This window comes from Pseudoalteromonas luteoviolacea H33-S, from assembly GCF_001625695.1.
In the GTDB taxonomy this organism is placed as follows: domain Bacteria; phylum Pseudomonadota; class Gammaproteobacteria; order Enterobacterales; family Alteromonadaceae; genus Pseudoalteromonas; species Pseudoalteromonas luteoviolacea_B.
The window spans coordinates 1-57,671 of record NZ_AUXY01000096.1; the positions used below are offsets into that span (position 1 = coordinate 1).

At 40.7% G+C, this 57,671-nt stretch carries 48 protein-coding genes (1 of these 48 running past the window's edge); 26 read left to right on the forward strand and 22 right to left on the reverse strand.

Going from position 1 to position 57,671, the window contains the following annotated elements; genetic code table 11:
• The first annotated feature begins 322 nt into the window (after nt 1-322).
• Together N477_RS19005 and N477_RS19010 are read left to right on the forward strand one after the other, a co-directional pair.
• Nucleotides 323-2,533 carry a DUF6351 family protein gene (locus N477_RS19005; RefSeq protein ID WP_063362682.1) on the forward strand — a complete coding sequence of 737 codons (2,211 nt, stop codon included), beginning with the start codon at nt 323-325 and terminating at the stop codon, nt 2,531-2,533.
• A 374-nt stretch (nt 2,534-2,907) separates the two neighbouring features.
• Nucleotides 2,908-3,669 carry a hypothetical protein gene (locus N477_RS19010; protein WP_063362683.1) on the forward strand — a complete coding sequence of 254 codons (762 nt, stop codon included), beginning with the start codon at nt 2,908-2,910 and terminating at the stop codon, nt 3,667-3,669.
• A gap of 558 nt (nt 3,670-4,227) precedes the next feature.
• On the opposite strand, the gene N477_RS19015 is transcribed toward N477_RS19010, so the two are convergent.
• Nucleotides 4,228-4,455 (reverse strand): hypothetical protein, encoded by a 228-nt coding sequence (locus tag N477_RS19015; RefSeq protein WP_063362684.1) that lies wholly within the window; start codon nt 4,453-4,455, stop codon nt 4,228-4,230.
• A gap of 493 nt (nt 4,456-4,948) precedes the next feature.
• Between N477_RS19015 and N477_RS19020 the strand changes: the two genes are divergently transcribed.
• Nucleotides 4,949-5,386: a hypothetical protein gene (locus tag N477_RS19020; protein WP_063362685.1), complete on the forward strand. Its 438-nt coding sequence runs from the start codon at nt 4,949-4,951 to the stop codon at nt 5,384-5,386.
• A gap of 646 nt (nt 5,387-6,032) precedes the next feature.
• Nucleotides 6,033-6,659 carry a LysE family translocator gene (locus tag N477_RS19025; RefSeq protein WP_063362686.1) on the forward strand — a complete coding sequence of 209 codons (627 nt, stop codon included), beginning with the start codon at nt 6,033-6,035 and terminating at the stop codon, nt 6,657-6,659.
• A 36-nt stretch (nt 6,660-6,695) separates the two neighbouring features.
• Here N477_RS19025 and N477_RS19030 read toward each other — a convergent pair whose 3' ends face one another.
• Both N477_RS19030 and N477_RS19035 read right to left on the reverse strand, forming a co-directional pair.
• The gene (locus N477_RS19030) at nt 6,696-7,328 is read right to left on the reverse strand and encodes a hypothetical protein (RefSeq protein WP_063362687.1); all 633 of its coding nucleotides are present in this window, start codon (nt 7,326-7,328) and stop codon (nt 6,696-6,698) included.
• Between the two features lie 107 nt (nt 7,329-7,435).
• Complete coding sequence (locus tag N477_RS19035; protein WP_063362688.1) at nt 7,436-10,891, reverse strand: PKD domain-containing protein; 3,456 nt, start codon at nt 10,889-10,891, stop codon at nt 7,436-7,438.
• A 317-nt stretch (nt 10,892-11,208) separates the two neighbouring features.
• Here N477_RS19035 and N477_RS19040 point away from each other — a divergent pair, with 317 nt between their 5' ends.
• The 4 genes from N477_RS19040 to N477_RS19055 all read left to right on the forward strand — a co-directional run bounded on the left by N477_RS19040 (nt 11,209) and on the right by N477_RS19055 (nt 18,025).
• Entirely contained in the window at nt 11,209-12,249 is a 1,041-nt protein-coding gene (locus N477_RS19040; RefSeq protein WP_063362689.1) for a S66 family peptidase, read from the forward strand.
• A 164-nt stretch (nt 12,250-12,413) separates the two neighbouring features.
• A complete protein-coding gene (locus N477_RS19045; RefSeq protein ID WP_081216513.1) occupies nt 12,414-13,619 on the forward strand; it encodes an ectonucleotide pyrophosphatase/phosphodiesterase in 1,206 nt (401 codons plus the stop codon).
• A gap of 198 nt (nt 13,620-13,817) precedes the next feature.
• Nucleotides 13,818-14,897 (forward strand): efflux RND transporter periplasmic adaptor subunit, encoded by a 1,080-nt coding sequence (locus N477_RS19050; RefSeq protein ID WP_063362691.1) that lies wholly within the window; start codon nt 13,818-13,820, stop codon nt 14,895-14,897.
• 5 nt (nt 14,898-14,902) lie between these two features.
• The gene (locus N477_RS19055) at nt 14,903-18,025 is read left to right on the forward strand and encodes an efflux RND transporter permease subunit (RefSeq protein WP_063362692.1); all 3,123 of its coding nucleotides are present in this window, start codon (nt 14,903-14,905) and stop codon (nt 18,023-18,025) included.
• A 48-nt stretch (nt 18,026-18,073) separates the two neighbouring features.
• Here N477_RS19055 and N477_RS19060 read toward each other — a convergent pair whose 3' ends face one another.
• On the reverse strand, nt 18,074-18,742 hold the full coding sequence (locus tag N477_RS19060; protein WP_155731959.1) for a chromosome partitioning protein ParA: 669 nt from the start codon (nt 18,740-18,742) through the stop codon (nt 18,074-18,076).
• A gap of 220 nt (nt 18,743-18,962) precedes the next feature.
• Here N477_RS19060 and N477_RS19065 point away from each other — a divergent pair, with 220 nt between their 5' ends.
• A complete protein-coding gene (locus N477_RS19065; RefSeq protein ID WP_063362694.1) occupies nt 18,963-19,859 on the forward strand; it encodes a response regulator in 897 nt (298 codons plus the stop codon).
• A 20-nt stretch (nt 19,860-19,879) separates the two neighbouring features.
• Here the strand turns inward: N477_RS19065 and N477_RS26360 are convergent, their stop codons facing one another.
• The 3 genes from N477_RS26360 to N477_RS19080 form a co-directional block, all read right to left on the reverse strand.
• A complete protein-coding gene (locus tag N477_RS26360) occupies nt 19,880-20,197 on the reverse strand; it encodes a helix-turn-helix domain-containing protein (RefSeq protein ID WP_196760664.1) in 318 nt (105 codons plus the stop codon).
• A gap of 971 nt (nt 20,198-21,168) precedes the next feature.
• Entirely contained in the window at nt 21,169-22,557 is a 1,389-nt protein-coding gene (gene dbpA / locus N477_RS19075) for an ATP-dependent RNA helicase DbpA (protein WP_063362740.1), read from the reverse strand.
• Nucleotides 22,558-22,740: 183 nt separating this feature from the next.
• Entirely contained in the window at nt 22,741-23,733 is a 993-nt protein-coding gene (locus tag N477_RS19080) for a hypothetical protein (RefSeq protein ID WP_231098124.1), read from the reverse strand.
• Nucleotides 23,734-24,097: 364 nt separating this feature from the next.
• Here N477_RS19080 and bamE point away from each other — a divergent pair, with 364 nt between their 5' ends.
• Nucleotides 24,098-24,463 (forward strand): outer membrane protein assembly factor BamE domain-containing protein, encoded by a 366-nt coding sequence (gene bamE / locus N477_RS19085; RefSeq protein WP_063362697.1) that lies wholly within the window; start codon nt 24,098-24,100, stop codon nt 24,461-24,463.
• 515 nt (nt 24,464-24,978) lie between these two features.
• Here the strand turns inward: bamE and N477_RS19090 are convergent.
• Complete coding sequence (locus tag N477_RS19090) at nt 24,979-25,344, reverse strand: DUF805 domain-containing protein (RefSeq protein WP_063362698.1); 366 nt, start codon at nt 25,342-25,344, stop codon at nt 24,979-24,981.
• A gap of 371 nt (nt 25,345-25,715) precedes the next feature.
• Between N477_RS19090 and N477_RS19095 the strand changes: the two genes are divergently transcribed.
• Together N477_RS19095 and N477_RS19100 are read left to right on the forward strand one after the other, a co-directional pair.
• Nucleotides 25,716-26,366: an ABC transporter ATP-binding protein gene (locus tag N477_RS19095; protein ID WP_063362699.1), complete on the forward strand. Its 651-nt coding sequence runs from the start codon at nt 25,716-25,718 to the stop codon at nt 26,364-26,366.
• A complete protein-coding gene (locus N477_RS19100) occupies nt 26,363-28,897 on the forward strand; it encodes an ABC transporter permease (RefSeq protein WP_063362700.1) in 2,535 nt (844 codons plus the stop codon). The genes N477_RS19095 and N477_RS19100 overlap by 4 nt, the downstream gene beginning before the upstream one ends.
• 61 nt (nt 28,898-28,958) lie before the next feature.
• On the opposite strand, the gene N477_RS19105 is transcribed toward N477_RS19100, so the two are convergent.
• The gene (locus N477_RS19105; RefSeq protein WP_063362701.1) at nt 28,959-30,656 is read right to left on the reverse strand and encodes a serine hydrolase domain-containing protein; all 1,698 of its coding nucleotides are present in this window, start codon (nt 30,654-30,656) and stop codon (nt 28,959-28,961) included.
• A 526-nt stretch (nt 30,657-31,182) separates the two neighbouring features.
• Here N477_RS19105 and N477_RS19110 point away from each other — a divergent pair.
• From N477_RS19110 to N477_RS19135, 6 genes are all read left to right on the forward strand, one after another.
• Nucleotides 31,183-32,391, forward strand: coding sequence for a hypothetical protein (locus N477_RS19110; protein WP_063362702.1), 1,209 nt, complete (start codon nt 31,183-31,185; stop codon nt 32,389-32,391).
• 159 nt (nt 32,392-32,550) lie between these two features.
• The gene (locus tag N477_RS19115; RefSeq protein ID WP_063362703.1) at nt 32,551-32,901 is read left to right on the forward strand and encodes a DUF5329 family protein; all 351 of its coding nucleotides are present in this window, start codon (nt 32,551-32,553) and stop codon (nt 32,899-32,901) included.
• A 552-nt stretch (nt 32,902-33,453) separates the two neighbouring features.
• Nucleotides 33,454-35,082: a methyl-accepting chemotaxis protein gene (locus N477_RS19120; RefSeq protein ID WP_063362704.1), complete on the forward strand. Its 1,629-nt coding sequence runs from the start codon at nt 33,454-33,456 to the stop codon at nt 35,080-35,082.
• A gap of 286 nt (nt 35,083-35,368) precedes the next feature.
• On the forward strand, nt 35,369-36,031 hold the full coding sequence (locus N477_RS19125) for a C39 family peptidase (RefSeq protein WP_063362705.1): 663 nt from the start codon (nt 35,369-35,371) through the stop codon (nt 36,029-36,031).
• Nucleotides 36,032-36,086: 55 nt separating this feature from the next.
• Nucleotides 36,087-36,524 (forward strand): N-acetyltransferase, encoded by a 438-nt coding sequence (locus N477_RS19130; RefSeq protein WP_063362706.1) that lies wholly within the window; start codon nt 36,087-36,089, stop codon nt 36,522-36,524.
• 253 nt (nt 36,525-36,777) lie between these two features.
• Nucleotides 36,778-36,987, forward strand: a complete 210-nt coding sequence (locus N477_RS19135; RefSeq protein ID WP_023398163.1) for a cold-shock protein — start codon at nt 36,778-36,780, stop codon at nt 36,985-36,987.
• Nucleotides 36,988-37,163: 176 nt separating this feature from the next.
• On the opposite strand, the gene N477_RS19140 is transcribed toward N477_RS19135, so the two are convergent.
• The 7 genes from N477_RS19140 to N477_RS19170 are packed head-to-tail and all read right to left on the reverse strand — an operon-like array spanning nt 37,164 to nt 42,542.
• On the reverse strand, nt 37,164-37,688 hold the full coding sequence (locus N477_RS19140) for a hypothetical protein (protein WP_063362707.1): 525 nt from the start codon (nt 37,686-37,688) through the stop codon (nt 37,164-37,166).
• A gap of 27 nt (nt 37,689-37,715) precedes the next feature.
• Entirely contained in the window at nt 37,716-38,240 is a 525-nt protein-coding gene (locus N477_RS19145; RefSeq protein ID WP_063362708.1) for a hypothetical protein, read from the reverse strand.
• 33 nt (nt 38,241-38,273) lie between these two features.
• Nucleotides 38,274-38,798: a hypothetical protein gene (locus N477_RS19150; protein WP_063362709.1), complete on the reverse strand. Its 525-nt coding sequence runs from the start codon at nt 38,796-38,798 to the stop codon at nt 38,274-38,276.
• 27 nt (nt 38,799-38,825) lie between these two features.
• Nucleotides 38,826-39,350 (reverse strand): hypothetical protein, encoded by a 525-nt coding sequence (locus tag N477_RS19155; RefSeq protein WP_081216514.1) that lies wholly within the window; start codon nt 39,348-39,350, stop codon nt 38,826-38,828.
• Nucleotides 39,351-39,384: 34 nt separating this feature from the next.
• Nucleotides 39,385-39,909 carry a DUF2931 family protein gene (locus N477_RS19160; RefSeq protein WP_081216515.1) on the reverse strand — a complete coding sequence of 175 codons (525 nt, stop codon included), beginning with the start codon at nt 39,907-39,909 and terminating at the stop codon, nt 39,385-39,387.
• Nucleotides 39,910-39,942: 33 nt separating this feature from the next.
• On the reverse strand, nt 39,943-40,467 hold the full coding sequence (locus N477_RS19165) for a hypothetical protein (RefSeq protein ID WP_063362710.1): 525 nt from the start codon (nt 40,465-40,467) through the stop codon (nt 39,943-39,945).
• On the reverse strand, nt 40,452-42,542 hold the full coding sequence (locus tag N477_RS19170; RefSeq protein ID WP_063362711.1) for a T6SS phospholipase effector Tle1-like catalytic domain-containing protein: 2,091 nt from the start codon (nt 42,540-42,542) through the stop codon (nt 40,452-40,454). The genes N477_RS19165 and N477_RS19170 overlap by 16 nt, the downstream gene beginning before the upstream one ends.
• Before the next feature lie 179 nt (nt 42,543-42,721).
• Here N477_RS19170 and N477_RS19175 point away from each other — a divergent pair, with 179 nt between their 5' ends.
• Nucleotides 42,722-43,522 carry a PhzF family phenazine biosynthesis protein gene (locus N477_RS19175; protein WP_063362712.1) on the forward strand — a complete coding sequence of 267 codons (801 nt, stop codon included), beginning with the start codon at nt 42,722-42,724 and terminating at the stop codon, nt 43,520-43,522.
• A gap of 41 nt (nt 43,523-43,563) precedes the next feature.
• Nucleotides 43,564-44,031 carry a hypothetical protein gene (locus tag N477_RS19180; protein ID WP_063362713.1) on the forward strand — a complete coding sequence of 156 codons (468 nt, stop codon included), beginning with the start codon at nt 43,564-43,566 and terminating at the stop codon, nt 44,029-44,031.
• Nucleotide 44,032: 1 nt separating this feature from the next.
• On the opposite strand, the gene N477_RS19185 is transcribed toward N477_RS19180, so the two are convergent.
• Together N477_RS19185 and N477_RS19190 are read right to left on the reverse strand one after the other, a co-directional pair.
• Nucleotides 44,033-45,202, reverse strand: a complete 1,170-nt coding sequence (locus N477_RS19185; protein WP_063362714.1) for a DUF1624 domain-containing protein — start codon at nt 45,200-45,202, stop codon at nt 44,033-44,035.
• Between the two features lie 90 nt (nt 45,203-45,292).
• A complete protein-coding gene (locus tag N477_RS19190) occupies nt 45,293-46,264 on the reverse strand; it encodes a GlxA family transcriptional regulator (RefSeq protein ID WP_063362715.1) in 972 nt (323 codons plus the stop codon).
• 95 nt (nt 46,265-46,359) lie between these two features.
• On the opposite strand from N477_RS19190, the gene N477_RS19195 reads away from it, so the two are divergent.
• On the forward strand, nt 46,360-46,776 hold the full coding sequence (locus N477_RS19195; RefSeq protein ID WP_063362716.1) for an MAPEG family protein: 417 nt from the start codon (nt 46,360-46,362) through the stop codon (nt 46,774-46,776).
• 110 nt (nt 46,777-46,886) lie between these two features.
• On the opposite strand, the gene N477_RS19200 is transcribed toward N477_RS19195, so the two are convergent.
• On the reverse strand, nt 46,887-48,356 hold the full coding sequence (locus N477_RS19200) for an alpha/beta hydrolase (RefSeq protein WP_063362717.1): 1,470 nt from the start codon (nt 48,354-48,356) through the stop codon (nt 46,887-46,889).
• A 293-nt stretch (nt 48,357-48,649) separates the two neighbouring features.
• On the opposite strand from N477_RS19200, the gene N477_RS19205 reads away from it, so the two are divergent.
• From N477_RS19205 to N477_RS19215, 3 genes are all read left to right on the forward strand, one after another.
• A complete protein-coding gene (locus N477_RS19205; RefSeq protein ID WP_063362718.1) occupies nt 48,650-50,458 on the forward strand; it encodes a S8 family serine peptidase in 1,809 nt (602 codons plus the stop codon).
• Nucleotides 50,459-50,469: 11 nt separating this feature from the next.
• A complete protein-coding gene (locus N477_RS19210; protein ID WP_063362719.1) occupies nt 50,470-50,907 on the forward strand; it encodes a hypothetical protein in 438 nt (145 codons plus the stop codon).
• A 248-nt stretch (nt 50,908-51,155) separates the two neighbouring features.
• Entirely contained in the window at nt 51,156-52,577 is a 1,422-nt protein-coding gene (locus N477_RS19215; RefSeq protein WP_063362720.1) for a S41 family peptidase, read from the forward strand.
• A gap of 165 nt (nt 52,578-52,742) precedes the next feature.
• Here the strand turns inward: N477_RS19215 and N477_RS19220 are convergent, their stop codons facing one another.
• The gene (locus N477_RS19220; RefSeq protein WP_063362721.1) at nt 52,743-54,524 is read right to left on the reverse strand and encodes a DUF885 domain-containing protein; all 1,782 of its coding nucleotides are present in this window, start codon (nt 54,522-54,524) and stop codon (nt 52,743-52,745) included.
• A 33-nt stretch (nt 54,525-54,557) separates the two neighbouring features.
• Nucleotides 54,558-55,040: a redox-sensitive transcriptional activator SoxR gene (gene soxR, locus N477_RS19225; protein ID WP_063362722.1), complete on the reverse strand. Its 483-nt coding sequence runs from the start codon at nt 55,038-55,040 to the stop codon at nt 54,558-54,560.
• A gap of 85 nt (nt 55,041-55,125) precedes the next feature.
• On the opposite strand from soxR, the gene N477_RS19230 reads away from it, so the two are divergent.
• Nucleotides 55,126-55,581, forward strand: coding sequence for a flavodoxin family protein (locus N477_RS19230; protein WP_063362723.1), 456 nt, complete (start codon nt 55,126-55,128; stop codon nt 55,579-55,581).
• Here the strand turns inward: N477_RS19230 and N477_RS19235 are convergent.
• Nucleotides 55,578-56,489: a helix-turn-helix domain-containing protein gene (locus tag N477_RS19235; protein ID WP_063362743.1), complete on the reverse strand. Its 912-nt coding sequence runs from the start codon at nt 56,487-56,489 to the stop codon at nt 55,578-55,580. The genes N477_RS19230 and N477_RS19235 overlap by 4 nt on opposite strands.
• Before the next feature lie 153 nt (nt 56,490-56,642).
• Between N477_RS19235 and N477_RS19240 the strand changes: the two genes are divergently transcribed.
• Nucleotides 56,643-57,671, forward strand: the 5' portion of a protein-coding gene (locus tag N477_RS19240; protein ID WP_063362724.1) for an aldehyde dehydrogenase family protein. 492 nt of this gene lie beyond the right edge of the window; 1,029 of the gene's 1,521 nt are visible here — the first part of the coding sequence; it begins with the start codon at nt 56,643-56,645; the stop codon falls past the right edge of the window.

Here is a 57,671-nt window from a genome sequence, read left to right on the forward strand (position 1 = left end):
CCTATTTGATCAACAAGGCCCGTACCAGATGAAAAAACCGATGGAGTGCAATAATGAGACAGCATCGACCGAATGAAGATCAGCCTTTTATAAATAAAAACTGACTATTTAGCTGCGTTTAATGGCCTGCTTGCAATGTTAATTTTCGTTTTTTGGTCAGGCCATTTTGGATATTAAAATAAGTTTCTCTTCAAGAATAACCATGTAATATCATGTTTTATTTATTGATCTTTTTCAGTTTACCTTAAATAACAAACATATAACAACGTAACTGTCAGACCAACTCTAAACTTAAAGTATCGGTATAGTCATAGAGGTGTGTATGATAAAAAAGCTCATATTGATCTTTTTATTGCTGGTTGGTGCTGGCTTTACGCTTTGGTTATACCAAAATATTACAAATGAAGATCGTCACTTTGCTGTTCAAAACACAGCCAAATCTAAAGATAACTATCTACTTGATCTAAAAGGCCACATTTCTCAAACCAAAAGACCGAATGAGCATTTTTCGTTCCCGATAGCCATTGGTGCAATCGGTCCTTCTGAGAGCTTATACTCAGGCCCAAATCAGTATCCTTTTTACTGCATGTCACGAGACTCAAAGTTAGGCCAACCCGAAGTGGATAATCACGAAGCGCTTGGGGTTCCGGTTTATGATAGCGATAAAGTCATCGGCTACAGCAAAGATTGCGGCGTAAAAACGCGCATTGATTATTATACATTGCACAAAAAAGAAGGCAGTTATATAGCATCAAGGATCACTGATGTAGAAACGGCGAAGCATACTGCACTGCCACTATTTAGAGTAGAGCAAGGAACAATCAATCGCTTTATTTATACCTTGATCATGCCGATAAAAAACTCAGAATTGGGAGATAGGTTAGCTAAAAGCAAATGGAATAAGCGACTTATTTATCAGTTTAATGGGGGATCTGGCATTGGGTTTAGGCAAGGCAGACAAAAAGCTTCTAGGGTTATGACTCGACAAGCACAGCAGTTGCTTGACGGATACGCAGTCATTAGTTCTAGCGGAAATAAAACCAGTTATACCTATAATATGTTGTTAGCTGAAGATACTGCTCGACGTGTTAAAAAACAGTTCACGAGTTTATATGGCAAGCCCCTTTACACTGTTGGCGTGGGTGGTTCTGGTGGTGGACTAGCACAATACTTGATTGCTCAAAATAGTCGAGGAATTCTCGACGGACTAATCCCCTTATACAGCTATCCAGATATGATAACGCAAACGACTTATGCGTTAGATTGTGACTTGTTAAATAACTATTTTACATTCAGGGCTGCCGACAAAAATGCATGGCGAGATTGGGAGAGGCGGCGACTTATTGAGGGGATGAATGCGATCAATGGCTTCCCTCAGAAAGGCGGTTTTTTACAGCCTATAAATCAGTTAATGTCAGGATTTGTGCCTAGTTTTCCAAAGGGAAGCAGTGAGTGCATTAATGGATATTTTGGGTTATCAGCGTTTATTAACAACCCTCAGCAGGGATTTATAAGAGAACACTTTAAAGAGCATGTTGTTGATGAGACTAAATGGAGTTATTGGCAAGATATGTCGCATGTTTTTGGTATCGATAAAAATGGTTTTGGTTTAAGTACTTGGGACAATGTAGGTGTACAGTATGGACTCAATGCGCTTAAAGCAGAAAAAATAACACTTGATGAGTTTTTACATTTAAATGCACATATTGGCGGTTGGAAGCCCCAGCAACAGATGCAACAAGAAGAAATTGTTTTACCATTTGGCCATAAATTACCTATTTGGCTGACCTTGTGGGGGAACCACAATATCACCACTCCAATTGATGAAGTTGCCCCAAGGCATGCCGGCTCGATTAAAGCAATGAATCAAGCCTACAAATCTGGGCAAGTGTTTATTGGTAACATTGACATTCCAGTGATAGATGCACGGCATTATTTAGAAAACGAACTTGATATGCACCATATGTCGGCTTCTTTTTATAGCCGACTTCGTATTCAAGCAGTAAAAGGGCATAGTAATAACCACGTTATATGGGTTGCACATAAAGACTTTGACCCGACAAAACAAGCATTTGAAATGATGGATACATGGCTTTCAAATTTAAAATCTGCACCAAATCAAAGCATCATTTCCGCTAGACCAGAATCTTTACAAGATACATGTTTTAATAAAGACGGAAGTATTTATGGCGCAGGAGCAGGGGTTTTTGATGGACAATGGAATACTCGTGACGAGGGCGTTTGTCAAAGTCGTTTCCCAATGTTTAGTACGAGTAGAATTGAAGCTGGAGGGGGTTGGGACGGTGCTATGTTCAAATGTCCACTGATCTCAGTAAAAAAAGCAATAGAAAGAGGCATGTATGGGAAAGTAAATATAATTGAGCATTTTGAAACTTTACAGCGTATTTTTCCTCAGGGTGTGTGTGATTACGAAGGCAGAGATAGAGGGTTGCCTAATGACTATATTACAAGCCAACCAGATTGGAAAAATGCCCTAAAAGATGTTGAGTTTTTGACTACTAGTAAATATTGAGACTCAACAATACAACTTTAAGATGTTTTTTTTATATATTGTAAGTTCTTTTTGATTACTTTAATGGTCACGCTGTTTTGCAGAGGTATATGTTGGTTTTATATTGCTTTCTTACTTTTGGCTAGAATTTATAAGGTCTTTTGATTTTTGTATTGCTATCAGAACAAATCCATTTTATATTCATAATGTTCCAATAAAGTGAACTAGATTTTTACCTGAACAAGGATGTTCTATTAACCTTTTTTAATTTTTCTCTATTTCTAATAGTTATTTACCAAAAATGCCTTTCTAAATTGTTTTAAAGTGTTAATACCTATTTTAGCATTGCTCAAATCTCTATATGATAGATTGAACCACGGAATATAGGGACACTTATGAATCTTAAAATACTTTCAGTAATTCCTTTATCAATGCTAGCACTGGTTGGGTGCTCAACTGAAACAACGGAATCTAGCAATGTTAAGACGGATGCTATTTGGGCTGATATATATGTCACTTCGCAAGGTGAAGACAGTCGTGTTATTGCTGAGCTAAATGTAAGCTCTCGCAACGGAAATAACATAAAGCTGTCAGACAAGGATAAGCTTCAAGCCACAGCTTCTGGCGCCACTAAAGACTTAAAAATTGATGATAGTTTTTTAGATATTGACTATCGAGCAACTTTTAACATTGCGGATAAAGACACTGATTTTACGGTAACTTTCTCAAGATCAGAAACAAACGATGTTATCAATACAAAGCTTATACTACCTGCACCCTTTACGATAATGACGCCGCAAAAAAATCAGTCATTTGATAAAAATGAAGCTATTGATGTTAATTGGACTGCAGATACCGCAACGGATACCCGGCTAGACGCTGTACTAACTATAAAGTGTAATAATAAAGAAGGAAACGAGCAAAGTATCGTTGAAAACTTTTATGATATTGAAGATGATGGAAACTTAAAAGTTGACTTAGCTGCACTTGAGGGACTTGAGCAAGATTCTTTGAATACAAAACAAGCATGTCAGGGAAGCATACATATTGAGCGGATCAGGTATAGCCCAGTTCCGGAAGAGTATGTAGAGGGTAGTCGTGCAAGAGCGATTCAAGAACGCTATTCGGACGCCTTTGTGATTAGGTTATCACGCTGATTAAAATGCTTTTTTTGCGTGCTTTGGATATGACGGCTTTTATTTACTTGGTATTAATCAAATATAAATCTTCCGTTATATATTAAAATTTTTTCAATTTAGTTCATGTAAGGTTTAGCACATGCATCGTGATTAAACCTTGCATTATTTGATTATTTTAAATTAATTTTTTGATGTTGTGTCGAGTTATAGTTTCTTTTTCAGAGATTTCATCCATTTTTTCTGTAAAAATTATTAATATAAAATGTGTATTTTTCAATGTTTATATTTTTATGTGAGACATTTCTAATTTTAAAGCGTAAATCAAGCATATAGTCAGGCGTACTCTTTAACCTTGAGTATGTCAGGTTCTACTTGCTAGTCTATGGTAAGTGAGTAGTTGAATGCCATAAGCTCTTTTAGATATACGTTTCAGATTCGCATTTTTACTTCATTCTTTCATATAGCTTTACTCTTTGCTCTGTTACTTCGGTTGCTTTTTTATCAAGTTCAAAGGGGGATTTTTCTATTGTTCATAGATGGAACTACCTTTAAGATAAGGTGGTTTAGGTATATAAATCAATGGTTTGTAGGGTGTGTGCGCGGCGTCTTTCGCCATTTTTTTGCAAACTCAGCATTTTCTTCAACATGGGGGATAAGAGTATCTCCACCATGCTCTAATTTACCAGATGGGGAGGAACTTTGAAGCGCTTGTTTGGCGAGTGTTTCAGTTACAGCTTTAGCTGGGATAGTGTTATATGTTTTAGGTTGTATGGCAATACTTTGGGAGCCTGAATGTAATATCATTTTTAACCTTCTTGTATAGATATTTTTTTAAATAAAAGACATACCATAGAGAGTTATGCATATTGTTGCCGTAATCTGGCTTTGATTTTTGTCTTTTGATTAGTTGAGATGTTTTGACGCCTTTGAATTACTTAAACTACCCTTTGTACATTTATAGGGTAAAAAAGAAGTAGACTTGTCTGCATAGTCCAAAAGACAAAAGAAAAGTGAAAGGTAAGTGTAGCTGGTGTCTGGTTATTTCCAGATGATATTGCAAGTGGTGATATGCGACAAAAACGATGAAAAAAAGTAAATTGACCAAATTGCCTAGATTCCCATAAGCTACCTGCCAGCGCTAGAAAAGCCACACTACGCGAATAACTATTTTTGAAGTTGGTTTGCAATTTAAAAACTCAGCTCTTTTCTTGTTAAAAGCTGGTCCTTGGTGACGCATCGAAGGGGTCAAAATGACCCCTTATTTATGGTGAGAGGGTGAGGGAAAAAGGAATTTAATATGGGCGATGAAGCTAAGCAGTTACCACTGCATGTTTATAAAAAGAAAGTCTTTTGGGGTGTCACTGTGATGCCATTTATTGGCGGGCTATCCATTATATTTGGTATAGCAGGCTTGTTGAGTGGCGTTAATATACTTGGTTACCTGATCGTATTTGGAGTCATATACAGTTTAAACTACACAGCTTATGTTAATCACAAGCCTGTAAAGCTTTTTCCAACATTTGCAGAGCTTAAGTTGGTACCTCTTGGAGTGAGGGAGACAATTCAGTACAGTGATATTGAAGTAGTAAAAATAGAGCATAAACATATTGAGATTGCATATAAAAAGAAAAATGAGCCTAAAATAGCAAGTATACCATTAGAACTTTTTGAAAATTCATGTCAGAAACATATGGTTGGTCATTTTCAAGGACTCTCGACTAAAGCGAAAGTATAGTGTTAATACTTGTGCTAATTGCTGAGCAAATCAAAAGTATGCTTATGTTATCCAGTGTTCTATAGTTCTAACTATTTTTTTAAAAAGATGTTTTAGGGAACGATTGGTCTGTTACATCGGATTTTTACCAGAGCATCTGCTATTTTGAACTTTATTATATGCACACATTGTTGTCTAAGACGAATTAACTTACCAATCATTATTGTGTTTTCGTATTGGCTTTTACATCTTCTCTTTTAGGCAGTGCTTTATGATAAACTTAATGAGCTGAACACTAAAATATTGTGTGATAACAGGGTCTAGATTAGAAAATTCTATCTATAATTTATGAGCAAGTTTAGGACGAGTTAACTTAAAAACCTATTCTTATTTAGCTTCAATATATGCACTAGCACATAATTAACCATCCCTCCTCTTGTAACAATTATAGTTACCGTTTGACTGCCCATAGTGAAAAGCTTTCTCAGATGAGAGGGCTTATTGATGTATCTTAATGCAGTGGTTGTAATCAGGTTGTTGCTTAGCGAATATTTGCGAAAAGGTTAAGGCATAACGTATTGCTAAAGTGACCACTGAGAGTAAATTGTTGTTCACAATCCTAGGCTATTTTAGGTAAACTCGCGGCTGAAATTCTGCGGAGGTAAATATGGAATTATCAGCATGGCTGAGTTTAGCGCTAATTTGTACATTGGGCGCTATGTCACCTGGACCAAGCTTGGCAGTGGTGCTCAAGCATAGTATGAACAGTGGCCCAGCTGCCGGAATATCAGCAAGCATTGCCCATGCCTTTGGTGTAGGTAGCTATGCAGCGCTTTCTGTACTTGGTCTCGCAAGCTTGATTGCACAGTTTCCGACTGTTTATACACTACTGTTGTATTTTGGTGCTGCATACTTGGCTTATCTCGGTTTTAAAATATTGACTAGTAAGCCATCAGAGTCAAATGGGAATGAAGCAATAGACAAAGCGACAACCGATTGGGTGTCAGCTGCGAGAGAAGGCTTCACTGTAGCATTCGTGAATCCTAAAACTGCAATATTTTTTGTTGCACTATTTTCACAGTTCATCGATCCAGAAACGATGACATTTACACTCGCTTTCTTGATGTGTTTTACGGTATTCATTATAGATGCAATATGGTTTGTATTTGTGTCAGTTGCTGCATCATCAGCGACAAAGCGTTTTAATTTAGGATCAAAGCAAGGGGTGATTTCCAAAGTCTTGGGTATCGCGTTTCTGTTATTGGCTCTGAGAGTGCTTTATCAAACCGTTTAACTCAGAAGCGTGACTAGCGGCAGGGAATTGCCGCCTTTAGGATTTGATTTTTGAGTTTAAATAATGACTGAGTATGAGCAACTTTAACATTGGGTTTTCCCTTGTATGATGATTAAACTGCAGTGCGATATAGTTTTGATTACGTGCTATTGCACGCTCTATATAGACATGGATATGTAAGTTGTCAGACAGCTCAAGGTATGCATGTTTTTTTGCGAAGTACTTCACATGTTCTGCACCACTCAAAGGGAATGCGGCAACACAGGCCCCTGACAATGATAGACTTTGAACTTGGCAAATAATTTTAGGGTAGGTCAGAGAAAACGTAATTGAGGGGGATGGATAAAAGCGCCAGCTTCTGGGGCATTTGCTTGTATCAACAATGTCTGGAAGCTTGTTTATAAGCGTCAACAGCGTTGTGATTTTATGCTCGTTTATATCATTGTGATATGTCTCTTCTCCCAATAAAATACTGTCGATGCATGATTTCTTTGCAAAGTATTGATTGTGCGCTAAATAAAGCGCGAGGGGCTCTACCAACCATAATTGGTAAATGCGCTTTTTCAGCTGTTCTATGCTGTTATTTTGCTGCAATAAGCTGTCGTTTTCATTTAAGTGGCTTGTTTCTACTTCATGAAGTAGTTTGAGTTCTTCAGGTGTTAGATTCATAGCAAGCAACCATCCATTGCAATTACATAAAATTAAGCAAAATACATACCTGTGATGCATAAAAAAGCGCGACACAGTTGGCCGCGCGCTCATAAGGGGGAGTTTATTTAACGACGCATGCTATCGCTAAATCTAGAGTGATTATCTGGACTGTCATTGTTGGATGAATCAAGAGGGTGTTCTAGTTTAATAACATCGACGTTCCAACCATCATCAAGTATGCTGGTAGGTGTGATAACGTATGCCTCTACTTGGAGCCCTGCACTCGGGGTGACTGCTGTTAGATGGAGTTGTCCAAGTACGACTTTCCATGTGAATGAGCGAGTTTGTCCATTACTGACAAAGTCCGCTGTCCCACCCACTTTAAAATCAACGTAATAGGTGTTGTCACCATTAATTAGGGCAAAGCGCTCATATTCAATTTTATGGCTATCAAAATAGGGTTGCTCACTATTTGATTTGGTGCGAACGACGGCACCAACCTCATCCATGTCTTTCCAGTGAATCACATCAGGGCCTGCTTGATACATAAAGAATGAAATATCGTCAGTATTAAGTTGATTCACTTCAAAAGTCAGCGTTGCTAACCCCGTATCGTTATTATAAACGTATGAGCCATAGTTGATCCCTGGGCCATCTGAGTTTGCCGGGTCGTACTCAGCTTCGAAAAACTTATTGCCAGGCAAAAATACTGACACCCAGACTCGACTGGTTGTGAGAGGGTATTCTACAAATCCGCCCACTCTTGGCTCGTTTTCATCTAACAAGCGCTCAAAGGTAATTGGAGACTCGCCTTCAACCTCCAGGGTCATAGTATTCCCATTCACGGTTGCCTTATGCGCTAAGTTCTCATCAAATCCGTATACGCCATTGGTGTCTACGACTTTGTTCACTAGCAAGGTGCCGGTTGATTCATCCCAGCTCAGAGAGCCAATTTCCAAACCGGCAAAGCCTTGCGGGTCATTGTCAGTTTTGAGCTCCATATGCACCCAAGTGCCATCTCTAATGATGATGACAAATTCTGGTGAGCTAGGTTGATACCAAGCACCATCAATTGCATATTGCATTGGGGCTGGTGGCGTATATATATTTCTAGAAGCGACGTTATTGTCAAAATAAAGATTTCTGACTTCACCTAACTCACAGTTAGTGCCTTGCACATATGCACATACTTTAAGGTAATCTCTATCAAAATCTTGAATCTCTGTAACACCAACGGAGCCCATTTGATCTATTATGAGTTTTCCGTCTGAGATAGAGTAGTCAGCCGTATCCATGTTATTGGTCGTTACAGTCCTTTTTATAGTGCCATCTTCATTTGTTTGAGCAGTAAACTTATTGGTTTGAACCTGCATGTCTTGTATGAAGTACATAGAGCGCTCATTCAACCAAGTATACTCAAATGTATCAACAGTAGAGGCTGTCTTTTTAAACTGTTGTATATAGGAGCTGCTGGATATACTTGAGTTATCTGTAGGGTAGCTTTCTCTCACATACCAAGTATTACCACTTTGAGCAATTACTTCAAGCTGTCGGTTCCAGTTTAATGTGCACATATCAGTAGTAGCACCTTCGGGGCATTGATGTACTAGCGTGAAGTTTGTTGAAGTATTGTAGCTATATGATTTGATATTGAGCGTTCTGCCTGAATGCGACCATGTTTCTGTCGTTTTGAGTAAAAATCTGTAGGATGTGCCGTTAACATAGTTGTCAACAAAGTAACCGTGAGGTTCGGCGACACCTTGGTATGATCTAAATCGGCCAATTACATCATTGTTTGTCAATGTAACCGCTTGCTCAGGGACCATTAGCCCTGAACGTCTTCTGTAAAACTCGGTATCGGTTTTATCTGTGGTTGCCCAGAATTGATAACCTGAGTCTACACGTTTTATCAGCCAGTATTTAAATGCCTTAGCTTCCATTAGGTCTGTTTTATCAAGTGTGAGGGTAAGGAGGTTATCTGTAATTGACCAAGTTAAAGTACGAGATGTGTCGTCAGGCATTTGGGCACTGCCTGTACCATCTTGATTAAATGTTACCTTGCTTGCAAAACTGCCCGATGCAGAATAGTACAGCGCATTAACATACCAGTCTCCGCTAAACTGGCTTTGGGTTGGGGTAATAGTTTGTGTTTTACCAATCATGGACAGCTCATGACTGCGACTTACGTCGCTATTAACTAGCATTTCATTCCCAGTACTGTCCATTGTGTACTCATCACCGATGAACGTAATACTAATAGCTTTGGCAATGGGGTTTTCATCATAGATAGAAAATGAACCGCTTTTGTATCGATAGTGGCAATTATATTTATTGCCACTAGTATCTTTACATTCATAGGTTTTACCCATAATTCCTGACTCAAAAACTAAAGAGACTAAGCCGTTCTCATTCTGTGACCAAGTCATGCCACCACTGGAGTAATCGGCAAAAGTCCCTGTATTGTCCTGATTAAAAGACGCTTCGAAAAAGAGATGTTCGAAGACGTTTGTTGAACCAATTAAGTAGTCTCCGACGATATCCGATTGGCCGCTATCTACTAAGTCACTATCTTCTTTAATGCTATTTTTAGTACTCTCAATTAAGGTCGGGTTTTTATCATTTATGGTATCTGTTAGTTCTGCTACCGCGGCTGGTGTTGATACCAGCTCAAATGTTGAGTTAACCCCTTCAGGCAAACTAAAGGCATTATCGCCTTCACCATCGACCACAATCTTAATTAAAGCAGCGAGCGTAAGTTTTTCGTCGGCATCAATACCTACCAGGGCATTGTTAAGTGATGTTTCACTTTGCGGAGTACCCGCTTCTCGAGTGATCAATGCATATTCAGAAGTTGTCACATTGGTGATGTTCACGCCAAAATTGTCGTCTTTGTTTAGGACGCCATCGTCGCCAGCTTGTGTCTCGATTGATGAAAAGCTAGGGAGCTGAGAATAAAATTCTACTTCAGATTGAGTGCTACCGCCTTTTGCTCTTATTCTAACCAAGTCGTCAACCATGGACTCATCCACATCAAGCTGATAATTATAGGTTCCTGTTTCATCGGCGGATAATTCAAAACTCTGGTCGCCAACAAATATGGTGAGTGCAGCATTGGGGATTGGCTCGTCAGTGACTAGACCTGTAATGGTTACTGACTTCACTATTCTGGTGACGTTTAGGTTAAAGTCTGCACTTGTGGTTGCATTGTCATCATCAGTCACAGTGACTCGCAGTGTCATTGTTGAATCTTCTGAAATATCCGGTGTGGTAAATGTCACTACATTGGTTGTTGAGTTTGATAGTGTCGTCGAGGGACCTGAAACGATTTGCCATGAAAATGAATCAACAGTGCCATCGCTATCAGTTGCTTGCGCCGTGAGGGAGATTTCTTGCTTTTCTTGAATAGAGTTTTCACCACTGATAGTCACCGATGGCGCGGCGTTTTGTGGTGTAGAAGGTGTCGATGGTGTAGAAGGTGTCGATGGTGAGCCACTATCAGAACCTCCTCCTCCACAGCCAGCAATACTAACACCTAGCACCCAAGTTAGTATGAGGTGCATCCTTTTACTTGAATAAAACATGGTTTTTTCCTCCGCAACACACGATACAAACTGTGTAGGGTTTGAGAATATTTATTGGGTTCAGTAAGCATAGTAAACGTGCAGAATTCGTACAGGTTATTTAGTGAACTGGCGCTAAAAATGATGCTGTTTGCAGGGGGGAATACTTATTTGTGTTGCAAGCACGCAACTTGAGCGTCATCAGCATTGAAGCCTTGATAGTTTTGTGCTTTTAGTTGACTTTATGAGCTGACTTGATTAGTTTTAAATTCAACATGTTATGTTGCTAATTAGCAAAACATATTCAATAAAAATATGAAATATAAACAGGAATTTTTATGTTGTACCCAGCGGCCATAAAACCCGGCAACAGAATTGCCATTACTGCTTTTTCTTCAGGTGTACCTAAAGCATGCCATGCTCGATTAGATATTGTGTTAAATGATTTATCTAAACGCGGGTTCCACGTAGTAGAGGGGCAATGTTTGCGTGACAATCAACTACACGTGAGTGCATCTACAGAGCTGCGTGTGGCAGAGCTTATGGCATTTCTACTTGATGATAGTGTTGATGTGATTATGGCGCCATGGGGAGGTGAGGTGGCGATGGAGCTGTTACCGCTTTTAGATTGGCTGCAGTTAGAGAAAGCCCGACCAAAATGGTTACTAGGGTTTTCTGATATTAGCACGGTATTGAGTGCTATCAGCTCTAAGCTTGGCTGGGCAACTTGTCACTGTACGAACTTGATGCAGTTAGCTTTGAATCAGACTGATGATTTAACTGCAAATGTATTTACTCATTTGGCAACCTCAATTGGTTCAGAGTTTAAGCAGATCGCCGCAACACATTATGAGCCTCAGCATGCGGATTATAGTAAACATCCTAATGCCGCATTTAATTTAACAGAGCCGAGCTGTTGGAAAGTACTCAATACAAGTTGTATTGACGCCTCTGATCTTGAGTTTTCAGGACGTTTAGTTGGCGGGTGTTTAGATACACATATGGTGTTATATGGCACAGACTATTTTGCACCTTATAACCGATTGATAAATCAGTTTGAACCAACGATTTATTACTTCGAAAATGGCGAACTTACCCCAACACAGTATTTTCGTGCATTGCAAAGTTTAAAACTCAAAGGTGCATTCAAATATGCCGCTGGCATTTTAATTGGGCGTAATATTGCAGCAGAGGGTAAACGGGGCGAAGGCTATGATGATCTCATGGCTTTAAAACAAGCGCTAGGAGACCTTGAAATACCGATTTTATATGATGTCGATATTAGTCATCAAGCACCTAATTTAACTATTATTAATGGTGCAATGGCCAAAGTTAAGCTTATTAATGGTATGGGGGAGATAACCCAAAAGCTCATTTAATTATCATATTGAACGAGTAAAGATAAAAATATATTAGCGATTTTTTAGTCTTAATGCGCATAATTGGTTATATATCTCAAATGTGCGCTTTTTACCTCATGCCTTTTTAATTTGTCATTTTAAAAAGATAAAATCACAAAAATTTTTTATTTTTGAGGTTTTGGATGGCCTGTTCAAAAAAAACACTGACTGCTATTTTATTTACATTTTTTTCATTTAATACTTTAGCGCAAGAAGACGAGCAAAGTGTTGTACTATTTTCTCTTGATGGCTTTCGCTGGGATTATATTGAAAAGCATGATGCAAAAAACATTGCGATGATAGCTAAAAGCGGCGTACGGGCGAGTCATATGCGCCCTGTTTATCCGACCAAAACATTTCCCAATCATATTTCAATCGTCACAGGTTTATTGCCCTCAAATCATGGCATTATCGACAATTATTTCTGCGATAAGCGTCGTCAAGAATGTTACAAAATGGGCCAAGGTACCAAAGACAGTACTTGGCTAAGTGGTATACCACTTTGGAATTTAGCCGAGATGCAGGGGGTCAAAGCTGCAACGTATTTTTGGCCAGAATCTGAGGCACGTTTTAACGGCAGGACACCCAGTTATTATATGCGTTACGCCAAAAAAGGTAACTATCAAAAGCGCATAGACCAAATTATTGATTGGTTAAAGCTTGAAAAGTCGCAAAGACCAAGATTTGTTGCGGGATACTTTTCATTGGTTGATGATATGGGACATGACTTTGGCCCTGATGCAGCAGAGACTTATCAAGCTGTACAAGAGGTAGATAAGCTAATTGGGCAGTTGTGGAGCAGGCTTAAAACAGAGGTGGATCATGATGTGAATCTGGTGCTGGTATCTGATCATGGCATGGTGTCTGTTGAGCCCGAAAAAACCATTATTTTAGATAAACTTGGCTTTAATTTAGAGCACTTTTATGTCAAAAATGGCGGCACTCGCACACACCTTTACAAAAAAACAAATTCGGAGGTGGATATAACTCGCTTAAAGTTATCTTTGAGCGCGCAAAGTGAAGGCCGCTTTGAAGTGTTAAATAATACAACTTTACAGTCAAGAGGTGTTAAGATTGATGACACAACGGCAGACATCATCATTGAAGCATTTCCACCGTATGCATTTGGCACCCATGAGAAAATCGATTACGTTGGTGCGCACGGATATCCTTACTCAAAAGATTTGGCCGCGACCTTTGTTGCTATCGGACCTGCGTTTAAAAAAGGGGTTAAACTTCCAGAAGTCAATAATTTAGATATTTACCCTACTGTTGCCAGTATTTTAGGACTGAAATTGATGTCCAAGGTGGATGGAGATGGAAAGACATTAGTATCAGCACTGAATTAAGCGTTTTATCAACCGTTAACGTATATAACACGTCGATAATTTATATGTGTGGAGCGGGTTTTTGTAACATGAGTATTACACTCTAAAACCATAATTAGATTATCGTCCGTTAGATTAGTGAGTTTGTCGCAATTTGCGCGTTAGACAAACTCATTCAGTGTATCTTGTTTAAAAACAATTATCATTTGAGGTGTAAAAATGCGTTGTATGCCTGCGTTTGTATCCGTTGTTGCTATGTCCGTATTTGCGGCGTGGTCAGCACCAACTTGGAGTGCGCCAGTAGAAGTCGCGGTTTTTCAAGCCAAGGATCTTCAATATAAAAATAAATTAGCGTTGAGTGGTACTGTTGAGGCATCCCAAAATGCAACCCTTGCTAGCCTAGAAGCAGGCGTAGTGAATGAATTAATGGTAGAAGTAGGTGATGTAGTTAAGCGAGGTCAGGCGTTACTGCGGCTTGATCCAACTTTAGCGAAACTCGAGTTGGAACAAAGTGAAGCGTCCGTGTCGGCTGCAGATGTTGCATTATTGGAGGCAAAACGACAGCTAGAAGAAGTAGAATCGCTGTCTAAAAAGCAGTTTGTTGCGCCAACCTTATTGGCCGAGCGACGTGCTAGTGTGGCTGCCGCTAAAGCTGAGCTTGCAAAAACGAAAGCAAACTTGGCTGTTAATAAAGAGTCATTGAGAAGACAGACGCTATTCGCGCCATTTGAGGGTGTAGTGATGAAGCGTAATGTGGATTTGGGTGAGTGGGTAACCACTCAGACGCATACTTTTACCTTGGTTTCTTCAGAGGATTTAAGGCTTAACGTCGCTGTGCCGCAAGAGTACATTAGCGCTTTTTCAAACAATCAAATTCAATCGCTTAATATTATTCCTGACCACGATCAAAGTAAGCTGCTTAAAGGCCAAGTTCAGGCGGTTGTCCCTGTGATCAATGCGGGGACTCGCAGCTTTGTAGTACATATAGAGGTGCCACAGCAAGCTGGATTTGTCGCTGGTATGTCTGCGCAAGCTGAATTCGAATTACCAAGTACCGGCACTCAGGCTGTTTGGGTGCCAAAGTCGGCCCTTAAATATCATCCGGATGGTGGACTGAGTGTATTTGTTGATAATCAAGGTAGGGCGCAAAGACACACAGTAAGACTATTAGAGCAGCGTGGTGAGCAAGTGCTGATCTCCGCTGTATCAGGAAATAGCAGTGTATTAACCGCACCCATTATTACAACAGCTGTGCAGCTGCTTAAAAATGGCAGTGAAATTTCTGTGAATAAGGGTTAGTTGATATGATTGAAAGCGCCGTAAAGCGTGGCACATTGGTTGCCGTTATCTCTTTAATCATATGTATCTTGGGTTTGGTAACTGCGCTTAAAATTCCCGTACAGATGATCCCTGATCTAGAAGTTCGAACTATTACAGTTCAGACTGGCTGGCCTGGTGCGACACCTCAGGATGTTGAAAAAGAAATCCTTGTGGAGCAGGAGCGATATTTACGTAGTTTGTCTAACTTAAAACGCATGGTGTCATATTCGCAAATGGGGTCGGCGAGAATACAGCTAGAATTTCCATTTGGTGTTGATGTTAACGATGCGCTCATTAGAGTCAACAATGCCTTAAGTCAGGTGCCCGGTTATCCTGAAAACGTAGATCAACCTAGGCTTTATTCTAGTTCGTTCTCTTCTAATGCATTCATGCATTTTGTACTTAAACCTCAGACAGGTAATCCACTTGATCTTGACGTAGATATGTTGCGTGACTTTGCAGAAGATTTTGTTAGACCGCGAATGGAGAGTGTTCAAGGCGTCTCAGAAGTGGGTGTTGGTGGCGGTGCAGCAAGACAAATTCAAATCAATGTTGATCCAAGCCGATTAGCACAGCGTGGCTTGAGTGTGACTGATTTAAGAAGTGCAATTCGAGCGCGTAACCGCGATGCTTCGGCGGGCGATATTGAAAGCGGCCCGAGTCGATATTTATTGCGTATGGTGGGTCGTTTTGAGCAACTCAACGAACTTGAAGATTTAATCATCTCAGAGCAAGATGGGATCACCACTAAGCTTAAAGATGTGGCGGTTATTTCACTCGATCACTTTGAACTTCGTGGCATTTCCTATTCTGACGGTGAGCGTACGCTTAGGTTATCTGTACGTCGTGAAAGCGGCTCAAATGTGATTGATATCAAACAGCAGATGTTACCTGTGATTGAGCAGATTAATCAGGAACTGTTGGCACAAAATGGCCTAGAGCTTATCTTGATGAGTGACGATGTTCAGTATGTTGAAAGCTCACTTAAAAATGTGTGGACTAACTTAGCCTTGGGTGCATTGCTTGCGACCTTAGTGATGTTTTTATTCCTGCGATCAGGGAGGGCTACTTTGGTCGGTGTGATTGGTATTCCTATTTGTACCGTTGCAGCATTTCTTGGTTTAACACTGTTCGATCGTACTATCAACGTGATCTCATTGGCGGGTGTAGCATTTGCAATTGGTATGACGGTAGATAACACCATTGTTGTACTTGAAGCCATTGTGCAAGCGAATAAACGCGGTACCAGTAAGTTACATGCTGCCATTAAAGGGGTGAAGGAAGTTTGGCCTGCGGTATTGGCGTCCACGGCGACGACTGTCTTGGTGTTTGCACCGATTTTATTTGTTGAGCAAGAAGCTGGGCAGCTTTATTCGGACATTGCCATCGCGGTGTCTTCCGCGATTATCGCTTCAATGTTGGTGGCTATTTTCATTGTTCCGACGACACTTGCTAACTTACCTAATCGCAAAGAGGAAGTGAAAACGGTTACCTTGTCAAAGCGTTGGCTGGCTTTGGTGTCTTTTTGTGTTGCATCCAAATCGCGCGCGACCGGTATTACCGTAGGCTTCGTCGTTGTCATTTTAGGGGCGGCTTATGCTTTGATGCCAGCAGCTGAATATTTACCGGAAGGTGAAGAGCCAAAAGCGTTTTCTATGATGATTGCGCCGCCAAGTTACAACCTATCTGAAATGAAAGAGATAGGTGATGAGTTGAGAGTGTATTTTAACGGTCATATCAACGCGCCGAGTGACGCATTTGATAACGGTGAAACGGACATGCCGCCATTGGCATATTACTCTATGTCTGTGTCAATTGGTCGTATTTGGTTTTTAAGTGCACCGACCGACCCTGATAATATCCAAGCGATGATGGATGCCATTACTGCTAAGTTTAGAAGTTATGACAATATGCGTGCGTTCTCGGCAAGGGGTTCAATTATCTCGAGTAATGATGGTGGTACAAGAGCAGTCGCAGTAGATATCGCGGGTAGTAATTTAACCGATTTATATCGCGCAGCTGAGGCTGTTTACGAGCAGGCTCAAGTTACGTTTGATAACCCTCAAATTAACTCAGATCCGCGGGCGCTGAGTCTAGATCAGCCTTTGATTGAAATTAAACCGAAATGGCAAAGGCTGGCTGAACTTGGTATTAGTTCAAATGAGTTTGGCTATACGATTTCATCACTCAGTGATGGCGCTTATGTTGATGAGTTTATTTTGAATGATGACAAAATAGATATGTTTATCTTTAGCCATCAAAAAGAAAAGCAGACCATTGAGCAATTAGCGACGTCACCCATTGTGACACCGTCGGGTGATGTGCTGCCTTTGAGCGCGTTAGCTGATTTGGTTGAGAGTAAAAACAGTGATAGTTTGCGTCGAGTAGACGGCAAAAGAACCGTGACTGTTTATATCATTCCGCCAAGAGATGTGGCTCTGGAAACCGCTGAAGAAATAGTCCGTACTGAGTTACTGCCTACGTTATGGCAGCAAGGTAAAATCGCTCAGGGCACTAAACTGTCTATCAGTGGTGCGGCTGATCAGCTAGAAGCAACTCAAGCGTCGCTATCGAGTAACTTTGTTGTTGCGCTGGTACTGAGCTACTTGCTGCTGGTGGCTATTTTCACACACTGGCGCTACCCGTTGTTTATTCTGGCAACCGTGCCGCTAGGCATGGCTGGTGGCTTACTAGGCTTGATTTCGGTTAACGGCGTCAATGCGTTATTAGCTAACTTTGGTATGACGCCATTCCATCAACCTTTTGACATGATCACCATGCTGGGTTTCTTGATTTTATTAGGTACGGTGGTAAACAACCCAATCTTAATTGTTGATCAAACCCGTAAGTTGATTGTTGACCAAGGGATGGAGGTTGTCACGGCAGTTAAACAAGCCGTAGCGACGCGATTAAAGCCAATTTTGATGTCGACAGCGACCACATTATTTGGTCTTGCACCACTGGTCTTTATTCCTGGCGATGGCACAGAGTTATATCGCGGTGTAGGTATCATTGTACTATGCGGTATCGTGTTCTCGATGTTGCTTAGTTTAACTTTCTTACCAGCTCTGTTGGTCAGTGTGCTAAGTAACAAGCGGGCAAGATAGTGCTACAAAAAGGAGCTTCGGCTCCTTTTTAATGCTTGAACAGCCCTGCTACGTGTTTCCGTTATTGGGTTCAGATTGCTTTACGGCCTCAAGATAGCGACTTTCAATAAACTTGTTTTCCTTAGTTAGGTGTTTAATTTTTTGCTTGGCTTGTTGTAATTCCGTTTCGAGAGCTTTGGTATCTATATCACCTGATGGCTCAGGTAAATCAACAGAGAGTTGATCAATGAGTTGGTTTTGCTCTGCTATTTGTCGTTCATATTGTTGTACTAAAGCTTGAATTTCTTGCTCATTTGGTGAATGTTCACTGACTTGCACAGACTTCATTTGAGTTTTTAATTGCTCGATTTCTTTTTGTAAATCGGTGTTTTCTTGTTTGAGGCTACCTACCGACTGAAACTGATCTTCTAATTTTGTTTTTGCATATTTGAGCTTTTTACCGCTCATGTCTAAATCTCCTTTGAGTCGTTTAATTAGCTTTTGAGAACGGGATAGTTTTTTATTGAGCTCGTTTATAGAGGCTTGTTCTTCTTTGGTGATATGGTCTGCTGTGGATGCGCGGATCTGGGCCAGCTGGTTTTCAAGATTTGCTTGTACGTGAAGGAGTTCGGTGATGGTTTGCTCATGTTGGTTGTTAAATTGTGTTGCCCGCTCTACTGAGTCTTTGCATAAGGCCACCACCTCATTTGACTCTGGACTGTTTGTTTGATTATTCATGAACACGCCTGCGAATTTTCTAAACTCTCTTAATATCAATAACAGAATATAAAACCATGCCGCTAAAATAAGCAGGCCGAAATTTAAGGCAATATACTGGTAAACTTCTATCGGCAACATGTCAGTTTTTCATCGCATCATTGATTATCAATAGGATAAGTTTAGTTTTACTGCAAAATTCTGCCTATACTGAATATGAAAATTTAATATTGAGGTAAAAGTGAAAGTTCTGATAGTGGATGATAGCCATGCAACATGTGAAATTATCAGGCGTGCACTTCAACAGTTTACGTATCGCAAGTTATTTATTTCTTGTTCAAATAGTGTTGATGATGCACTTGAATGCATAGAGTTATGGCAACCTCAGATAATATTAACAGATTGGCATATGCCTGATAAGTCGGGTATTGAGTTGCTACAGGTGGTTGGCACAACACACCCTGAGATCCCTGTTGGCATGGTATCTACGGTCGATGAAGAAGAGCAAATCATTTACGCTAAGTCTATGGGCTGTGCTTTCTTTTTATCTAAGCCATTCGCTGACAGCGAGCTTAGAAAAGCTATCATGCCGTTGGTCAAAGATTTAGAAGCCAAAGAATTGATGGTTGAGCAAGAGGTGCCAATAAAGGAGGGATTGGCACTACCAAAAACAGATTTTTTAGAGCGCTTAATGCAAAAGAACATCAGTGAATCACTTACGCTCAAGCCTATTCGCGCGCAATCATTGGATGAAAGTAAATTACCCTGTGTCATGGTGGTTTATGCGGAGAGAGGGAGCCAAAAGGTTCGTGTTATCTGTGTATTGGATGTTTATGCGACTTGTGTGTTGGCTAGTAGCATAGAAGTGATCCCTGAAGATGAGGCGCAAAGAGCCATTCATATGAATCAAATAAATGCGCATATTATGACTGCGTGCAAAGAGGCGCTTGGTAAAACAGCGTACGCATTTTTAGACAATCAAAGTAAAATGAGCTTGTTTGTCAGAAGCTGTAAGTGTGTTTATACCCATCACCCGAAACTAGAGTTACTTTATAAATACCCCCTCGATAGCCGAATTGACTTAAGTTGTGAGAGAGAAGGAATGGCACAAGGCAAAATGCTTATTGTCGGTGTTTAGCTTACCTTAAGTTATAAAAATTAGGCATTCTCTGTACTTGCCACAGCCGCTTTTCTATATTTCGCAGGTGTGGTGTCGGTGAATTTTTTAAAAGCAATATAAAAAGTAGACTGGTTATTATACCCACATAGCGCTGATACTTGCTTTAGGCTCATTTTTTTATGCTCAGTTAGTAAGTTTTTTGCCAGCTGGATCCTGTGATGATTGATGTATGAGGTAAATGAGACACCTAAGTTGTCGTTCAATATCTGTGATAGATGTGGAACGGATATATTAAGTTTATCAGCCACTTGAGATAATGACAGATTGGGGCATTTATATAGCTCATCTTCAATCATGAGTTTTTCTAACGCTTTTAAAACAGGGCTAGCCTTTACATGAGAAATCTTTTTACTGGCATATTTTTCTGGCTTGGACTTATGAAGTTTAGAAATGAGTAAGGTGAGACTTAAATATAGTGGCAGCAGAAAACACAAGATGCCTATGGTATATGAGGTATAACTTGTAAATACATCAGCGAGCCAAAGTCCAATAGATGTGCATAAGATAACGATTGGAAATTGTGTGTACCTTGTTTGAAATAGCTCAAGGTCGTTATTAACAATAGTAGGGTATATGGATATCAATGAGGCTATCAAATAGACAAACCAGCAATAAATAATAACAGTCGATATGTGTATATTCCAAAGAGCTGAATAATGCTCATACGGCCATAGTACGCCGATTATGATAGCGAGGCTTGCGGGCGGTATTAAATGCGCTTTCCAATTAAGGTTTTTAGCTGTTTTTTGTTTAAAAGATTGCTTTATATATAGCAATAATACAGGTCCGGATAGAAAATTTGCCGTTAACCCCAGCTGTAAATAGGTTTTGCTTGCTTCGGGGTAAAAGAAAAAACATACAGATTTACTTATCCTTATGAATATCATAAAAATAAAAAGAGATAACAGTTTGTGAGCGCGATTGGAAGATTTATTAATAAAAAAATAGATACTCAAAACTAGCGCATTCAATGCACCTGCGACACTTATAAAAAGCCAAAAATAAGTTGAATCTAAAACCATGAGACTCTCTACTACATATTTGCTTTTATTTTAGGGGGAGGAGAGGGGAGTTTTCAATTGCAAAACTTGCATAAGAGTAGGGGTTGATTTTGATATTTTAGGCGTTCAATTAGTTATAAACTATTATTATCTCATAATATAAATTACGGGGAGAATGAGATGGTTTTTATTAACTTGCTAATATACAAGGATATATGATGTGAATTTCAATCAAATTCACATCATATAAACGTACTTTAATAAATTTATTGCGTTACTTTTCTTGCTCTAAATTGACGACCTTTCATTTTCCCTTCTGAAATAATCTTCAAGGCCTTATTGGCTAGCTTGCGCTCTACGGCTACGTAGGAAGTGATTGCTGTGACTTTGATTTTACCAATTTGTGAGCCTTGGATTGATTTATCTGAGGTCAGCGCACCTAAAATATCACCAGGGCGCAACTTGGATTTTTTACCGCCATCAATTTGTAGTGTGACCATAGGGGCTCTGGCAATCTGATTACCGAACACATCGTCATTGGGTAGTGGAGTGGGGTCAATGGTTTGCCCAAGATAGTCTTCTAATGCATTGACTTTATGGGACTCTTTATAGCTCATAACTGAGCATGCTACGCCAGTGTTACCTGCGCGACCAGTACGACCAACACGGTGAACATGTACTTCAGGATCATGTGCTATATGATAGTTTAAAACCATATCGACATGATCAACATCAATGCCTCTAGCGGCAACATCCGTTGCGACTAAAATCGTTAAGCTTTTATTAGCAAATCGAACAAGTGTGCGATCTCTGTCTTTTTGGTCTAAATCGCCATGCAGCGCTGCGCTATCAAAGCCCAGTTGCTTGAGGTTATCACATACAGATTGACATTCAGCTTTGGTGTTACAAAACACAACCGCCGATGTGGGTTGGAACTTTAACAGCAGCTTTTGTGTTGCAACAAGCCTTGCTTCATTATCTGGTATTTCATAGAAAAACTGTTCAATTGAGCTATGGTCATGCGTTGCTTCAACGGTTACCTTTTCAGCATTGTTCATAATATGCTTTGCAAGTTGCTCAATGCGTGGTGGATAGGTCGCGCTAAATAGCAAATTTTGTCTATTGCTTGGGCAATGCTCAAGAATACATTGAATCGCATCTTCAAAACCCATCTCTAGCATTCTATCTGCTTCATCCAATACAAATGTATTCACTTCATCCAGTGATAAGCGGCCTTTACGTAAATGTTCTTCAATTCGACCTGGTGTACCAACCACGATATGAGCACCGTGTTCTAAAGAACCAATTTGAGGCCCCATAGGTGCGCCACCACATAATGCTAAAACCTTGATATTGTGAATCGCCCTTGCAAGCTTGCGTATTTCAACGGCAACCTGATCTGCCAACTCTCGAGTTGGGCAAACGACCAGTGCTTGTACGCGAAATCGCTTAACGTTGAGGTTATGCAACAGGCCTAAAGAAAATGCAGCTGTTTTACCCGAGCCTGTTTTCCCCTGACCAATTAGGTCTTTACCAGCTAAGATTTTGGGTAGTGTTTGGGCTTGTATGTCTGTCATGGCTGTGTAGCCAAGAGAGTTAAGGTTATCTAATAGGGCGTTTGAAAGTGGCAAACTAGTAAAAAGCGACTGAGACAAAGCAGGAATCATCTATTGTGGAATAAAAGCGAATTATAACACGTGCACTTGGCTGTGAGTATCTTTGAGGGGAGTTGGCAGGTTTAATTTGTTCTGTTCACGCTTTTTTGACTGTGTTGATTTACTCGTCGAGCCATACTGCAATGCGATATGTTGGCTAATTCAGTCTCTCAATAAACTAGTTTAAGGCGCCAACCTGCTGTTAATACTTGCTATGAAGTTGGCTGGGTCGTCTACCCCAATAAACAGGCTTTTAGTGGTTCCTTTAGGCTTATTGAGTGATATTCCTATATTAGGTACGCCAGAATAGTTAAAACGCTTAAGATCTTTTCCGCGCGTGACAGGTTGATTGTTCTGCTTAATGTCCAAGATGTTATTAAGTGGTATTACAATGGGATTATATAAACCATATCTTATTATCAAAGTATCTTCAGTCAAAGAGATTGGCCTTTTCGTTATGGCCCGATACTCAGCGATAAAGAACACTAAACTGAAGATAGTCAGTAAGCTGATAATATTTGCAGCCATTGGAGACCAAATAAAGTGCAGTAGTAAGTGCACAATGGGAATTTCAATTGCAATTAAAATAATAAACCCTAGCAGGTTGCTGTGAGACCCATCTTTTTGGTGATAACTAAAGTGAACATTGCCTTGATAGGTTTTTGTGTGAATACGTTTTGGCACGAGTGCAAATGTCCACATACGTATTTCAAAGCAGAAAAACTGCGCGAATTTGCCAGAGCCAAGATAACGAGAGACGGACTGTTCTAACGATACATCAGGGTCTTGCCCTTTTTTTAGCGCGATGTTTATCGCCCAGTAAACACTAAATACCGCTGCAAGCTCAAAAAGCAGAACAATGGCAAGCACCAAATATCTGTCTTGTTCTAAATATGGCCACAGAACTTTATGTTCATCTGGAATAATGTAACTACCAATTAGTACTGCTAAGCAAATTAATATAAGGGCTTTGAGAAGCGCCTCTTTTTTATCTTTTACACATATAAAACAAATAACCGGTATCGCAATCAATACATCAATGAGAAATAACCACTCCCATCTTTCTTTACCGTAATCATTCCACATATTTTGTGTATTGAAATAGATGAACCATAAAGAGGACATGGCAATTAAAAAAATGAAGGGCAATTTTGAGTTGGTCGATAAATTCATCATTACATTCGATAAGGATATTTTTATAATTCTTTTTAAGAAGAGTCTATCAGTACCTCTTAAACAAACAAAATATAAAATAAAAGCAAGGGTGTTAACTTCTCAAATGACTCGCATATTGTGGTAATACATAGTTATTAATTCACTTGGATTGCATCATCCTGTTTATCAGTATTAATAATTTAATTTTTTAGAACGGTTTGGTTTTTAAGGTTAATATGCCATGAAAAAACTTCAATTAAAAGTGGATTTATATAGGTAAAAGGTATTGAAATGATCATTAAATGGGCAGATAATGCTGCTGCTCTTTAGTCTTACTATTTAAGACAGACTTACGAGTATAGGACGAACATTAAAAGGAAGATAAATGAAAAACTTACTGATCATAATTTTTACCACATTTATTCTAGCTGCATGTAGCAGCACACAAAGCGGAAAAGACTTTGACATGGAAGTAGTTAAGTCGTTTAAAAAAGGTGAAACGACTCAAGAAGATGTAAGAAAAGCCATTGGTGACCCAAGTGGCATGGACGACTTGGTTGATGGTGAAACGGCATGGCAATATTATTTTCATGAAAATAAAAGCAGTGGATTAAACTATGTTCCTGTTGCTGGCGCTTATGCCGGTGGTTCAAAGGGCACTAGTAAACATGTAACTATCCGCTTTGGTAAAGATGGTATCATGAGTGGTATGTCATTTAGAGAAATTGAAAGCGGTTCGTCACGCTTTTAAAAATTGAGAATGATATGCAGCGCCGTTTGATTGTAGATCATTCGGCGTTTTTGGCGATAACTAGTTACCAATTTTATTAAACTTGATAGCAAGTAATAGGCGGATTATTAAATTTATTTTTTATAAAATATTTAGCTTCTCTTACTTAGTTAACAGGTATCCACAAACACCTTTCTTTGAATTCTATCGATTTTACGTATTTCCTATCTAGTGTTTTTCTGTGTAGTGCTTGAATTCTTTTAAATGTTCTAAGCTGATATGTGTTTATTCTATATAAACAAGGAGCTTAGTATCAGTTTTATGGTCTTTAAGCGAAGGCTTATTTTCATAATATGGCTTGCTGACTAGATCGAGCCATCAAAATTTAAAATGCTCATTGCAACAGTTGATGCTGTATTTTAAGTCATGAGCTAATAGTGAAGTTAGTCTTTTTACAGGCTTAAACGCTGTAATAGTGGGAAAAGTACCGGGGGTGCGTCAAAAATTAACTAATTAATGACGCACTCAACTCTTTATTAGGCTACTGCCTCACCTTCATTTGCCACTTTCGGGTTAAGGCCATATTGGTTTTCACTTTCTTCACCCTCTAAGATGAAAAAGACAAATAATGCCAAGGTACCAATTATTGGTATAAAGGCAATCAGCATCCACCAGCCTGATCTTCCAGTGTCATGCAAACGTCTAACGCTTAGTGCGAGGGTAGGTACAAAAATAGCTAATGCATAGATAATGCCTAAGAAAGATGTGCCAAGTAACCCATCAATAAAGCCTAATATAACAGAGACAATTATGTTGAATAAAAAGAACATCCAGTATTCTTTTCTTCTCGCTCTTCCTTCAAATACCGCATAGTTTTTTAAGACGGATATATACCATTCCATTTTTGGTTCCTTTATTAATTGTAATTTCCTAGTTTGGGAGTCCGATTGCCTTTGGTGCTGTAATGTCCGTTAGCAGCTGTTTGTACCTAGATACAAAATAGCTATGTTGTTTCCCTGCGCATAAAAGTAAATCAATCATGCTATTGTCACAAGAGGTAATTGTAAAAAACTCATCTTTTATGTGAAAAATCATAAAAATCACGATTAAATCATTTTAAAATTAGTATTTTATCTTCATATGGAACTTTACTTTTTAATTATATAAGTATTTTAAATTACACATAAGCACACTGTTCGTTCTTCACATGCATTTCACGCAATTTAATAAACACTTAGGTCATAAATTAGTTTAAGCGCAATAAGGAATGAACATGGGTGTTAAATTGGATGTCCTCGATTTGGAACACACGATTAATTTGGTAAATGGAGAACCTCTACATTTACTTAAGAATATTTCAATGTCAATTGAGGCGGGCGAGCATATTGCTATTGTGGGCGCCTCTGGCTCAGGAAAATCAACACTTCTCTCTTTGCTGGCAGGGTTAGAGACATTGCAAAAAGGCAAAATCTGCTATCAAAAAAACCTTGAAGTATTGAGTGGTGTGACTGGTGTATCCGGTTTTATTTTTCAACACTTCCATCTATTACCTGAGCTAAATGCGCTACAAAATGTGGCACTGCCTTTGATGTTACGGGGTGAAAGTACAGCACAACAGCGCGCGTTAGAGAAACTAAAACTTGTGAATTTAGAGGCGCAAGCCAAACAGCCTGTTACTAAGTTGAGTGGCGGCGAGCAACAACGTGTGGCGATTGCCCGTGCGCTCTGCAATGAGCCACAGGTTTTGTTTGCGGATGAACCGACAGGGAACCTAGATCATAAAACGGCAGAACAGGTTTTTGATCTTATGCTGCATGGTGCGAAAGCATCAGGCACTACCATGGTGGTGGTGACTCATGACCTTAATCTCGCTTCAAAATTAGATAAAACATACAAGCTTGAAAATGGGGAATTAAAGCTATGAGTGAGCCATATGCTGAAAATCAATTAGACAGTTCAAGCTGTCAATTAATGCCTGCCAGCAAGTTATTCATTAAAGTATTTATATCGCAAATTATGCAAGGAAAGCATCTAATTACATTGCTAAGTTTGGGTCTTTTATTTTTGTATCTGAGCCTAACCAGCTTATTTGGTCAAGGCGTTGATAGATATTTAAACAATAACTTGCAGACGATGTTAGGCGCTGATACGCAGTTAACCGTTACCAGAGATTGGCATGATCATGAAAGGCAATGGATGCAAGCGCATGCAGCCAAAAGTAGTTTTATTAATAGTTATGAAGTGACATTAAGTGCGCAAGCCGCTTTTAGCCATACAAAACTCAAAGCGGTAGATCAAAGCTATCCTCTCAATGGTGATGTGACAGTGTCTTACACACCAAGTTTTACGCCATCTTTGGAGTCTACTGGACCAAAATTAGGAGAGATCTGGCTTGAGCCTCATCTAGCTCGTGCACTGAATGTTAAGGTTGGTGATACTGTTTCCCTTGGTCACAACACATTGATGGTGAGTGCGCTATTGCTCAATGAGCCTGACAGAATCATTCAAGGATATAGCAGTGATAAACGTGCCATTGTGTCTCAAAAAAGTATTGAGCATTTGGAGATGATCCCGCTTGAGCGCCAAGTATTAATTAATCACCCATTGGACTTTACAAAGGAGCACCTACAGCGCTTACAGAACAACAGTGCTGATTTAAACATGGTTAGTAAATTACTGAACAACTATCCGATGGCACATGCGTGGAAAAGAGTGCAGAACTTTATGGGGTTGATCAGCTTTGTGATTGTCTTACTGACTTGCCTATGTCTATGGCTTAGCCAAAAAAGCCATGTAGAGCCGCTTCAAAATGTGTTGGCAGTGATGTTAGCAAATGGTGTTAAGCGTCAGCAAATTCCATTTATTGTACTGATTTTAATGGCTAGCATTTTGTTCATTAGTTTTATTCCCGCACTGATGATAGCCATTGCCCTCACGGCTGCTCTGGAGTATGCCATTCAGCAACACTTTTTGGCCACATTTGAGCTTATGTGGGATTGGATGGGGATAGGTAAAGCGCTATTTATCAGTATATTACTCTATTTTCTGCTCACGGTTCCGAGTTGGGTAACTCTGATTAAGAGTAATGTCCGAGATCTATTAGAAAAGCGAGAGAATAACTCAATCACTTTCATAGTCAGTGGCTTATGTCCATTATTGTCTCTATTGGTTGTAGTGGTTTTGAATACGGATAACTGGGTGTTGACTGGGTTACTGTTGTCTGGTCTTGCGGTCTGTTTAGTATTATTGCTGGTTTTGGCATGGGGCGGGTTAAGTGCCGCCAATAAGTTACTGTCTGGAAAAGGAGGTATTTTTGCATTTGTACTGTTACTGATGAAGCAACGAATGCGTGTCAAAATTGTACAAATTCTGGCGTTAGGTTTAAGTGCCACATTATTACTATTGTGTCTTCGAGTTGGTCAAGATGTGAGTGATGTGCTTGATAGAGCATTGTTCGCAGACCAAGGAAATATATTTGTGACTCAAGCAACGGCGGAGCAAAAGCAAGCACTTACAGAATTTACTTTACAGCAGCGCGGTGAAGTAAAGCAGTTTAAAGCGTTTCAAAGCGCCAGAGTAACGCATGTTAATAACCTATTGTTAAGTGAAATTGATGCGCCAAGTAGCGACTCTAAATCTCGTTTAGAGCGCAATATCAATCTACATTGGCAAGCTAATCAGCCACAAAACATAAATATTGTCTCTGGCCAGTGGCAAAGTAAAAAGCAAAATGATTTGCCTGCTATCTCTATGGAGCAAGAAGTGTTTGATGAGCTTAATTTAGAGCTTGAGGATGTGCTTACAATGCAAGTTGGTACTCAAAGCCAGCAGTTCAAAATTGCTTCGGTACATCACTACCGTTCAGGTTCAGATATGATCACATTTTGGTTTGTTGTACATCAAGACAGTGCACCAATAGCAGACGAGCAGGTTTTTTATATGGGTAGCGTCGATTTACCAGAGCAAGGCTTACAGCAACTTGGTGAAATTTGGCAAGCTCACCCGAGCATTCGCATGTTACGTGTTGAAGAGTTAATTGCAAGAGTGCGCAGTACAGTACAGACATTTATCTATCTGACCTTGGCGTATGGTGTTTTTATTGCTTTGATGAGTAACTTGCTTGTTATTGCCTCAATCCAAACCCATCTTCAAAGAGATAAGTTAAAGAATGGTTTGCTGATAAGCTTTGGCTTAGATAGTCGGCAAAGTCGTAATATGCTCATCGTTGAATGGAGTATTTTGACCATGATCCCGGTTGCGTGTGCATTAACATCGATATATTTGTTTATCGGTCAAATTTATCAGGCAGGGTTTGGTTTACCGTATAGGCCAAATGACTTCATGCTTTTAGTTGAGGCCATTACTATCGTTGCGGCGATTGCGCTGGGTGGTATTTTCTTAAGCCGCAAGCAACTCAAGCAAAATGTGGTGACCTTACTTGAACAGCGTGGCTAAAAATTGTTCTTAGGCAAATTAATAAAAGGACCAAGAGGTCCTTTTATTTAAATGTTAGCAATTACTGAATCTCAGTCGAGATTTTTTTAAATTGGTAACCCAGTGCTTTTAGTTTGTTTGGTTCTTGAAAATCAAATACGGTGCCAATCCCACGCCCATACCCTTGAACTTGAAGCAGGTTTTCGTCAACCACTTTCATAGCGCGTACAAATCCATGTTTGACAGATACGGCTAGCAGCGCTTGAAACTCTGGTGAATATCGTAATTCAATATCGCCTATCTCTGGGTTGGTAGTTTCAACTTGATAATAGCCCAATAACTTTTCTAGCTCAGGAGTCAGTTTTGTTGTAACGAGTTTGCTAAAAACATTGGCTGAGTCTCTACCGTTGTAGGTAAAGCGAAACCCATCAATGGCTTGCGTCAGCTTGATCCTTACATCGCCTTTTTCACCGATAATTTGGTAGCTGTCTGAATCAACTTGTTTGAGCTGTTTAATAGCTTGCCCTGGAATGAGCATGACGAATTCTCCACTGGGCGTTTTCTCAATGAATATGTTGCGTCTACCAGCATAAAAACCAGCTTCTAGCGTTTTCGGTAGGGGTGGCTGAGAAGAAGATGTTTGAGTGTTTTTATTGTCTAAAAATGGTCCTTTTTCGGATTGAGTGGCTATGTTTGTCACCATTTTGGCGATATCGAAAACCGTATCGTCGCCGTCTCTGTTATTCGTTGTAACAAATACGCCAAAGTTCAGTTCGGGCACGATATACATCATGCTTTCATACCCTTGATAACTGCCATCATGACTAATTGCAATGTGGCCATTAAAGTGGTCAACGAAAAAACCTAATCCCATTTCGTGGTCACCGTCTAACTGGATATGCGCATTTTGCACATTGCGAACCCTTGTAATGAGCGAGGAGGGCACGATTGCATGGCTATCATAGTTCCAGCTGTCGAGTATTGCTTGCATGTAGCGCGCCATATCATTACCAGTTGAAATAATACCGCCGGCGGGCGTCAGTAAAGAAGCGAATTTAGGTTCTTGAGCAGTACCACTGTAGCTTTGCGCCATTTGTACTGGCAGTGGACCGTTTGGCAAGTGGCTCAAGGTATTGTTCATCGCCAGCGGCGTGAAGAATTCAGTTTGCAAGTAATCTTGCCAGCTTTGACCACTTATTCTTGAAACCAGTAATCCGGCTAACCCAAACGCATTATTATTGTAGGCAGAAATAGTGCCCCTGTTCCACACAAGATAGTCGTCACTTAATAAAGCCGCTAATGAGTTAAGGTCTTTATTAGGACTTGTTGTTGGCTCATCACCACGGAACCAGCCTGTTGGGATGCCACTTTGATGGGTTAAGAGATCACGCACCGTTATTACGTTATTATTATTGGGAAGCGTCTTTGGTTTAAAGTCAGGTAAGTGCTTATAAACACTATCATCTAGAGAAAGTTTTCCTTGGTTCACTAATTTAAGCACAGCGAGTGTGACAAACGTTTTAGTGATGGAAGCAATGCGAAATTGGGTATCAGGAGTGACAGGTTGTTGTGTTTCTGTATTTGCTAGACCAAAACCCTGTAACATGACAGGTGTATTGTCTTTCACCACTGCAATAGATAAACCTGTGGTTTCTCCTCCAGCTAATCGATGTTCAATTTGCTGGGAGATTTTCTGTATATCAGTTTGATCCAAAGCAAACGTACAACTACTCAGTGATAATCCTGCGATTAAGCTTGCAAGCAATGTGATTTTTTTCATGGTAATCCTTACTTATTTTGGGTAGTGGTGACGGTTTGTTATTAAAAAAATTGCGTCACTCAGCTTGTAGACGATAAAGGTACGATTAAAATTAATGCAATTATATCAACCTCAATGAGTTATGTGAGTTGACAAAATAATGAGCATGAAAGTCTCTGGGTTTGTTATTTTGCATTTTAGGAATCTTTTCATTTTGCGAATTGCAATTTGCAAAATGAAAAACTGCTTAAACATGTCGAGAATCTATGAGTAATACGCTAAAAATGAGATGAGAGAAATATATAAGTAACTTATTCAATAGCTTACCGATTTTAACTTAGAGCTTTTACAAGTTTTTAGGTTGCTTGCTGTACTGATATAAATTTGTCACTAACAGGGTCGTTCAGCTTATTTTGCAGTGAAATAAGCGAATAAAAATGAGGGTGAAATAAAATACCCATAATTAACAAGGTGGTGAGGAAAATATTATTTCTTCGGTGTGATTATTGCATGAGTACGACTAACTTAAATAAACAATGGTGTATTCATGACAAAAACACAGAACATAGCAACTAAGTTGGGTGCAGCAGCACTCGCACTTACAGCAAGTTTTTCTGTATTAGCTGACGATAACGCCTGTTTAGAGGGACTTTTTGCAATTGACAGGTTCGCAGCAGATGGGCAGAGCGCGGTTTTTCATATCGATACGAGTTCTAAAACGAGCCGAGAGGTACCCGGCGCATCTTTCGCTTCAAGCAACTTAGCCGGGTCTGGTGCAAAGCTGTATGCAATGCAACGCGTCGACAGCGAAACAAATGCTTCGAAATTGTATGAGTTTGATATGCAAACCATGCAGCAACGTGAAGTGGCCGACACGGTAAGCTATCCTATTAAGCGCTCAGCAGTTTCCCCATCCGGTGATTTTCTTCTGGCCACGAGCCAAACCTACATGTATCAATTTGATCTGACAACGGGCGAAAAAACAGTCCTTGGAAAAATGAAGTCAGACGATGCCAGCTATGATGACTTCGACCATGGCGATATTGCGTATTCGGCAGATGGTAATTTGATATATGTACTGAACGGTAAAGCGTTATATGTACTAGACGAAGCATCTATGTCGCTGACTGAAATAGGTGAGCACAATTTAAATTGGGCTTCAGGTCTTGCAGTGGACGAAAACGGTGTGATTTACGCATCTGCGAGAAACAGCGGTGAAAATGCTAAAATTTACACGCTTGATGCGCAAACTGCACAAGCAACATTGCTGATGGATGGACCAGAGCATATTGCTGATTTAACTTATGTACAAGGGTGTGGAAACACCTTGCCCGTTATTGCAAATGCGTTGCAGCAAGAAGTTAATAAAGCCAACCAGTATTGGCGAGGTGAGGCGGTCGAGGACAAAATCGCAAACTTGGCTGGATTCAAAGATGGTACTTTTAACTTTAACGCAGAAGGTTTTCCTGTTGAGTCAAAAGACAAGTTGAATAAGCACAATAAGTTTACTAAAAACCCCAATGCTAATCGTTGCGCGCGGATGTGGAATAACATGTTAGATCATCAATATGTACTAAACCGCAGCGGTAAAGGCCGTAAAAAAGCGGATGGCAGTACAAAATGGTACTTCTCTACTGCTGATGGCGAATATAAAGTGGTTAAAGCAAGTAAAGGCATTTGCTATTACGGCTATGCGTCCGGTGAAGCAGGTCGCATTATCTACAACACAAAAACAGGTATAGTAAGCGTTCAATAAATTAAGTTTTATAGCCTTAACTAAGCGCGGCTAATTGGCTGCGCTTTTTATTTTAAACTCGGTGCAACTATTTAGCTTTTTATAACGTCTAAGTGTTCATATTTATGCAAAGTGTCATAATATTTATTTTTGTCAGGTATGTGAATATTTAGGAAAGTAATGAAACTTTATTTAGTAATATTTATATTGTGGAGCTCGACATATTCGCTAAAAAGCGCTGCCTCAACAGCGGCTGAAATACAGCATTTATTGACCTTCATTGAAACGTCTCATTGTCAGTATGAGCGCAATGGCTCACTACATTCGGCACGTGATGCTAAGCAGCACATTAGTAAAAAGTATCATTACTATCAAGATGATATTGAGTCGGCGGAAGATTTTATAAGTTTAACGGCTTCCAAAAGTAGCTTATCTGGTAAGCCGTATCTTATTCACTGTAGTAATAGTAAATCAATAAAGAGTAGTGAGTGGTTACTCTCAGAGCTCAAGGTATTTAGAAAGAAAAAATAGCACAGAGCAAAAAGCGATAACTTATACAGTGAAGGGTTATTCTATCTTAATTTATAATTCTTTTTTATTATTTCATGTCGTTTTTTTATTTTGTGACATAGGTGCGATGGTATTGTAACTGTATCTATTGCAACTATTTATAATGCAACAAGTTATATATGGGAAGCTAAAAACTGCTTTTCTCAGTTAATCTTTCTGATCCTTTTATGATCAGTTTTTTATGTTTTATAGTAATTTAATAACATAAATCCATAAATGTTAATAATTAAATTATTCCAACTTTGATTTACTTAAATTATAATATGCCCTTAATTAAGCACTTGTATGCAAAAGTATTTTAATAAAAGGGCACTTCAATTCGTCAGCAAAGAGCTGTATTACTTTGCGGGCCTATAAGCTAAGTCTCATACGTTACCTCTGGTACATACACCTGGAGGTTAACACTCATATTTATTCAAATATCTCACAACCAGTAAAGAGCAAAACCTTAACGCTTTCTACTGGTTTTTGTGCTTTACGGTAATCATTAACTTAGGGATGTATAAACAGCATATGGCACTTAAAGACTTGTCTATTTCAAAGCAAATTGGGTTGAGCTTTGCGTCGATTTTTATGGTTTTTTTCGGGGTAAGCCTGATGACGTACAATGGATTAAAGGGGATCAATGATGACCTTGAACTGATTGTACAAACCAGCATTCCATCGGTTGAGATAGTAAAAGATCTACAAATTGAGATGGCAACCATTCGAAAAGATGAGTTTTTGATTGTCACAAATTCAGAGCACCCGGATATCAATGAATGGATAGTTAACCTTGATAATACAAAATCAGGCCTTAATCAAAAGATTCAAGCATACAGCCAGTTAAATGTGTCAAATCAAGAACGACTTCAGTTCCAAGCGTTTGAGCAGGCTTGGCGTAAATACGCGTCTGCAACATCTGGTTTTAATCGATTAGTGCGTGAGGGTGAAGTTAGTAAAGCTAATTTAATTGTTTTAAACAGCTATAACTTCTACTCAGAAGCCATGGATGAACTGAGCAAGCTGAACAAAATTAATAGCGATAATGTGGGCATGGCCGAAACATCAGCTGTACGTGCAGTGAAAACAGTGATCGCGGTTATCATCATCTGTACATTGGTATCAGCGGTGATGATAGCACTCATTTGTTTTGTCCTAAGCGCTGCAATTAGAAAGCCTCTAGAAAAGGCGAAAGATCTTGCTGGTAGTATTGCCAATGGTGACCTAAGTTCACGTATTGATACACGCTCAGTGGGTAATAATGAACTTGGCGCTTTACTAATGTCTTTGGAGAAAATGCGTGAACAGTTAAATAGCCTTGTTGTGAAGATAAATGACAGCGCTATCCAACTGACAACAGCCGTAGAAGAAGTGAATATGATCTCGGCTCAAAATGCCACAGGCATGCAGAATCAACAAAATGAGTTACAGTCGGTTGCTTCAGCAATGACGCAGATGCAGGCTGCGGTATCTGAAGTGGCAAAAAGTACAGAAATGGGCGCTGAGTCTGCCAATCAAGCCAATGTTAAGTCTCGTGAAGGCAGTGCTGCACTGAAAAGTAACATTGTGCAGATCTCTAGCGTTGCAGATACTGTGTCTCATGCGGGAGATTTAGCCCACAATCTAGAAAAGAACTCACAAAACATCAATGTTGTGGTGGATGTTATTCGTGAAATCGCTGAGCAAACTAACTTGCTTGCATTAAATGCCGCGATTGAAGCGGCGCGAGCGGGTGCACAAGGGCGCGGTTTTGCGGTGGTTGCGGATGAAGTTCGCTCTTTAGCACAGCGTACACAAGACTCTACAACTCAGATTGTTGAGATAGTGAGTGATTTGCAGTCTAAATCGAAAGAAACGGGCGAGGCGACCAGAACGTGTCAAAAAGGCATCGATGTGTGCGTACAGCAAACTGAAACAGTCAGCGATACTATCACGCAAATCGAGCAGGAAATTGACAGTATTGCCGCGATGAGTACGCAAATAGCAGCAGCATGTAATGAGCAATCGGTTGTCTCTGAAGAATTGAATCGTAATATTGAAAATATCAATGTTGCCGCAGTTGAAATGACTGAAGGCGCAAATCAAACCTCTCAAGCGTGTCATGAAATAAGTGAATTGGCGCATGGTTTAAAAGCAAGTGTTGAACAGTTTAAGCTCTGAGTTAAAGCGCAAGCAGACTAGTGGAGTGTAAAAAGCCAATTAATTTAAAAATTTTAAGTTAATAGACTAGTATTTTGAAAGCGAGCCATAGTATGGTTCGCTTTTTTATTATATGCACTTATTAATCGCTGAATGGCTTACATGTCTATACACTATTATTCTAATTAAGTTCAGCTGATGAGTGTGTTTTTATTTAGTTTGATATTTTAATAAAAAATTATTTATTAATTTTTATTATTCGAAATTTTTAATCATTTACTTAAATTGATTAAATCAAGGGTAGAATGTGATAAGAGCGGCTATTGTCTTTGTTTTGATAAGCCTTTGCTTTGTGGCAGAAGCGAAGAACTCGCAAAAAATTGTACTGAATGTCCCCTTGGTTGAGCAGGGGAAAAAGTTATGCGGGCCTGCAACCATAGAAATGATTTTTAAGTACTGGGGCATTAAGGATTACACCCAATACGATATCGCTGAGTCTATCTTGAATCAGTATGGAGATATGCCAGTGTTTATCCGCTCTGGTGTATTGAACAATTATCCTCGCAACTGGGCAGATTACCCGGGAACCAAGGTCACTTATTTGCAAGGGTTTTTACAGCGCTTTGGTAAAACACGCAGCATCACAGTCGATAAATCACAAGATTTGGCTGAGAACATTGATGAAAAACGCGCGCAGTTGTTTAATCATATAAAGGCTTACATTGCCAGCGGCATCCCTGTTATTGTATTTCAGTATTGGGAGTTGCCAAAATCGCAAAGCCATTACCGAGTCGTCGTGGGTTATGATGAGGCGAAAAGACTCGTGTATTTAAATGATGCCAAAGGTGCGAAGCGGGTTGTGCAAACTTATGAAGAGTTTTTAAATTTATGGAACGTAGAGCACCCACGGCTGCGTTATTATGCGGTGGCGTTTAATACTGAACGTAAAAAAATAAATATCGAGCTTTGAGAATATAGACATCGTTTGTGATTTTGATATCAATGAGCTTGCCATGAGGAGTCGTATGATTAGAAAAGGTCTGGCATCCGATATTGAACCTGTACTGATGGTGTGGCTTGCTGCGTCTCAACAAGCACATCATTTTGTGCCAGAGAGTTTTTGGCGTGATCACCTCGATACTATGCGACAGGTGTATTTGCCCAGCTCAGATAATTATGTGTATTTGGATAATCAACAAATCATCGGTTTTTATGCTTTGGTAAAAAACACCCTTGCGGCAATTTTTGTTTTACCAGAAAAACAAGGCCAAGGGGTAGGTAAGCAGCTTATTGCAGATGCAAAGTCCCGATGCAATCGCTTGGAGCTGTCTGTATATCAGCGCAATGTTGCGAGCGTGGCATTTTATCAGCAACAAGGTTTTGAAATTATTGCACAAGACGAAGATCCGCTTACAGGACAAGCGCAATATATTATGAGTTGGCAAGATAGGCAGACCGCGTGATGGGGTTTTTTTAAGCCCTTACTTAAGCGATGAATAAGAAAGAATAAAAGGTTGGGTATTTTTTGAACTATTTTTGTAAAAAAGCTCGACAAAACAGAATTTCAGTGTATCCTACGCAGCGTATGAAGATATTTGATTTATTTGTTGTTGTTTGCTTAAGTTTCTGTTTTTGTCATAAAACCTAATTTTAGCCACTCACTTTACTTCCGATACTGTACACATTTTTTTTAATTTTTATATAAATAGGTAATTTATGTCTCAAGTAACAGGCACTGTAAAATGGTTTAACGAGTCAAAAGGTTTTGGCTTCATTGCACAAGAAAACGGTAACGACGACGTTTTTGTTCACTTCAGAGCTATCCAGTCTGAAGGTTTCCGTACTTTGACTGAAGGTCAAAAAGTAAGCTTTACAGTAACTCAGGGCGCTAAAGGTCCTCAGGCTGAAAACGTAACTGTACTTTAATCAGTTATGTCTAGGTGCGGCATCAAGCTGCACCTTGCTATTTCACATTCACTTCTAATTTCTTGCTTTCCTCTTTACACTTTTTATTAGTTTTACTCCCTTCAATTTAAATCATTTTTACTGTTAGTTTCTTAGCCTCGCTATTTGCATATGTTGGCCCAATATATCGACTTACTTTAACGCTCATTTTCAGGTGGAAGTTCCTTAATTTGTGCCATACCTGAGCCTATTTCTAGAATTTGCCGGCCAATAGCTTCCGATGATGAGTTTGATATCCATACTTTAATTAAGCCGTTTCGCTTTATTCCGACAATGAGGTAGGGGGTGCTGTCATCAAAGTATTCTCCTGTAGAACGAACAATTACAGGCTTCATTTTTTGTATAAACTCATATCCTGTTTTGTTATCTATTTGTGCTTCACCGACCCGAAAGAGATCGGTATCCATGTCATACCATGCAACAACAACTTTACTTGGGAAGTTGACTCCATCTACAAATGACAGGACACCTGCATCTTTCCAGCAACATCCTACGGAGCCTGCAGGTACAGACCAAGCGTCATCAAATAGTACGGTGCCGACCATTAAGTCAGATTTATCTTCTGCGGCGATTCCAACACTCATTTCTTTGACTTGATAACTTGAACTGCAGCCTATGAGTAAACTCAAAGCACTAATTAAGATAATTATTCTTGTAGCCAATGTAGGCTCCTTCCTTGGCGTTTATCGTTAACGTTCGTCTTCAGGTGGAAGTTCCTTAATTTGTGCCATACCTGAGCCTATTTCTAGAATTTGTCGGCCGAGGTAATTGCCCGGCGCATTCGATATCCACACTTTTATCAAGCCGTTTCGCTTCATGCCCACGATGAGGTAGGGTAATTTTCTGTCTTTATACTGACCAGTTCTGCGGTCTATAAAAGGCTTCATCTCTTTTATAAACTCGTAGCCAGCTTTGTTATCTATTGTTGCCTCGCCTACCCTGAATAGGTCGGTATCCATGTCATACCAAGCGACAACGACTTTTTTGGGAAATGGGATATCATAAGTAAATGACATTTTTCCACCATTTGTCCAACAGCAACCAACTGACCCTGCGGGTGCTGACCAACTATCATCAAACTGAACAGCTCCTACCATAAAGTCAGAGCCATTTTGCGCACTGACAACGACAGCTAATTCATCAATATCTCTTGTTATTGAACAAGCGGTATTAATGACTATTAAAATAGATAACACAAAAAGCCTTTTCGCCACTCTATGCCCCTTCCTTGGAGTTTACTTTTATCTTTAACGTTCGTCTTCAGGTGGAAGTTCCTTAATTTGTGCCATACCGGAGCCTATTTCGAGACTTTCTCTACCTATAGCATCGGCAGGGGAATTTGATATCCAGACTTTGATTAAGCCATCGCGTTTTATACCAATGATGAGGTATGGCAGCTCATAATTAGAATACTCTCCTGTTGAACGAACAATTACAGGCTTCATTTTTTTTATAAACTCATAGCCCGCTTTGTTATCTATTTTTGCCTCACCTACCCAAAAGAGTTCAGTACTCAAATCATACCAGGCTATGACTAACTGCTGTGGAAAAGGCACATCATAAACAAAAGATCTAGCTCCGCCATCTCCCCAGCAGCAACCTATTGCACCGGCTGGTACACTCCAAGATTCATCCAGTGTTATTTCTCCAATCATGAGTGTTGGGCCTTTTTCTGCTCCAATACCTACACCCATTTCTTTGACTTGATAACTTGAACTACAACCCATGATTAAAAACAAGGTACCAATTGAGATAATTATTCTTGCCGCCAATATGGGCTCCTTCCTTGGTGTTTATCGTTAACGTTCGTCTTCAGGTGGAAGTTCCTTAATTTGTGCCATACCTGAGCCTATTTCGAGACTTTCTCTACCTATAGCATCGGCAGGGGAATTTGATATCCACACTTTGATTAATCCATTTCTTTTCATACCCACAATTAAATATGGCAGCTCATAATCAGAATACTCTCCTGTTGAACGAACAATTACAGGTTTCATTTTTTTTATAAACTCATATCCTGTTTTGTTATCAATTTTTGCTTCGCCTACCCGAAAGAGGTCTGTATCCATGTCATACCATGCAACAACGACTTTGCTTGGAAATGGTACATCATAAACAAAAGATCTGGCTCCGCCATCTCCCCAGCAGCAGCCAATAGACCCCGCAGGTACAGTCCATTCGTCATCAAATAATACCGTACCAACCATTAAGTCAGCGCTACGTTCAGCACCAATTCCAACACTCATTTCTTTTACTTGATAACTTGAACTACAGCCCATGATTAATAACAAGATACCAATTGAGATAACTATTCTTTCAGCCACTCTATGCCCCTTCCTTGGAGTTTACTTTTTATCTCTAACGTTCGTTTTCAGGGGGAAGTTCCTTAATTTGTGCCATACCTGAGCCTACTTCTAGAATCTGCCTCCCGATAACATCTGCTGGTGCATTTGAAATCCATACTTTAATTAAACCGTTTCTTTTCATGCCCACGATGAGGTAGGGTAATTTTCTATCTTTATACTGACCAGTTCTTCGATTATTAAAAGGCTTCATTTTTTGTATAAACTCATAACCAGCTTTGTTATCTATTTGTGCTTCGCCTACCCAAAAGAGTTCAGTACTCAAGTCGTACCAAGCAATAACGACGGTATTCGGAAAGGGGATATCATATACAAAAGACAATGCTCCAGAGTCTTTCCAGCAACACCCTATTGCACCGGCTGGCACACTCCATGTCTCATCAAATGTGACTTCCCCTACCATAAGAATTGGCCCCTTTTCAGCGGCAACTCCTACGCTCATTTCTTCTACTTGATATCTTGAACTGCAGCCCATGATTAATAACAAGGTACCAATTGAGATAATTATTCTTTCAGCCACTCTATGCCCCTTCCTTGGAATTTACTTTTATCTTTAACGTTCGTCTTCAGGTGGAAGTTCCTTAATTTGTGCCATACCTGAGCCTATTTCTAAAATTTGCCGGCCGAGGTAATTGCCCGGCGCATTCGATATCCACACTTTTATCAAGCCGTCTCGCTTCATGCCCACGATGAGGTAGGGTAATTTTCTGTCTTTATACTGACCAGTTCTGCGGTCTATAAAAGGCTTCATCTCTTTTATAAACTCGTAGCCAGCTTTGTTATCTATTGTTGCCTCGCCTACCCTGAATAGGTCGGTTTCCATGTCATACCATGCGACAACGACTTTGCTTGGAAAGTTGACTCCATCTACAAATGACAGGGCACCTGCATTTTTCCAGCAACACCCTATAGAACCAGCAGGTACAGACCAAGCGTCATCAAATAATACCGTGCCGACCATTAAGTCAGATTTATCTTCTGCGGCGATTCCAACACTCATTTCTTTGACTTGATAACGTGAACTGCAGCCCATGATTAATAACAAGATACCAATTGAGATAACTATTCTTTTCGCCACTGTGGATTAACTCCTATGTTATAGACCTGCCAACGCCCCTGACTGGATACGCTGTTGCTTGGGGTGTTATAAAAGATTTCCCGAATACCATTGTCGGCGACAAATTCCGCATCATCTTCCACCGAGTAAGCTATGGTGTCGACAAAGCCGGCATACTTATGGCTGTGGTGAATATAATATTGATATAGCCACTGCCAATTTTGGCTGTTGACTCCGCCACGCATAGCAGCCTCGACCGTCGACTTTAACTCATCGGATAATTCATATTGGTAGGTACGCTTCCCGTCAGGTTGGTATATCTTTGCGAGTCTGCTTATGTCATTAAAGGGCACGCCATATTTAACAGCCTCTGCATACATGGTATGCAGTGCGTAGTGGGGCAGTTGGTTATTAACTTGACGGTACCAACGAGGCTTATAGGTGGTGACCACGATATTCTCAGGCCTTTTTTTAAGATGTTTATTTTTGTTTAATCCCGTGCCCATTTTTACAAAAGTAATGTCTATGCCTGGCCAATGATATTTTTGCTCGAGCTCCGCTTTTTTTGCGGCGAGGCGGGTATCATGATGTGGGTGTGATGGGTGCCCTTCTATATATTGTCGTGGGTATTTTATGGTGGTGCTATGGTGGCTGTAGCCTCCGCCAACATCCGCATGGGCACCGGGTAGCGTAATTTCTTTTATATTACTGGCGGTATTGCCATCTGGTGTTTTTAAGCTGTGTAGAGGAAAGCTGTCGCGGCGCTCATCATAGGCAACGGGGTGGTAGACAAAGCCGGCAGAGTGCTCGTTAATATCTAAATTGACCGGATAGTCCAGCTTTTGCTTGGCATAATACTCGTTGTGGTGGTCGTCTCCATCCCCTCCTATGGAAGACACGGTATCAAAAGGCCCTAAAAACCGTATCATGGGGGTAATACCGCCCCAATAATTTGGGTTATCGCGAGTGATCTCATGAACTTGATTGACAAAGCAGCGCGCTGCGGTGGCTCCGCGGCTAAAGCCAAATACGTCAATATGTATAAGTTGAATTAGTTTTGAAAGCTCTGAAATACAGTAGTCTTGTAATTCATTTAAGCCACGCTTTACTTTGTCATCAAAACTAAACGCCAAGGCTAAGTCCATGGTGATATCACTTTTATTGTCTCGGGTACCAATGCCTTCAATGTATAACCTTCTAATAAATGCCTCATTTCTTGGATACAACTCATATAACTTGGTGACATTGGTTGGCTCTTTATCATCACCAATCACTTTATTGTCATTGGTGCGGTTGTTGCCGGTGCCATCAAAAAAGAGCCCAAAGCTGGGTGGTTCACTTAGAAGGCGAAGTTTGACATGGCCTTCGCTGGTGACTTGGTGATCAAGTAGCTGCACACCACCGCGTTTACCTATATTGAGGGCTTTTAATTTATCTAGGCTTTTAAAGTCCTTGAATGCCATATTGGGGATCAATATTTGCTCAGGGACGCCGAGTATTTTGGCGCTGAGACTATAATGGGTGTCATCTTCTAAGCGCGGAAACAGCAGTTGATCTTGTGCAAGGCCATTATTGCTTCGAGACAAAACGGTTGGGCCCCCGCGCATCACAATACTGATGGGGATTTTTCCTTCAATCGTCACGATAAGGCGTTGATCGTTTAAATCAGGTGACTGGGTGTAATCGACGGGCACATGGGCCTGTGTATCTGGTGTAGCCGACGTGTCATGATAACTGAGTGCCCCAGCGCTGCCTTGCAGTGCTTGTGCTCTGGGCATAGCGGTGGCTTTTTTTAGTACAATGAGTTCATCTTTGGTGGTGGCGTGCTTGGCATGGGCAATTAACACATGGCCTTTTTTTTCTTTTAAAACCAGTTGAGTATCATGCGTGCTTCTAAGTTCACGCCATGTTTCTGGGGTTTTGATCACAACCCAACTGCTAGCATGGGGCTTAAGCGCTTGGCGAATATCTCCGGGTAGTTTGGTGGCTGAATAGAGCTCAGTCACCTGTTCGCCTTTAGGCTTGTCAAAGGCTTCTAGTTTTGTGATCAGATCTTCGATTTCTGATTGCGTATCAACGCGACTTTGCGCATACATAACAATCCTTGTTAGCTAATGATTTAGTATTATGCTATCACCTGTTGGGGACGGCTGTAAATATTTTATAACATTTGTTAACTTCTGGTTTTGGGGCGGAAGTTTTATCCGCAGGTGTATTTTTATACGGCGGATTCAGGTACAGTCATGGACTATGTATTATCAAGGAGATAGCCATCATGACCCAGTTACCCATCTTTGTGGTTGATGCATTCACAAATACGCAATTTAAAGGTAATTCTGCCGCGGTTGTGCCATTAGAAGCTTGGATTAGTGATGAACTCATGCAGCGTATTGCTGCTGAAAATAACCTCTCAGAAACCGCCTTCTTAGTTAAAAATACGCCATACAGCTATCAGATCCGTTGGTTCTCTCCGTTAACTGAAATTGCGTTTTGTGGCCATGCTACCCTTGCCAGCGCATTTGTTTTGTTTAATCACCTTGGCGTCTCTGAGCGTGTCGAATTTACCACGCAAACGGTAGGTAGCTTAACTGTAACGCAAACGGCTGAGTCGGAGTTAGTTATGAACTTCCCGATGCAAATGCCTGAGCCTATATCAAACGTGCCAAGTGCGCTGCTAACGGGCTTATCAATCTCACCAAGCCAAGTACTTAAAAATCGCCAAGCGTATTTTGCAATTTATGACAATGAAGTCGATGTGCATCAAGTGGCTTATGACGCGGCACAATTAAAGCAGCTGGCGCCTTTGGATGTGGTAGTGAGTGCGCCGGGTTCTGAACATGATTTTGTTTCTCGGTATTTTTGGCCCGCGAATGGGGGCGAGGAAGATCCGGTTACCGGCTCAATTCATACCGGTCTTGCGCCGTTTTGGTCAAAGCGTTTTGATAAGCAAGTACTCAAGGCCTATCAAGCCTCAAAAAGGGGGGGACATTTAGTGTGTGAGGTTGATTTTAGCACTGAGCGAGTCACCATCACCGGTGAAGCTGTACTGTACTTACAAGGCCATATTTGGGTTTAGCCTAACGTCTTATTTAATCGTGCTTTATTAGGGAGTAGTGAATGGATAAAAAGCAGAAGTTTGCGATATGGGGTTTAGTTTTTGTTGCGCTGATGGCGGCTGTGACCGTGGTTGCGCATATGTCATGTATCTGGCTTGGGGAGGCCTGCTATCGAGCGCAATTAGCGCCAAAAGAGGTGGTGGAGTCTGCTAAAAATGGTACCTTGTTTGCGCCAATTGCCACGGTAGGCATCTCGTTTTTGTTTGCTTTATGTGGTGCATATGCACTTGCAGGCGCAGGGCTCATTAAGCGCTTACCACTGACTTATATAGCACTGTGGGCCATTGGCGTGTTATGCACCTTACGGGGGATAGTTGGCATTGGCTTTAGCCTAGTTTATGTTGATATGGTAACGGTGTATTCTTTTGTCGCTACCATGATTTGGTTTACCTGCGGGGTTATAACGTGCTTTGCCATCAAGTGGGTGCCGACATGTGCGCAGGCACCCAATAAGTCGGCACTGAACTAGGTTATAAGTATTTGAGTAGCGGACTGTGATGGGTTCGCTTAATGGCCAAGTAATGTTTGCAAGGCACGTATAAAGCCAAGGTGATCCCAAGCCACGCAATATAAGCAAGTATTAAACTGGGTTCATAGCGACTTGGCCACTCCTCTGGTGTGCTGAAAAAGTGTATTGTTTGCCCATATGCTAGCCAGCTATAAGCTTGCGCGCTGAGGTTTATCGCAGGAATGTGTAGCAGGTAATAAAATAGCGGAACGCCGCCTAAAATCTTAAACCCATCTAATAAGGTCAGTTTAAAGCCGCGATCTTGTAAATACTCTAAACAGGCCAAAATCAGTAAACCCGGACCTAAAGTCATTAACAGATAAACGAGCGACGGTGGATATTTGCTGTTATTCAGTAAAGACATGACAGACTCTGCGAAAGACGCTTCAGGTGTAAATAAATTCGGCTCCCCATAAATATTGCCCAATTTGAGCAACACAAATAGTACTACAGCGAAAGTGCCAAACAGTGCAAAGACCTTATATCTATATTGCGAACTGAGCTGAAACAAATATCCGCAGCAGTACCCTAAAGACATGACGGCAAACCAAGGGATCAAGGGGTAAAGGGCAAGTACGTCAACTTGCGTCGAAAAGGTCAATGTCGTCGGGCTATGTAAAATATGCCATAGCCACGCGAAGTCTTGCCCAAACCAGTTTAAGATGGCTTGATCTGGCAAGGTATTATGTACACCGATCACTACAACCGACACAGTGCAGATCCATGTCAGAGGCAAGTAAATCAGTGCAGCCAAAATAATCATTGACCAGCCAATGGCCCAGATCACTTGTAAAAACACCACGTCATACCCAAACTGCCAACTAAAGTTGATCACGGTGAGCTCTAAAAAAATCAACCAAAGCCCTCGGCTGAGCAGATAGTTACGTACTTTTGCAGTTGAACGCACTTTGTCTGCATATAAGTAAGCGCCTATGCCAGTTAAAAATATAAACAAAGGGGCGCAAAAGTGGGTTACCCAGCGGGTTAAAAACCATGCCAGTGTCGTCTGATCAAGATCAGTAGGTGAAAAGGGGGTTTCTGCCCAGTAGCGCCGAGTATGATCCAGCGCCATGAGCACAATAATAAAGCCTCTCAGAATATCAAGAGAGTAGAGACGGTCAGTTTTAGCCACGGCTTATTCTTTTGTGAATTTAATGTTAATTAAAATCTAGTTGTAAAATAAGACTATGGCCAGTTGCTTGATAAAAAACATATATTTTTTCTAGATATGCGCAATTTGTTCACGAAAAGCAGCGACGGATTTGCCAAAATGCCGTTTAAACTGTTTTGCCAGTGCTTGCGGGTCTTGGTAGCCCACGCTCTGGGCAATATCCCCAAAGTGTTTATTTGAATAGACAAGTAGCTCTTTGGTTTTCTCCAACCTAAGTAAGCGAATATAGTCAAATGGTGTCATGCCGACCGAGGACTTAAAGCGTCGAATGAGCGTGCGCTCAGACATACATGCTAACTCAGCGAGTGCCTTGAGGGTGAATTGCGCACTGAGCTGTTTTTTTACATGACATTGTACTACTTGCACAGCACTGTCTTGATGCGCATCTAGGGCGCTACTCATCATAAAAGCAGTTTGGCGAAGTTGTGGCTCAGGTATAGCAAGCCAACTCATGACTTTTTTAGCCGTATCTGCGCCGACTTGTTGTTTTATAAGCGCCAGCATAACGTACATGTAGCTATGAGCAGCGCCAGCGGTATATAGCTTTTGGTCGCAAAGATAAATGGGCGAGGTGTCTAGTTCTAAATGTGGGAAGTGACGGTTGAAAAAAGCTTCTAGCCACCAGCTTGCGGTGATCCGCTGTTTGTCTAATAGACCTAGCGCTGCGGCATAGGCAACGCCACAGCAACCAGCAATCAGTGTGGGCGAGGTAAGGGGCTTTAATTTTTCACTTAGCAGCGGGGCATAACTATTTAGCTTTTGGCACTCCTGCCAAAGGCGTTTGTCGCCTTGGTATTGACTACCAATGATGATTAACACATCAAAGTATTGTAAGTCCTTGAGTTGACAGTCAACCTTAAACGGTAAGCCTTGGCTGCTGACAACGCTTTGGTCATTTAAAGAGACAATTTGCCATTGATAAAATTGGGTCTGCATTACCTGATTAGCAACATTTAAAACATCAATGATCCCTGTTAACGCGCTTGCCATTACACCTTGTTGACATAACATTGCAACTTTCATGTCGCTTTCACCCTGTATCTTGTCATTAGTGACACTTTAGAGGGTAGTAGCGCTACTGTAAAGTGGTTGCACATTCATTGAGTAAGGAAATTTGTATGTGGATCCAGTTCCCCATTATCGCTTTGGTACTGTTATTTTTATGGTTATGGCTTGCAACGGCCTGCTTACGCATAAAGGCAGTTCGGCGCGGTGAATTATCATTGCAAGCGGTCAATTTTGTGCTTAAAGATCAGATGGCTGAACGTACTCGGCTATATGGCAATAGCTATGATAACCAGTACCAGCAGCCTGTTTTGTTCATCTGTCTATTAGCGCTGTTACATATTGAATCTGTGGCAGGCACAGGCTGGTATCTTCTTGCATTTATATTTGTTGCTGCGCGTTATTGGCACTGCTATGAGCATATTCGTTCAACCAATATAAAGAGGCGAACAATGGCATTTGCGCTTTCAAGTCTTAGTTTGTTTGGCGGATGGCTCGCTTGGTTTGCAAGTATGACTTTCACAGGATAAATACCTAGCTTGAAAACTAAAAAAGCAAGGCTGTGCCTTGCTTTGGTTGGTATCATAGTTTGCCACAAATTAACTGTTGTGGCTCAGCGAGAGTACTTTAATGGCTTGGGTTACTTTAACCACTCAATCATATTGGTCATCAAGGCTTGCGTTGCCACTAAACCATCTGGTCCACCGACATCACATAGCCCCAAACCACACCCATCAAAATGATGCTCGGCTTTTTCTAGTAAGTGCAGCTCGCTGCCGTCGCGGCATTGAACTTGCGCATATTGCTTATTAAACACCAGCGTATTTACTTGCGCTGGGCCTGACGCTATATTCCCTGCTAGTGCATTACATAGTCTCAATGACTGACTTGGCGATACTATGGTGTCAGCCATACCGTGGCTGATAAACATCTCTGGTGCTTGAGTCGGCCCCTGTTCAATGGCTTGTAGCAAGCTATTGTTTACCACCACTGGCTCATTACCCGTCAAATCTTGCCAGTGGGCTTTGCCTGATAAAATGGCGATCATGCGTTCAATGTAACCATGTACATAAGTACCGTCTTGTACTTCTTTTAATTGATGAGCAAAATCGGCAACAGGGAACATGGGAGCGATTTTATCGACTTTATGAGGGAATTGCTGAGATAACCAAACGGCCATATGGCCACCTGCAGATTGTCCCGTAATTCGCACTGATTTATTGCTGGTGGTGTAGTTTACATTATTTGCTTGCACCCACAAAAATGCGTCGCGAATATCTTGTTTACTGTCCTCAATATTAACTTGGTTACAGGCCGGACCGGCTTCTCGGTCTTCAACTAAGCGATAATATGGCATATAGACCACAAATCCTGCATCTGTGAACTGTGCTAATTGTGCTTCTGCCGTGCGCGCTGTGCCAAGCCTTTCTAACCAGCCACCACCGTGGATCATCATAATGGGTGTGGCATTATGATTATTGGCATTTTTGTAAACACGCATTTCTAAATGACACGTACCGCGCTCGTTAAAAGTGGTTTTATATGTGGTACGTTGCACAAGCGGGATCTCAGCAAAGTCTTGTGGCTTTGTAGTGATAGGTAAGGTCGCTGTGTAGCCAGGCATCCACGCATCTTGGACAAAGTTTAAATCTTCACTGTTACCGTAGCGCTGTGCCTTGTAGTCAAATTCTCTTAAGCAAAACTCGGTGTCTGACTCATTTTTATATTCTATGGCCGTAGTGCATTGTGCATCCGTGTAATACCAGCTTCTGTGTGCCAAGGCGGTATTTACTTCCTTACATTGGCCATCTTGGCTGTACAATTTTGGTAATAGGCTTACCGGCGGTTTACTTGCAACCGCTGCAAAGCAATAGCTTGCACCGGTGACAATGCTTGTGATGTCTGCTGAGCCACTGCTAAGCATTTCTCTGAGCGCTGTGTCATGGTGTTTGAAGTACCCCATAGACGCTTCCAAGGAAGGGTTGCCATTGGTCGGCTTTCCTTGTAAATAATGCGCGAGCAAGGCTTGCGGATCTGGAAATATTGATGCATTAGCAATGGCTGAAGCAGAAATAGCAAGACAGCCTATTAGGTTTGATAGGTGTTTCATGGGCGTTCCTTGTTGACATACTGCTAGTAAAGACGTGATTTAAATTCAGATATTTAGAAGATTTTAATGAAGAGTTGTTTTGTAAATTTAGTTAACATTCTTGTTGGGTTTTAACACGAAATATAAATGCATTGAACTGAATAGTATGCGGTATTTTTATGTTTTTGAAATTCATAAAAATGTCATCTTGGTAATTTTTTTGTGTTTTAGGTGTTATCTTTAATTGTTTTTTGTGTTTATATTGAGTACGAATTTTTTGGGTACAAATTAAAACAAAAAGTAAGTAGCGATTTATGAATATAAAAATAACAAAACTCGCATTGGTTGTTGCAGCATCATTGTCTGCCAACGCAATGGCAAATATCGAATATCCGCTGATGCCTGGCGACCCGCTAGTTGATCAGCAATGGCACCTTAAAAATACAGGCCAAGCTGCTTTCTCTGATAGAGGTGGTAAAGCTGGCGAAGATATGAATGTTTCTTTGTCACACGCGATGGGTATCATGGGCACAGGTGTAACCGTTGCCGTTATTGATGGTGGTGTAGAAATTAAGCACCCGGATTTAATTGACAATGCGCGTCCAGGTTCTTGGAACTTTACAACTAATAGCCCTGACTTAGCACCTGGTAGCCCTACTGATAGACACGGTACTGCTGTAGCCGGTATCGTCGCATCAAGTGCTTTTAATGGTATTGGTGGTCGTGGTGTTGCACCAAGAGCGGGTCTAGTTGGTTTCAACTATATTGTTTCGGGCAACCAAACAATAGCAAATTGGCTTCAGTCTCATGGTATGTACTCTGATGGTTTTGCGAAGCAGTCTTTTGACTACCCTCGTGTATTTAACCAAAGCTATGGTCGTACATTGTCTGCGCCAAGAAGCTACGATTATGAAGAGTCTCCTTGGTTACAAACGTTTGATGAAGCACAAGAAGAAGTAACGCGCACAACACATGGTGGCCGCGGTGCAATTTTTGTTAAATCAGCGGGTAATGGCTACGAAAGACAAACGTTTACAGATAGTGAGCTTGGACGTGGTTATTTACGGTTTGATAACGCCAACCATGGTTTACCACTTCAAAACGTAAACCTTGAGCGTGCAGATACAAATTTCTGGAACTTAGTTGCTTCAGCATACAATGCTGATGGTGAGCTTTCATCATATTCGACAGTCGGTTCTAGTGTGTTTGTTTCTGCGCCCGGTGGCCAGTATGGTACGTCTTCACCAGCGATCATTACAACAGATGTATCTGGTTGTGAGGCAGGTTATAACCCGCTTTGGCTTCGCAATGACTTACACGGCGGTCATCCGCTTGATCCAAACTGTGATTACAGTGCAAGATCGAATGGTACTTCGGCGGCAGCGCCAAACGTTGCTGGTGCAATTGCTGTGATCATGTCTGCAAACCCTGCGCTTTCATGGTTGGATGTAAGAAATATCCTTGCGACAACTTCACGTCGTATCGATGCGGATCACCCAGGTGTAGCATTGTCATTCAAAGACTCGGAAGGCAAGCAGGTGAGCTACCAAGCAATTGATAAGTGGCAAACAAATGCGGCGGGTTATCAGTTCCATAATTTCTTTGGATTTGGCGCTGTTGATGTCGACGCTGCTGTTAATCTAGCGCGTTTCTACGACAAAAACTTAGGTGAGTTTGTTAAGACTGATCGAGTGTTAGTAACAGCTGATGCAGAAATTCCGGATGGTCACTTAAGTGGTGCACAAAGCACATTTAATAACGACCAAGAGTTAACTGTGGATGCGGTTCAAATTCGAGTGAATATTGACCACACAAGTACACGTGACTTAGCGATTGAACTGATTTCTCCTTCTGGTACTCGCAGTGTTGTCATGACACCAAGAACAGGTACTATTTTGGGTAACAGTGGCATGCAAAATACTCAAATGCTAACTCACCATTTCTATGGAGAGCAAGCGAAGGGTGAATGGACTTTACGTGTTATTGATACCGCTTCTGAAGATGAAGCATACATTTTTGATCCGCGTACGTCTGGTGAGCCGAACGTGAATATGGTGCACCGTAACAATACAGAAAACGGTGTTCTTAAATCTTGGGATATTCGCTTTTTTGGACGTAAATAAGGAGTCGTAAAATGAAATCTAAATTAATCCCTTTACTCGCTATGGTTGGCAGTTTATACGCAGTACAAGCGAGCGCCCAAACAGTTCATGAAGCGACGCCAGTCACCAGCGATTCTGGTGTGACTGTAAACGTCAACGGCAAAGACTACGTACTTGTTGCTGCAAAGAGTGATAAAGAATTGGTGACAGGTGCAGCACTTGTCGATATCAAAACTGATGAGACGATCGTATTAACAGGTGAGCTGGTTGTTGAGCTTGAATCTTTAATCGATGCGCAAGAGTTTGCACAAGCAAATCAGCTAAACCTGATTTATGTTCGTGGCAATCGCGCTATTTTCCAAGCGGATGCAAACGTCGCTCTGCATACTTTTAAAGCGCAAGTAGCGCGCTTAAATGGTGTGGTCAATACTCAGATTGGTTTTAATCTTGAAGGATTAGAAGCAGAATAAGAATGAATAAAGCCACTTAAGTGGCTTTATTTTTATGCTTTAACTGTAGTCGCTTATATCTGACAGACAGCTATGAGAGAAAAACAGGCCTTGGCATTATCATTCAATTGCTTGTTCTAAACATCCAAATTTTCCAAATAAAAGCCTCACATGTAATAACTCCCAAATGGGGCTTTGTATTTATGATATTTTAATTTATTGTTTGATTTCCAAAGAAAAAATACTATTTAGGGAAATACCATAGCTTTATGGACAAAACAATAACTTCAATTTTCTTGCTGATAGGTTTATTTTTATTATCTGCAAATGTTTCTGCTTTCTATTCAGATGTTGAGATTTTAACGAGTAAAGCCAAGAGTGCAGCACCCAATTATTCAGTCTGGCAAACTCATGGTTATGGATACATATTAGAAGTCATCGGCGAAGATATACGTTTTTACGATATTACAAAACACCATTGCATACTAAATAAAGTCGAAACTGGTGAATATCCTAGTCGTAACTTGACTGTAGAGGGTGACGCTGCTGAATTAGATTGGTTTACAGTACACACTGTAAAACTAAAAAAGTTGAGCCGTTTACCTACATTATGTAAGCAAAGCCTACTGCTTAATACAGATACTCAAAATATAAAGTTCTCAGCCCCAGAAGTGTTTGATATTTTGTGGTTTACCTTTGCAGAACACTTTGCTTTTAACGAAGAGCTTAATTGGAACTGGCATACCAACTATAAAACTTGGCGAGATAGAGTGTCAGATAGTATGAGCGAATCGGCATTGGCTGAGGTCATTACAGAACTTATAGATGAATTAGGTGACGCTCATGCATATGTAGAATCAGATGATGACAGCTTCTTTGCTATGAACAACATTAAATGGGAAAAGTTCAGAAGTAGGATGATTGAAGAAGGGTTTTCACAACAGACTGAGTTTTCATCCTTTCGTGATTTTTTTCAAGCTCTTAGTAAAAAACGCAACAGTATCATTTCAAGCTATTTTGACAAAAAACACCCGCCACAGAAATTAAACCGCAGCTTATTATGGGCTTCACTTCCCCATGAAATCAACTACTTAAGTATTGATGATATGAGTGACTATACCGCTGAAGAGACTATTCAAGCGGATATAAAAGAAGTAGACAAAGCGATACAGCATATTATGCCTATGCTCACGAAGTCTAAAGGGCTAGTAATTGATTTACGCTGGAATAGTGGAGGATATGACATTGTTTCACAACGATTGTTATCCTATTTTATTGATAAACCATTGCTGGTTGGCAGTAAATCGTACCGAACAGAAAATGGTTTTAGCAAACCCGAAAATATTATTGTTCATCCCGCTACATTTGACCGTTACCTAGGGCCTATTGTCGTGCTTACTAGTGGCATAACCATGAGTGCTGCTGAATCATTCTTACTGGGTCTTGCTGCCAGAGAACAAGTTAGTATCATTGGAGAGCCATCTAATGGCGGTTTTAGTGATTCACTTCCTAAGCAGCTGCCAAATGGCTGGTCATTTACGTTATCCAATGAACGTTATTTTGACCATAAAGGCGAAAGTTATGAATATCGAGGTTACCCAGTAGAGAAGAGCTTTGAATATTTAAACGCAGCCGATTTAAAGGCTGAAAAAGATAGTGCACTCATTGAAGCAATGAAAATTCTTAAATAAAGAAAGCTTTTGCTGGTGCGAGTATTGCAAATGCACTACTGTCCGATTTTGGCACATATGAGACGGTAAGATTTGATTGAATTTTATTATTCTAATCTGGCAGATCAAGTTAAGACTTATTCACTTAACTAAAGCCCCGAATTGGGGCTTTTTTATGCGTGACGGTTACTGCATTAGTTGGCTAATGTACTTAACCGGTGCGCTACCATAGCTTAAAAACTCTTCATGGAACGCTTTTAAGTCAAAGTCTTTACCAAGCTTTTCTTTTTGCTTTTCACGTAAATCGTAAATTTCACGGTAGCCACTGTAGTAGCTCGTTAATTGAACTTGACTTAGAGTCGCTCTGCGCCACTTACCTTCCGCTTCAGCACGTTCTTGGAAAGCACCATTCATCAGTAGGTCAAGACCTTCATCACGGCTGATCCCTTTAACCTGAATCGCATAGTCTAAAATGGTGTTACAAATAACGCGTAAGTTCCACTTGTAGTACATCAACCACATTTCAGGCTCATGATTACCATAGCCTTCTTCAAGCATCATGCGTTCTGTATACACAGCCCAGCCTTCAATCATGGCACCATTTCTTAAAATTGTTTTAATTAGTGATGGTGACTTATTGGCATAAACAAGCTGAGTATAGTGGCCTGGTACTGCTTCGTGGATGTTGAGGATTTGCAAGATCCAGTGGTTATACTCGCGTAAAATAGAGCTAGCTTGTTCTTCTGTTCTCAGCTCAAGCGGCTCCACATTGTAATAGGTGTTTTCTTTTGCGTCGTATGGACCTGGTGCTGAAATAGATGCCATCGCGAAACCACGCATAAACTCAGGTGTTTCACGCACAACTAACGGCTTTTCAGGGTCAAGTGAGATTAAGTCTTTTTCCATAACAAACTTTTCAAGCAGCGGGATCTGACGCTTAATCTCATCAACAAACTGCTCTTTTGGCACATGCTTTACTGATAAATGCTTAATAAGCTCAGCAATGGCTTGCGCGTCATCTGAAGGTCGTGCTTTATTTGGGAAGTATTTTGGCCACAATTGGTCGGTTAGCTTTACCATCTCTTGTGTGACGCGTGCTTTGTCAGCAAGCGCTTTCTCGTACATGGTTTTAGCTGTGTAACCAGATTGAATGTCAAAGGCAAACTTCTCCTCGTACAGCTCTTCACCAATTCTGAAGCTGCGTGCATTACCATTGGCAGTTAACTCTTTTTCTAATTGAGTCAGAAAGTCGATGTAACCATTAATCGCAGTTTTGGCGTTGACAAAACGGGTCTTAAACAGCGCTTTTTCATCAGCAGTAAGTGCGCTCGACGCATCGACTTTATCTAATAGGTCATCTTTTAATACTGCAAATGCGCCTTGGTTTTGCGCGATAGCGAGTTGAGTGTACTCAAGCGTAGGCGTATCTATGTTGTTTTTTGCCGCTTGATAAAAATCTGGAACATACTTCAAGCGCTCTAATACTGTTTTGTATTTTTCTGCGTCTGATTTAAAGCGACTATTTAAAATGGTTGCGAAACCATAGGAGATATTGTAATTAGACGGGTTCCATTGCCAATCTTGAAACTTTTCAACTTCCCAAATTCTTCTCTTAAGGCTGTTTTCAATTAAGTAATAGTCTGATTTTTGATTGTCACTCAAACTATTTAGATCAAAACCACGCAGTTCACTTAATTTCGCTTTTGAGAAAGCAACACTGCTTGCGCGTGATTCTGCATTAGGGATGGTCATAATATGATCATACTTGCCATACCCGACATATAAAGAATGCTCTGGGTACTGGCGCCACATGTCTTCGATAAGCTGTGCTGAAAAATCAGTAAATGCTTGATTTTGTGATGCTTGTACAACAACAGGTGTTGTAGACTGTGAAGGAGTACTTGTTGTTGTGCAGCCAACTAGAGCCAGAGCCGCTGCAACAGCCATTGTGAGCGCTGTTTTTTTCATTCGCTTGTTCCTATTTTAATTTTCTTTATCATATCAATTTTTCGCAGCGCGCGCTCGTTCTGGCTGATCTAAGATCACTGCACCGTTACACTCTTTTGCCACAATGTCATCTGGGTTGTATATAGGACAAGACTTCATAGATAAGCAGCCACAGCCTATGCATCCGTCCACCATGTCGCGAACGCGTGTCATATAAGCTATTTTTTCATCAAGTTTGGCTTGCCAAAATCGTGACATACTGGCCCAATCTTCCTTGGTTGGTGTGCGGCTTTCTGGCAGTTTAGACAAGGTTTCTTGGATCTCTAACAGTGAAATGCCCATTTTTTGCGCAGCTTTAATGACCGCAATACGCCGCAGTACATCTTTTTTATATCTTCTTTGGTTACCTGCGTTGCGCCAGCTTCGTATTAAGCCTTTGGTCTCATAAAAATGTAGCGCTGAGACTGCCACATCTGCGCGTTTTGCTACTTGCCCTACACTTAAGCGCGGCTCGTCTCGGGTTGCTGTTATTGTCATTTTTGCCCCTTTTTTAAAATAACGCTTTACCTAAGGTTAGGTTGAGGTTTTAGCCTATCAACAAATTCACAAAAGGAGAATCATTTTGAACACAATCATTGTTTATTCGAGCGCTGAAAAAATGGGCAATACCGGCAATGCGGTTGGAGAGTTAGCTACGGAGTTTGATGCGCAAACACTATTTTTGGATGACTATGTGATCCACGATTATAGTTATGATCACAAAAATAAAGATGATGACTTTCGCAGTGTATTTAGGCGCATTTTACAGTTTGACCATGTGGTTTTTGCCTCGCCCGTCTATTGGTATGCGGTAACACCGAGAATGAAGGCATTTATTGATAGGATCACAGAATTTATGGATGATGAACAGCTCAAGCCTGAGTTACGTGAGCTTAGAAGCAAACAGTTTTCAATATTATCCACGTCTATTCACGAAGCTGCGCCGCAGCCTTTTACTGAGATGCTGCAAAAAACATTTGAATACTTAGGCATGACACTCAAAGGCCAATATCACAAGCAATACCCCTATGAGAGTTAATCTGTTTTCGTTTGAAGAAATTGAGTTTGATATTGTTTTGGTGTCTGCTTAAAGGTTTTCTTAAACCCTCGACTTAATTGACTTGGGTGATTAAACCCTAAGGTGAAAGCAATGCTGGTTACGCTTTCACCGCGCTCTAAGCGCTTGCGTGCTGACATCATTCGTTGGCCATTTAACCAATTTTGCGGGGTCGTACCAATGCGTTTTTTGAACTGGTCAAAAAATTTACTTCGGCTCATGCAGGCTATTTTGCATAATTCATCGACGTCGAGCTGTTCATCCAGATTTCTTTGCATATATTCAACCGCCGCATGGATCCCCGTTGTTAACTCATACTTTGCGACTTGTTTAAACAAGAGGTCGCGGCTTTGCTGTTGCAGTAAACGAGCAACTAACTCGTTTAACGCAAGGTCGATATAAAAGTCTCTTTGTGGCGTATTTTCGCAAAATAAATGCATTAAGCGCATAAGCAGTTGCTGTGTCTGCGAGTTGTGCTCGTTATGAACAAGCTCTGGCATGTAATTAAACTGGGGGTCAGAGCACTTCTCAAGTTGGTTTAGTTGCTCTGCGACAGAGGCTATTTTGTCTTTACTAATATCAATGGCCAAGCAAGTCGTTGGCTGATTTATACAAGCGGTGGGAAAGTCGATATGCACTGCTTGTTCCGGCGCCAATACGAAGCTTTCATTGGGTAAAAATGCATGATGATAGTCACAGCTTTCTACATGCATGACCTTTTTTCCTGTGAGCATGCCGCAAAACAGCACATTGTTAGAAAACAATCGAATATGTTCTGCATTTTCATAGGTATCATAAATACTGAGCTCGACGTCATCGCCTGCAAAATGAACGCGATTCTCAACCAGTGAATTGACTTTTTGCCTTTTTTTATGAAGTTGTTCTAGCATTTTTATTCCTTGTTTGGACTCAAGCGCAAACATTTTATACGCAGAGTTAAGTTTTTAATCCGCCTTTAAATTAATGTCAACAGAATAACAACAAGTGGCCTCCTCATTGAGAGAGTGTCGCAGTCACATAACAACTAAGTTGAAGAGGCATTTATGATTTATGCAAATCCAAATACATCAGATGCAATCGTTAATTTTAAACCTGTTTATGATAACTATATTGGCGGAAAATGGACCCAACCTGTAGAGGGGCTGTATTTTGATAATATCAGCCCAGTCAATGGTGCTGTTTTTTGTCAGGTCGCCAGATCTGGGCAAAAAGACATTGAATTGGCTTTGGATGCGGCACATAGTGCTAAAGAGTCTTGGGGCACAACGTCAGTGACAGAGCGCAGTAATATTTTGCTTAAAATCGCCGATCGTATAGAAGCCAATCTTGAATACCTCGCCGTGGCCGAAACGTGGGACAACGGTAAAGCTGTGCGTGAAACTTTAGCGGCAGATGTACCATTGGCTGCGGACCACTTCCGTTATTTTGCAGGGTGTATCCGTGCGCAAGAAGGCAGCATTGGTGAAATTGACGAGCATACTGTGGCGTATCATTTCCACGAACCGTTAGGGGTTGTTGGACAAATTATTCCATGGAATTTTCCATTGCTTATGGCTGCTTGGAAGCTTGCGCCGGCGCTTGCTGCGGGCAATTGCGTAGTATTAAAACCCGCTGAGCAGACACCTGTCTCGATTTTATTATTGATGGAACTGATAGAAGATCTGCTCCCTGCGGGTGTTGTTAACGTGGTAAATGGCTTTGGTAAAGAAGCCGGAGAAGCACTGGCGACCAGCGACCGCATTGCCAAAATCGCATTTACCGGCTCAACGCCAGTGGGGTCACATATTTTGAAATGTGCGGCGGATAATATCATTCCATCAACAGTAGAGCTTGGCGGCAAGTCTCCCAATATTTACTTCAGTGATGTAATGGAAAAAGATGATGAATTTCTGAGTAAATGTGTCGAAGGGGCAGTATTGGCTTACTTCAATCAAGGTGAAGTATGTACATGCCCGTCTCGATTGTTTGTGCAAGAAGATATCTACGATAAGTTCATTGCAAAAGTGATAGAGCGCACACAGCAGATAAAGCGTGGCAATCCTTTGGATACAGACACCATGGTAGGCGCACAG

Excerpts from the sequence above, each read along its gene's own strand:
- N477_RS19005 (WP_063362682.1), top strand. The coding sequence starts at position 323 with ATGATAAAAAAGCTCATATTGATCTTTTTATTGCTGGTTGGTGCTGGC.
- N477_RS19060 (WP_155731959.1), bottom strand. The coding sequence starts at position 18,742 with ATGAATAATCAAACAAACAGTCCAGAGTCAAATGAGGTGGTGGCCTTA.
- N477_RS19090 (WP_063362698.1), bottom strand. The coding sequence starts at position 25,344 with ATGGAATGGTATATATCCGTCTTAAAAAACTATGCGGTATTTGAAGGA.
- N477_RS19120 (WP_063362704.1), top strand. The coding sequence starts at position 33,454 with ATGGCACTTAAAGACTTGTCTATTTCAAAGCAAATTGGGTTGAGCTTT.
- N477_RS19015 (WP_063362684.1), bottom strand. The coding sequence starts at position 4,455 with ATGATATTACATTCAGGCTCCCAAAGTATTGCCATACAACCTAAAACA.
- N477_RS19215 (WP_063362720.1), top strand. The coding sequence starts at position 51,156 with ATGGACAAAACAATAACTTCAATTTTCTTGCTGATAGGTTTATTTTTA.
- N477_RS19055 (WP_063362692.1), top strand. The coding sequence starts at position 14,903 with ATGATTGAAAGCGCCGTAAAGCGTGGCACATTGGTTGCCGTTATCTCT.
- N477_RS19210 (WP_063362719.1), top strand. The coding sequence starts at position 50,470 with ATGAAATCTAAATTAATCCCTTTACTCGCTATGGTTGGCAGTTTATAC.
- N477_RS19130 (WP_063362706.1), top strand. The coding sequence starts at position 36,087 with ATGATTAGAAAAGGTCTGGCATCCGATATTGAACCTGTACTGATGGTG.
- bamE (WP_063362697.1), top strand. The coding sequence starts at position 24,098 with ATGAAAAACTTACTGATCATAATTTTTACCACATTTATTCTAGCTGCA.
- N477_RS19235 (WP_063362743.1), bottom strand. The coding sequence starts at position 56,489 with ATGCTAGAACAACTTCATAAAAAAAGGCAAAAAGTCAATTCACTGGTT.
- N477_RS19035 (WP_063362688.1), bottom strand. The coding sequence starts at position 10,891 with ATGTTTTATTCAAGTAAAAGGATGCACCTCATACTAACTTGGGTGCTA.
- N477_RS19195 (WP_063362716.1), top strand. The coding sequence starts at position 46,360 with ATGTGGATCCAGTTCCCCATTATCGCTTTGGTACTGTTATTTTTATGG.
- N477_RS19100 (WP_063362700.1), top strand. The coding sequence starts at position 26,363 with ATGAGTGAGCCATATGCTGAAAATCAATTAGACAGTTCAAGCTGTCAA.
- N477_RS19025 (WP_063362686.1), top strand. The coding sequence starts at position 6,033 with ATGGAATTATCAGCATGGCTGAGTTTAGCGCTAATTTGTACATTGGGC.
- N477_RS19095 (WP_063362699.1), top strand. The coding sequence starts at position 25,716 with ATGGGTGTTAAATTGGATGTCCTCGATTTGGAACACACGATTAATTTG.
- N477_RS19110 (WP_063362702.1), top strand. The coding sequence starts at position 31,183 with ATGACAAAAACACAGAACATAGCAACTAAGTTGGGTGCAGCAGCACTC.
- N477_RS19170 (WP_063362711.1), bottom strand. The coding sequence starts at position 42,542 with ATGTATGCGCAAAGTCGCGTTGATACGCAATCAGAAATCGAAGATCTG.
- N477_RS19030 (WP_063362687.1), bottom strand. The coding sequence starts at position 7,328 with ATGAATCTAACACCTGAAGAACTCAAACTACTTCATGAAGTAGAAACA.
- soxR (WP_063362722.1), bottom strand. The coding sequence starts at position 55,040 with ATGACAATAACAGCAACCCGAGACGAGCCGCGCTTAAGTGTAGGGCAA.
- N477_RS19040 (WP_063362689.1), top strand. The coding sequence starts at position 11,209 with ATGTTGTACCCAGCGGCCATAAAACCCGGCAACAGAATTGCCATTACT.
- N477_RS19135 (WP_023398163.1), top strand. The coding sequence starts at position 36,778 with ATGTCTCAAGTAACAGGCACTGTAAAATGGTTTAACGAGTCAAAAGGT.
- N477_RS19200 (WP_063362717.1), bottom strand. The coding sequence starts at position 48,356 with ATGAAACACCTATCAAACCTAATAGGCTGTCTTGCTATTTCTGCTTCA.
- N477_RS19010 (WP_063362683.1), top strand. The coding sequence starts at position 2,908 with ATGAATCTTAAAATACTTTCAGTAATTCCTTTATCAATGCTAGCACTG.
- N477_RS19105 (WP_063362701.1), bottom strand. The coding sequence starts at position 30,656 with ATGAAAAAAATCACATTGCTTGCAAGCTTAATCGCAGGATTATCACTG.
- N477_RS19020 (WP_063362685.1), top strand. The coding sequence starts at position 4,949 with ATGGGCGATGAAGCTAAGCAGTTACCACTGCATGTTTATAAAAAGAAA.
- N477_RS19175 (WP_063362712.1), top strand. The coding sequence starts at position 42,722 with ATGACCCAGTTACCCATCTTTGTGGTTGATGCATTCACAAATACGCAA.
- N477_RS19190 (WP_063362715.1), bottom strand. The coding sequence starts at position 46,264 with ATGAAAGTTGCAATGTTATGTCAACAAGGTGTAATGGCAAGCGCGTTA.
- N477_RS26360 (WP_196760664.1), bottom strand. The coding sequence starts at position 20,197 with ATGATTGAAGATGAGCTATATAAATGCCCCAATCTGTCATTATCTCAA.
- N477_RS19180 (WP_063362713.1), top strand. The coding sequence starts at position 43,564 with ATGGATAAAAAGCAGAAGTTTGCGATATGGGGTTTAGTTTTTGTTGCG.
- N477_RS19220 (WP_063362721.1), bottom strand. The coding sequence starts at position 54,524 with ATGAAAAAAACAGCGCTCACAATGGCTGTTGCAGCGGCTCTGGCTCTA.
- N477_RS19080 (WP_231098124.1), bottom strand. The coding sequence starts at position 23,733 with ATGATGAATTTATCGACCAACTCAAAATTGCCCTTCATTTTTTTAATT.
- N477_RS19115 (WP_063362703.1), top strand. The coding sequence starts at position 32,551 with ATGAAACTTTATTTAGTAATATTTATATTGTGGAGCTCGACATATTCG.
- N477_RS19050 (WP_063362691.1), top strand. The coding sequence starts at position 13,818 with ATGCGTTGTATGCCTGCGTTTGTATCCGTTGTTGCTATGTCCGTATTT.
- N477_RS19205 (WP_063362718.1), top strand. The coding sequence starts at position 48,650 with ATGAATATAAAAATAACAAAACTCGCATTGGTTGTTGCAGCATCATTG.
- N477_RS19045 (WP_081216513.1), top strand. The coding sequence starts at position 12,414 with ATGGCCTGTTCAAAAAAAACACTGACTGCTATTTTATTTACATTTTTT.